Source organism: Candidatus Accumulibacter aalborgensis (genome assembly GCF_900089955.1).
Classification (GTDB): domain Bacteria; phylum Pseudomonadota; class Gammaproteobacteria; order Burkholderiales; family Rhodocyclaceae; genus Accumulibacter; species Accumulibacter aalborgensis.
Genome location: NZ_FLQX01000105.1, coordinates 1 through 57,671, shown reverse-complemented (window position 1 = coordinate 57,671; position 57,671 = coordinate 1). Strand labels below are relative to the sequence as shown.

Sequence of the window (57,671 nt, the reverse complement as noted above, 5' to 3'; positions counted from 1 at the left end):
GGCATGGCCTATGCCATCGTCGCCGGCCTGCCGCCGGTCACCGGGCTGTATGCCAGCATCCTGCCACCGATCGTCTATGCGCTGTTCGGCAGCAGCATGGTTCAGTCGGTGGGGCCGATGGCGATCACCTCGCTGATGACCGGCACGGCGCTGGCAGCGCTGACAGCGCCCGGCTCGGCGCTGAGTGTGGTTCTGGCCGGCCAGATGGCGCTGATCGCCGGCGCGACGCTGTTTCTCAGCGGTGTTTTCCGCCTCGGCTTTCTCGCCGGTTTTCTGAGTCGTCCGGTGATGAGCGGTTTTACTACCGGGGCAGCCCTGGTGATTACCGGCGGGCAGATTGAACCGCTGCTCGGTGGCCCGCTGGTGGCCATCCATCCGCCCAGCGCGATCATCGGCCTGAGTTCGCTGCTCGCCCTGTGGCTGGCAAAACAGTTTCTGGTGCGCGGGCTGAGGGCTCTGGGCTTGTCGGCGAGACTGGCAGACATGCTGACCAAACTCGCGCCGGTGCTGGTGTTGGTCATCGCGACTGCAGTTGCGGCACTGGGATTGGCGCAGGCCAGGGTAAGGGTGGTGGGCGACATCCCGTCAGGCATGCCGACCATGGCCTTGACGCTGTCGGCCGAACACTGGCGGCCTTTGCTGGTGCCCGCCCTGCTGATCGCCTTCATGATCTTTCTGTCCAGTCAGTCAGCGGCGCAATCCCTCGCGCAGAAGCGCGGCGAACGCATCATCAGCAACCGCGAGTTGCTGGGCCTTGGCGCGGCCAATCTGGCGAGCGCGCTATCGGGTGCTTTTCCGGTCACTGGCAGCATCTCGCGGTCGGCGGTGAATTACGCGGCCGGCGCCAATACGCCCGTGGCCGGCGTGATTTCGGCCTGCCTCATCGTGCTTGTCCTGTGGGTGCCGACCACCTGGGTGTCGCTGCTGCCGCTGCCGGCGCTGGCGGCGACCATCATTCTGGCGGTGCTCGGCATGATCGACTTCACGACTCTGCGCGACGCCTGGCGTTATGACCGCAGTGACGCCGGAGCGCTCCTGGCGACCATCGCCGGCGTGTTGCTGCTGGGTGTGGAAGAGGGCGTCGTTCTCGGCGTCGTGCTCTCGCTCGCGACGCTGATCTGGCGCACCAGTCGGCCGCATATCGCCGTCATCGGCAAGATCCCCGGCAGCGAGCATTTCCGCAATGTCGAGCGACATCACGTCGAAACCCTGCCCGAGGTGCTGATGCTGCGCATCGACGCCGACCTGTTTTTCGGCAATGTCGACGCGGTTACCGACCACCTCGAGAACCTGCTCAAGGCGCGCGCGGCCGAGGGTCTGGCCACGCACCATGTGGTGCTGGTCATGTCGGCGGTGAGTCTGATCGACACCACTGGCCTCTACGCCTTGACCGAGATCAACCGTAGTCTCGAAGCACAGCGCGTCAAGCTGCATCTGACCGAGGTCAAGGGGCCGGTGATGGACCGTTTGCAGCGCAGTGAACTGCTCAGTCGGCAACTCAGTGGGCAGGTGTTTCTCAGCACTGCGCAAGCGTTTCGCAGCCTTGGTGAAGGGGCGTCACAGGAAAACTGAAAGGTGCGCCGGACTCAAGGGCAATCGCGCGGCGAGAAGCCCACGTCTCCGGTAAGCACCTTGCGCATGTCGTAGACATGGAATCTCAAGGTGAGGTTTTTCTTCCTTCCGTCCGATCGGCAGTAATCTCCAAGTAGTTGCGATTTCAGATACTTCACGAGCTGCTCCAGGGAAACGCTGTCTTTACCGTGACGCGGCATCGATGCGGTAACGGCCAGATAAGTATCTGCAAAATCTTGCTCGCAGCCTGCCGGACAAAATGAAGTGGCGCCTGTAAGCTCAATGTAGCCGACGGTCATGGGCATTTTGCTTCGGGTTTCAGCCGCCCAGTCATTGAGAAATCGCACGTTAGCAGGCGCGGCCTCTTTTGGCGTGGCACTTGCAGCGCAATCGGCCGGGTAGACCCAGAAATTGCCGATCGAAGCATTGCGCATGTCTTTGACGAATACACCGAGCGTGATGCCTTTCTGCCTCCCCGGAGAGCGGCAATATCCCTCTAGCAAGTCTGGCTTCAGGGATTGCTCCATTTGCCCGATCGTGGCGTTCTCCTTGGTAACACGCGTCGCCTTTACCCCCAGGAGGAGATAGTCAACGTTGTCTGTTTGCTCACAGCCAGCCCGGCACCTCGAAATTGCTTCTGTAAGCTCGAACGCGCCCATCGGAGACGGAATTCTTGTTCTGGTCTCGGCGGCCCAAGCGTTCAAGAACTGCGCATTGGATGCTTGTGCCGAAGCTGGCACGGCCGTGAAACCCATCAAGACGGCAGTGTACAGCCAGACCGAGTGGACGGATAGTCCCGACCGAATTTCTCTCCTTGCCGCTTGCGGATGACCATGAATGCCGGATATCGTTTCGTTCATTTTGGCTGTTTCCTTTTCTCGGTGGGTATCATTTGGGCACTCGAACGGGCCTGCACACGAAGCGTGAACAGAACCCCGCGGGCGATTCTATCCTCATTCAACCAGGCTTTCCCGCTCGTGGCCGCGCTCAAACCGGAGCATGTCTCGCCAGGCGCATTACTTGCATCGCCGCCGTGTCGGAAAATTTTACAGTCGACCACCGGATTGATCAGTATCTAACCGCATTGGATTGATATAAGACCACAAATAATAGTGGCTTAGTTCTTGCTTTGGTGTTGTGACCGAGATCGGATGCAAAAGGCTTACAGGGAGAGCGCCTTTGTTGATCGCCTTTTTTGGAAACCGTAACCCCGTAGACATTTCGGCGCAGTAACGTGTGATCGTTGGTTTGCCCCAAGTGATCGGCAGTTTCCCGATAGCCCGTAGAGTTTGTCAATACCACCAAGCGGAGGGATAGTCATGATGTCATTTGCACCCAAGCACGCCGCGATACCGCGCAGAACCAAGCTCGCTGCCGTCTTCGCCTCGGTGTTGCCGCTTCTGGCTGCAGGCGCGGCCGAGGCATCGGTCACCGTGGCGAACGGTTTCGAAGGCGGGTCGCAGCTCATCAATTGTGCGTTGGGCGAGTGCTTCCGTCCGCCAGACACGATGGGTGCCGTGGGGACCACGCAGTTCCTTGAAACCAGCAACGGCAGCATCCGGATCTACGACAAGAACACCGGAGCGGTGCAATCGAGCGTGAACATGGAGGCCTTCTGGGCGGCTGCCGGACAGCCTGGCGGCGCCGGGGGTGACCAGCGCGTGCTGTTCGACCATTACACCAATCGATGGATCGTTAGTGGCTTCGGACCTACGGGCAACATCGTCAATATCGCGGTGTCCAACAGTGCGGACGCGTTGGGACCGTGGCAGTCCACCCGGATCACGGGTGTGGCCGGCACCACGCTGGACTACCCGACGCTGTCCCTGGATAACAAGGGTGTCTACATCGGCACCAACAACTTTAACTCCAGCGACGTCTTCACCGGCACCAGCGTGTTCGTGATCCCGAAAACCAGTCTGTTCGGCGGCGCACCGAGCTTGACCGACATGACCACCTTCACCACGCCGTTGGCCGGTCCGAACAACGGCGCCGCGATCCAGGCGGCGCTCAACTGGCAGGGCAATCCGACCAATACCACAGCGGTCATGGCCGACAGCAAGATCTCCGACGCACAGGTTTTCTATCGGCTGACCGGCGTGAACGGTCCCGCTGCCACGCAGTCCGCGTCGGCGATTATCACCGGGTCCCAGTACACTTACTACGGCGATGGGGGACGTCAGCCTGACGGCAGCCAGGTGGTCGACCTGTTGAGTCCACGGATCTCAGCCAATGTGGCGCAGCTCAACGGCAAGTTGTACTCGGCGATCACCGTTGAAAATCCGAATGACTTAGGTCATTCGGGCGTTCGCTGGTCGGTGGTCGACGCCCTCACCGGATCGCTGATCAAGCAGGGATTCATCGGTGGCGGCGGGTACGACTACTATGAAGGCTCCATCGCGGTCAACGAATTCGGCGAAGCGGTGATCGGCTACAACCGCTCAGGCTTCCAGACGGACGACACCAACGGCGATGGCTTGGCCGACGGCAACATCAGCTTCCTTGCACGAGCCTTCCTGGTCGACGGCACAGGAGGGCTCGACCAGTACGGTTCCGACATGCTGCTGCGCGTCAGTGGCATCAGCGACTACCACTGCAGCACTCGCGCCAACCCGGCTGCCTGTCAGGAGCGATGGGGCGACTACAGCGCGGTCACGTTCGATCCGACGAATCACCACGATTTCTTTGCGATCGGTGAATATGCGAGTCAGTGGGCGATCGTCCCGAACGTCACGACCACCGAGCGAGCGATCTGGAACACTTACATCGCCAAGATCGCTTTTGCCCAGTCCGCCGCTGTTCCCGAGCCCGTGACGTACCTGCTGGTGCTCCTCGGCCTGGTGCTGGCGACGGTGTCGACGCGGCGCGGCCACCCGACGACGGGTGTTTCGCCATAGGATGTTGGTGACGTCTGCTGCCAACGAGGAAAAAAGAGGGGCGGCGTGAAACTCGCTTTCTGTCTTTCATGTTTCTTGCAGTGAGGACACCTGAGTTCTACTCGTTCATTCGCCATGTGCTGGCGGTAGCGATTATAGGAGGATCGCTGGTCGCAACGAGTAGTGAAGCCGGAGAAGTCGCAGGCCCCATTGTCGGCGCGTGGGGTGGCGATCGCCTAAACCTCATCCTCGGCGTGGAGGGCGGTAAACTCGACTATGACTGCGGCTCGGGTTCGATCAACGAGCCGGTGCGGATTGATTCGCTGGGCCGGTTCACCGTTCGTGGTGCCCACACCCCCCATCATGCCGGACCCGAACTGACCGATTGGGCCGCAACGACGCGTGCTGCCACCTATGATGGTCGCGTGTTTGGGGCCGTACTCGAGCTTCGCGTGCTGATCGACGACGAGGCCATCGTACGTAGCTACCGCCTTGACAAGAACCACAAGGTCAAACTGATCCGATGCCGTTAGCTCCGTGGCGTATAGATCGGGCAATACGGAGCAGCTACTCCCAGCGTCTGACCTGTGGTTACACGATCAGAATTGACCATGTGTGCGCACGATCTAACCTTATTCGTTAGACCATCCCCTTTGCGGTAGATGGCTTGTCACCACCCGCAAGCAAGACGATGTACACGTCGTCCTTCTTGATGTAATAGACGCCGTAGCCTGGTCCGTGATCGATACGCAACTCGGAGACGCCTTCACCGACTCAGCGCCAATTCGATTGCCAGGCAAGCCGTCAGGCAGCTATAATGCGGGGTTTTTCCACCTTGCTCCACCGCTCGCATGACGGGGGGCTTCAACCACAAGGAGTGTACATGCGCCATTATGAAATTGTTCTGATCGTCCATCCGGATCAGAGTGAACAGGTGCCGGCGATGGTCGATCGGTACAAGACGCTGATCGCCACGCGTGCCGGGCAGATTCACCGTCTCGAAGACTGGGGACGCCGCCAGCTCGCCTATCCGATCCAGAAGTTGCACAAGGCCCACTATGTGCTGATGAACATCGAGTGCGATGACGCGACGCTGACCGAGCTCGAGCACGGCTTCAAGTTCAACGACGCCATCCTTCGTCATCTGACGATCAGGACCAAGCGCGCGGTGACGACGCCGTCACCGATGATGAAGGACGAGAAGTCGAAGTCGATGCTCGAAGTCCGTGAGCCGGCGCCGGCCGAAGCTGTCGCTGCGCCAACCGCCTGATTGTCGAGGCTCTGCTGAACCGCGTCGAGCTGGTCGGAACGCTGATCGAGCGCCAGGCGCTACGCTTTACGCCGGCCGGTGTGCCGGTCACCGAGTGTCTGATCGGGCATCAATCAGAACAGGTCGAAGCGGGCAGCCGACGACGTGTCGAGTGTGAAGTCCAGGCGATTGCCCTGGGCGCGCCGGCGCAGTGGCTGCAGGCCGCAAGTCCTGGGGCAGCGCTCCATCTGACGGGCTTTCTCGCCGCTCGGAGCCGGAACAGCAAGCAGCCAAGACTGCATGTAACAACGATCGAATTTGTCGAGGAAAATCAAAATGGCAAGGTTCTTCAAGAAGAAGGATGACAAGAACGTCAAGAAGCGTGGTAGTGGTCTGTTCAAGCGGCGCAAGTTCTGCCGCTTCACTGCCGAGAAGATGGAAGAGATCGACTACAAGGACGTCGATCTGTTCAAGGAATACATCGCCGAGAACGCCAAGATCATGCCGGCTCGCCTGACCGGCACCAAGGCCGGCTACCAGCGCATGCTGTCGGTGGCCATCAAGCGTGCCCGTTTCCTGGCGTTGCTGCCGTATACCGATAATCACCAGTAAGCGAGGACAGGACGATGCAAATTATTCTGATGGAAAAGGTCGGCACCCTCGGCAACCTTGGTGATCTGGTCAACGTCAAGGCGGGCTACGCGCGCAATTTTCTGATTCCGAAGGGCAAAGCCAAGCGTGCGACGCCGGCCGCCCTGAAGGAGTTTGAAGTCAAGCGCGCCGAACTCGAGAGTGCGGCAGCCGCCAAGCTGGCCGCCGCGCAGGCACGTGCCGAAGAGCTGAGCGGTGCGCTCGTCAGGATCGCGCGCAAGGCCGGTGTCGATGGTCGTCTGTTTGGTTCGGTGACCAACTTCGATGTCTCCGATGGTCTGCGCGCGCTCGGTTTCGAGGTCGAAAAGTCGGCCGTGCGCATGCCGATGGGTCCGCTCAAGACGATCGGCGAGACGCAGTTGGAAGTGGCGCTGCATGGCGATGTGCTGGCGACCATCACGGTGGCCGTGGTCGCCGAACAGATGAAGCTGTAGCTTGTTGATCCGGCGCCGTTTTCCGGTGCCAGGTGGAAAGCCTTGCCTGCGGGCAAGGCTTTTTTGCGTCTGGGTACGGGGGGGAGGCAGGGTTGGCTTCGACTCGCTGCCTCACCGGTCCCGTTGCAGTCTCATTTAGCGGGTTCGCCATGACCAAGTCGTTCGATTCATCCCTCTCCGACGGCGGACAACGCTCAAGCAGTCGTGGTGCGCGGCGTGAGCGGGGGCCGCAGGCGGACTCCGTACTGTCCGAGTTGCGCGTGCCGCCGCACTCGCTGGAGGCCGAGCAGTCGGTTCTCGGCGGCTTGTTGCTCGACAACGCCGCTTTCGACAAGATCGCCGATCTGATGAGCGAGGGCGATTTCTATCGTGACGAGCACAAGCGCATCTATCGGCAGATTCGCAAACTCCTCGAACGTGGCAAGCCGGCCGATGCGGTGACCGTCGCCGAGAGTCTCGACCAGGCGGGGGAGGGTAGCGAAACCGGCGGCCTGGCCTATCTCGGCGAATTGGCGGCCAACACGCCATCGGCAGCGAATATCCGGCGTTATGCCGAGATCGTTCGCGAACGGGCGATTCTGCGCCAACTGGTCACCGCCGGCGACGAGATTGCCGGTAGCGCGCTCAACCCGCTCGGGCGCGACCCGAAAACGCTGCTCGATGAAGCAGAGGCGAAGGTCTTTGCAATTGCCGAAGGCGGTTTTCGTCACCAGAGCGGCTTCGTGCACATCAATCCGCTGCTGACGCAGGTGGTCGAGCGTATCCAGGAACTGCACGACCGCGACAATCCATCGGACATCACCGGCGTGCCGACCGGCTATCACGATCTCGACGGCAAGACCTCCGGCCTGCAGGGCGGTGATCTGCTGATCGTTGCCGGGCGCCCGTCGATGGGCAAGACCTCGTTTGCGCTCAACATTGCTGAGCACGTGGCGATCGAGGTTGGCCTGCCGGTGGCCATTTTCTCGATGGAGATGGGGGGTACCCAACTGGCGATGCGGATGCTGTCTTCGGTTGGCCGGCTCGATGCGCATCGCGTGCGCACCGGGCGCCTCAACGACGACGAGTGGTCTCGCCTGTCGTTTGCCCTGGGCAAGATGCACGAAGCGCCGATCTACATCGACGAGACGCCGGCGCTCAACCCGATCGACCTGCGTGCCCGGGCGCGCCGTCTGCACCGCCAGTGTGGTAAGCTCGGGCTGATCGTCATCGACTATCTGCAGTTGATGTCCGCCACCTCGCACGGCGAGAATCGGGCCACTGAAATCTCCGAGATCTCGCGCTCGCTGAAAGGTCTGGCCAAGGAGCTTGGCGTTCCCCTGATGGCGCTCTCGCAGCTCAACCGCTCGCTCGAACAACGGCCAAACAAGCGCCCGGTGATGTCCGACCTGCGCGAATCGGGAGCCATCGAGCAGGATGCCGATATCATCATGTTCATCTATCGCGACGAGGTCTACAACCCGGACACGCCGGACAAGGGCGTCGCCGAGATCATCATCGGCAAGCAGCGTAACGGGCCGATCGGTACCGTGCGACTGACTTTCCTCGGCGAGTACACGCGCTTCGAGAATTTCGCAAGAGCAGGGTAGGGGTGCCGGCAGGGGCGCCGGTAGGGGCGCAGCATGCTGCGCCCCTACGCCAGATTGTTCAGCCGTCGACGCGGCTGGCGGTGACCGTGTAGTTGAAGCGGGTGGTGTCCGTGCTGTCGAAACGAACGCCAGTCGCCTCGGCTTGCGGCAGGATCAGGAAAGGCAGCGTCCGGCCACTCCCACCCTGCAGTTTGACATCCAGCGCGGCGTTGTAGGCGATCCAGTTCATCTCCCAGAAGCCAAACAGCAGCTTCCTGAGAACGACCAGTTTCGCATCGCCACTGGTCAGGCCTTCGTCCTGGATCGATTTGCGCACATCTGCCGGATCGACCGGAATCCAGCCATAGCCCGGCGTATAGAATTCTGCGCGGCAGTGTTGGGCGGCGCGCAGGTTGCCGATCACGCCGAGACCGGTGAATAGACGCGAGCTGTCGACGCGCAGTCCGAAAACCGGACGCGCCGGAATTCCCATCGATCGACACAGCCCGACGAAGAGCAGCGAGATATCGGCGCTTCTGCCGCTCAGTTGGCCACTGTCGAGCATGGCCTCGATGTCGCCTCTGCCGATGCCGCTCGCCGATGGATCAAACATCGTGTTTTCGACCACCCAGTCGTAAATCGCCTTGCCCTGGGCGACCGGGTCCTTGATGCGACCAATCGCCCGCTCGGCAGTCTGGCGAACCAGTCCGTCGTTGGGGACCAGATTGCTTGCCTGCAGGCAGCGGCGAAGCACTTCGCCGCGCTCGGAGACGCTGCCGCGCCGGGTGATGTCGAAATGGCGATCCTGCTTGGCGACCTGGCTGACGAGTTGGAGCTGCGGTGTGCTGACACCCTCCTTCCAGTCGGCGTAGAAGACCTCCATTTCCGCCACCGGGTCGCGATAGATGCCGGCACTGTCGAAATTGCCCTGCCAGTTGTGGCCCAGTGAACGCTGCCAGGGGGTGTCCTTGTACTGCGCCAGCGGTAGCCATACGCGAAGCTTGCCCTTGACATTGTTGAGTGTCAGCGACGACGTCAGGTCATAGGTCCGCCACTGCGGCAGCGGTTCGTCCGGCAGGCTGATCGCGTTGCGCGGTTCGATGGCGGAGGGTGGCGTGGTGGCCACCACCGGGGCCGGTTTTTCGACGACCGGTCGGTAGCCGTGTCGCCCCGCTTTGTGGGCTCCGGCTTTGCCAGCAGCTTTTGCGGCGCCCCTGCCGCCGCTCTTGGCGGCTGGTTTGGCACCGGATTTAGCCACCGGTTTGGCGGTGGCCGGGGTGGCAGCCGTTTTTTTCTTCTGGTCGGCGAGTACCGATGATGGCGTCAGTAGCGAAAGAAGCGCCGAAGCAGCTAGGAAATCACGTCGTTTCAATCGACTCTCCGGTAAGCACAGGATCCTTGTTGCACGGAGCTGGGAGCACGGATCGGTGGCTGTAAAACGATCGGGCCGTGTCACAAGACACGGCCCGACAGCAGAGATTATAGCACTTCGGCGGCGTGGTCCGCGAGGCGGGAGCGCTCGCCACGTTGCAGGGTGATGTGGCCGGAGTGTGGCCAGCCCTTGAAGCGGTCGACGACGTAGGTGAGGCCGGAGCTGCCTTCGGTCAGATAGGGCGTATCGATCTGCGCAATGTTGCCCAGGCAGATCACCTTGGTGCCGGGTCCGGCGCGGGTGATCAGCGTCTTCATCTGCTTGGGTGTCAGGTTCTGTGCTTCGTCGATGATCAGGAACTTGCTGAGGAAAGTACGGCCCCGCATGAAGTTGAGCGACTTGATCCTGATCCGGTTGCGCAGCAGGTCATTGGTGGCCGCACGCCCCCAGTCGCCGGCATCGTCGTCGCTCTTGGTGAGTACCTCGAGGTTGTCCTCGAGGGCGCCCATCCACGGTCCCATCTTTTCTTCTTCAGTCCCCGGCAGAAAGCCAATGTCCTCGCCGACGGGAACGGTGACCCGGGTCATGATGATTTCGCTGTAGCGCCTGGCCTCGAGCACCTGGGTGAGCCCTGCCGCCAGGGTGAGCAGCGTCTTGCCGGTACCGGCCTGGCCGAGCAGGGTGACAAAGTCGATCTCCGGATTCATCAGCAGGTTGAGGGCGAAATTCTGCTCGCGGTTGCGGGCCATGATTCCCCAGACCTTGTTTCTGGGATGCGTGTAGTCGGTCAGCGTCTCGATCTCGGCCGTCGTTCCGGATACCTGACGGACGATGGCATAAAGAGGTCTCTCGCCTTCCTGGAAGAGGAACTGGTTGGCCAGCAATTGCGCGCACAGGGGAGCCTTGATGCGGTACAGCGTGTGACCGTCCTTCTTCCAGGACTCCATCCCCTGACCGTAATCATCCCAGAACTCGGGCGTCAGTTGGCGCATGCCGGTGTACAGCAGGTCGCTGTCTTCGAGCACCTTGTCGTTGAAGTAATCCTGCGCCAGCAGCCCGAGAGTACGGGCTTTGATGCGCATGTTGATGTCCTTGGAAACGAGGATCACCGGACGATCGGGATAGTGGCGCTGGAGGTGGACGACGACCGCCAGAATCTGGTTATCGACCTTGGCTGTCGGCAACCCTGCCGGGAGGTCACTACTGATCGCTTCGGTCTGCAGGAAGAGACGGCCGCTGGCCAGTTTGCGCGAAGGCCCGTAGAGCTTGATGCCCTGATCGATGCCCTCGTCGATGCTGGTGACGATGGCATCGAGCGTGCGCGTCACCTGACGCGCATTGCGGGCGATTTCCGACATGCCCTTTTTGTGGTCGTCGAGTTCTTCGAGGATCATGATCGGCAGGAAGACATCGTGCTCCTCGAAACGGTAGACACTGGTCGGATCGTGCATCAGCACATTGGTGTCAAGAACGAAGAGCTTGGTCGGCTTGGTGCTAGCGTCGCTATCGGCGCTGACTTCGGGTGGATGGGTCATGCGAGCGTTTTCCAGATAAGGTCGGTCAGGGGAGGCGATCAGAGCTGGGCGACGAAATCCAGCACTTCCTGTGCGTGGTCGGCTACCTTCACCCCGCGCCACTCGCGCCGCAACACTCCTTTGCCATCGATGACAAAGGTACTACGCTCGATACCGCGAACCTGTTTGCCGTACATCGACTTCATCTTGATCACCGAGAAGCTGGCACAGAGCGACTCTTCGCTGTCGGCAAGCAGATCGAAGGGCAACTCCTGTTTGACCTTGAAGTTTTCGTGCGATTTGAGGCTGTCACGAGAGACGCCGACGACGATGGCTCCCGCACTGACGAACTGCGGATGCAGATCACGGAACTGCTGCGCCTCGGTGGTGCATCCCGGCGTGCTGTCCTTGGGGTAGAAATAAAGGACGACAGTGCTGCCCTGGCAGGCGGACAGAGTGAAGGTCCGGCCGCCGGTTGCCGGCAGGCTGAAATCGGCTACGGTGTGGTCGATCATGGCTGGCTTTCGGGGATTGGAAAACGGATTGCGGATTGTGGATTGTGGATTGTGGTAAGAAAGGCGATCAGCGGTCAAGCCGCTTGATTTTTCTCAGGCGATCGGTTCCTCTTGCTTTTTTTACAATAGCTGTACGAAAATACAGTATTCACGACGGGAGGCCTCGATCATGGTCAAAGTAACGCTGCGCCAACAGGAAATACTCGACTTCATCCGCAATACGCTGGAACTTCTCGGCGCGCCGCCAACACGGGCCGAAATTGCCAGCGCCTTCGGTTTTGCCTCGCACAATGCCGCCGAGGAGCATCTCAAGGCGCTTGCCAGGAAGGGCGTCATCGTGCTCGAACCGGGATCGGCGCGCGGCATCCGGCTGGTCGAACAACTGGGTCTGCCGCTGATCGGCAGCGTGGCTGCCGGGAGCCCGATCCTGGCGGTGGAAAACGTCCAGCGCCGTTATACACTCGATGTCAGCCTGTTCAAGCCGCGTGCCGATTTTCTGTTGCGCGTGCGTGGCCTGTCGATGATCAACGCCGGCATTCTGGACGGTGACCTGCTCGCCGTGCACCGCAGCAGCGAGGCGCGCAACGGCCAGATTGTCGTCGCCAGGCTCGATGACGAGGTGACGGTCAAGCGTTTCCGTCAGCAAGACGGGGTTATCGAGCTGATCGCCGAAAACCCCGATTTCGCGCCGATCATTGTCGATACGAGCGCGCGGGCACTGGCTATCGAGGGCATCGCTGTCGGGCTGATCCGCGGCGGTGAGGCGATGTGAGCGCGGTTTGATCTTGTCCATGACTTCCTCTCCAGCGCTGGCGCAAATCCTTGAACGTTCCGATGTCTGGCGCGGTGATACGCTCGCCAGAGCGCCCTTACCCGGCGTGCCAACGGGTTTTGCCGAGCTTGACCGTGAGCTGCCGGGTGGCGGCTGGCCACGTGGCGGTCTGACCGAACTTCTGCCGGTGCGTCGCGGTGTCGGTGAACTGAGTTTGCTGCTGCCGGCTCTGGCGCGACTATCGAGTGATGAACTCGCCTGGCTGGTTTGTGTGGCCCCACCGCACCCACTCTATGCGCCGGCGCTGCACGCCTGCGGCGTCGATCTGTCGCGTCTGCTGGTGGCCAGCGCTCCCGGCCGTGATGCCGCCTGGGCCTGTGAACGCTCTCTCGCCGCCGACGGCGTGGGCGCCGTCGTCGCCTGGCTGCCCGAAGCCCAGACAACGTCACTTCGTCGTCTGCAACTCGCCGCCGAGGCCAGTCGTACGCTGCTCTTCGTTTTTCGTCCGGCGGCCTGTGCCAGCCAATCGTCGCCGGCACCCCTGCGCCTGCTGCTCGAAGGGGAGGGCGAGCAATTGGTCATTCATTTGCTCAAGCGCCGCGGCAGCGCGCAAGCCGCACCTCTGTCCATCGCCATTCACCGTCCGTTACGCCTGAATCATGCTCTGGCTCGCCCTGTACCTACCGCGGCTGCCGCTCGAAGCTCTTCCCAGCCGGCCATCGCCTAGCGCCGTTGTCAGCCGTGAACGTGTCGTCGTTGCCGATGATGCAGCGGCATCGGCCGGCGTGATTCCCGGACTGCGGTTGGCCGAGGCATGGGCATTTTTGCCCGCTCTGTCCATTCAGGAGCGCGATGTCGAGCGTGAGCAGGCAGCCCTGACCCGGCTCGCCTGCTGGGCGGGCGGTTTCACTTCCGAGATCTGCGTGCTGCCGCCACAGACACTGCTGCTCGAGGTGGCCGGATCGTTGCGCCTTTTCGGCGGTGCCGCGCCTTTATTCGAGCGCATCGTTGCCGGTTGTGCCGAGCAGGGCTTCGCGCTGCAGCCCTCCCTGGCGCCAACGCCGCTCGCCGCGCAATGGCTCGCGTTGGCCGCCGATGAAGCTCCCTGTCTCGATGCTGACCAACTGCCGCAGCGCCTCGGCCGGCTGCCGCTGGCCGTGCTCGATCTCTCGGCACAGAATCAGGCCCGTCTCGCCAGCTTTGGTGTGCGCTCGCTCGCTGATCTGCTACGCCTGCCGCGCGCCGGTCTGGCGCGTCGACTCGGTGTCGGTCTGGCGGCTGATCTGGCACGCGCGCTTGGCGATTTGCCGGACCCCCGGCCGCGTTTTGTTTTTCCGGAGCGTTTTGTCGAACACCTGGAACTGCCGATGCGCGTCGACAATGCGCTGGCGCTCGGTTTTGCCGGGCGTCGCCTGATCGCCAGCCTGTGTGGCTGGCTTGTTGCCCGTGGGGGTGGCATCAGTGAGTGCGCCTTCGAATTTGCACACCAGCGCGGCGCCGGCCAGCGACCGGCCACCGTTCTGGTCCTCGGTTTTACCGGCGTCACGCGCGATGCCGAACGGATCGTTCGCGTGCTCAGCGAGCGCCTGCAACGAATCGAACTGCCGGCCGCTGTCGAAGGGATCAGCTTGCGAGCCGATGCGCCGGAAGCGCTTCCTGGCCGGTCTGCCAGTCTGTTCGACAAGCGTGGCGAAGGCGCTGGCGGCGATTCAGTGGCGGATCTGGTCGAACGTCTGCAGTCCCGCCTTGGCAATGGCAGCGTGCATGGCCTGTCAGCGGCGGCCGAGCACCGTCCGGAGAATGCCTCGCGGCGAGTCATACCCAGGCTGTCGGCAGAAGAAAAATCGCCGGCCAGGTGGCTCGCCGCCGCCTTGCCGGCCACGGCTCCCGGTCCGCGTCCCTTGTGGCTTCTGGCCAGTCCGCAGGGATTGTGCGAAGTGGGCGGTCGGCCGCAGTGTGGCGGCCCCTTGCGATTGCTGGCCGGCCCCGAGCGCATCGAAAGTGGCTGGTGGGATGAAGCCGAGCCAGCTACGGTCGGTGATATCCGTCGCGACTACTTCGTCGCCATTTCCGTGCGCGCCGAATGGCTATGGATTTTCCGTGGCCAGGAAGGATGGTTTCTGCATGGTGTATTTTGCTGAGCACAACCTGATTTTACTGGAATTATTCGGACCGTCTTTCTATACTGTCTTAGCCTGAAAATTGTGACTGCTCCCCAGGGATCTTTATCATGACTCCCCCTTTTGCCGGCTTATTGCCGGATGCCTTGCTGATCGATCTGCCGGAGATTGATGCTCAGCACGATCAGATCTTTGGGCGTATCGAGGCGCTCAAGGCCGCCTGTTACGGCAGCGGGCCCGCACCCCTAGAAGACTTCCAGGGACTGCTCGATTACCTGCAATTCCATTTCGCTACCGAAGAGCGTATGGCGCGGGAAGCCGGGGTCGACTTCCTTGATCACGACCGAGTCCACCAGGAGAACCTGCAGTCACTGCACAAGGCGTTCGGCGAAGTGCGTGCCGGCGCGCGCGACGTTCATTCCTTTCTGCGCTATGCCGAGTACTGGTTCGAACGCCATATCACCGAGGAAGACAAACCCTTCGCCGACAGCATTCGCGCCTGCCGACTGAAATCTCCCATCAATCCGTCGCCCGCCGCCAGGCGTTGACTCTGACCTGCCATTCTGATTCAGCGCTTGCCGGCCATTCTTTTTTGCGTTCTTCCGAGCATTCTGGCAAGCTGATAACCGGAACAGCATAAGTTGTCATATTTCATCACACCCACCCTCCTTCGGCCGTTTGCAGACGGCCTGATCCCTCATCAAAGAGCTTTTACCGACCATGAACATCACCACCTCAGCCGCCTGGAAGGCCATTGAAGCGCACCGGCAATCGTTCTCGCCTGTGCATCTCAGAGAAATGTTTGCCCGCGATCCAGGACGCGCAACCGCTCTCTCGCTAAGCTTCGACGGCATCCTTTTCGACTTCTCGAAGCAGCGCATCGACTCGACAACGCTTCCTCTGCTGGCAGCGCTGGCCAAGGAGGCGCGACTCGATGAATGGACGAAGCGGATGTTCGACGGTGAGAAGATAAATGCCAGCGAAGACCGATCGGTGCTCCACGTGGCCTTGCGGCGATCACACGGCCCGTTCCCCGGCGCCGATCTGGATGTCATGCCGGAGGTGGTCGCCACACGGCAGCGAATGGCCGCTTTTGCAGACACTCTTCGCGCTGGGCAAGCACTGGGTTTCACCGGCATGCCGATTCGCAATGTCGTCAATATCGGCATTGGTGGCTCTGACCTCGGCCCCAAGATGGTCGGTTACGCTCTGCGCTCGATCTCCCATCCGGCGCTTGGCGTGCATTACGTCTCCAATCTGGATGGCGCGCAACTGGCGCCGCTCCTGCAGACCCTCGATCCACGCACGACGCTGTTTCTTGTCGCCAGCAAGACCTTCACCACGCAGGAGACGATGCTCAATGCGCAGACGGCTCGTGACTGGCTGGTGGCCAACCTGGGCGACGCGGCAGCGGTGGCCAGCCATTTCGCTGCGCTGACGGCCAAGCCGGAGCGTGCATTCGAGTTCGGCATCCGGGAGGACGCTGTATTTCCGCTCTGGGACTGGGTCGGGGGGCGCTTTTCGCTCTGGTCGGCGGTCGGCCTGGCGCTGATGATCGCCATTGGCCCACACGCTTTTGCCGACCTGCTTGCCGGTGCCGAGCGCATGGATGAGCATTTCCGCAGCACGCCTCATGAGCGCAACCTGCCGGTGGTGATGGCCCTGATCGGCATCTGGAACACCAATTTCCTCGGTGCGACGAGCAATGCAGTCCTGCCCTACAACGAGTCGCTGAAATATTTTCCGTCGTTCCTGCAGCAACTCGAGATGGAGAGCAACGGCAAGTCGGTGGGCATCGATGGCCAGCCGCTGGCCTGTGCCTCGAATCCCATCGTCTGGGGCGAACTCGGCAACAATGGCCAGCACGCCTTTTTCCAGCTTCTCCATCAGGGCGGGCGACTCGTGCCCTGTGACTTTATCGCCGCCGTCCGCTCCGACTACCCCTTGCCCGGCCATCAGGAAGCGCTGCTCGCCAACTGTTTTGCGCAAAGTGCGGCACTGGCGTTCGGCAAGACGGGCGAGGAAGCGCGCAGCGAACTCAGTCGGACCAGCATGCCGCTGGCGGCGCTCGAGGAACTCCTGCCGCACAAGGTATTTCCCGGCAACCAGCCGTCGTCGACGCTGCTGCTTTCGCGACTTGATGCGCAGACGATTGGCGCGCTGGTCGCGCTCTATGAACACAAGGTGTTCGTGCAGGGCGTTATCTGGGGGCTCAATTCATTCGACCAGTGGGGCGTCGAGTTGGGCAAGGCGGTGGCCAGCAGCATCCTGCCGGCGATCGCCCAGCCGGCACTGGCAGAGAAGCTCGATGTGTCCACCCAGCAATTGCTGGCTTTCAGTCGCCAGCATCTGGCATGAAGCCACGCAACTCAGGTATCGATCGAGAACGTTCCATTAGTCACGAGGCATAAGATGAGCATGAAGGTGATCAGCGTTCCCAGCACGCCTTACGCAGGGCAGAAGCCGGGGACATCGGGGCTGCGCAAGAAAGTGACGGTATTTCGCCAGGCGCGCTATCTGGAGAATTTCGTCCAGGCCATTTTCGACACGCTGTCCGGCCAGCAGGGACAAACGTTGGTTCTCGGTGGCGATGGCCGCTACTACAACGATGTGGCCATCCAGACCATCCTGCGCATGGCCGCAGCGGCCGGTTTTGGCCGTGTGCTCGTCGGTCGCGACGGCATTCTGTCCACTCCGGCCGCCAGTGCGGTGATCCGCAAATGGCAGGCTTTCGGCGGCATCATCCTGTCGGCCAGCCACAACGAGGGCGGCCCGGCCGGTGATTTCGGCATCAAGTACAACCTCGGCAATGGCGGGCCGGCCAACGAAGCCTTTACCGATGCCGTTTATCGGCGTACACAGGAGATCAGCGCCTATTACACCGTCGACTCGTCGGACATTGACCTCAGCCGAACCGGCGAGGCCAGCATCGGCGAAATGCTTGTCTGCATCATCGATCCGGTGGCTGACCATGCCGAGCTGCTCGAGTCCCTGTTTGATTTTGATCGCATTGCCGGCCTGCTCGCCCGCCCGGACTTCCGCATGCGTTTCGACGCCATGCACGCGGTCACCGGCCCTTACGCGCACGCCATTCTGGAGGGCCGTCTCGGTGCTCCTGCCGGCACGGTGGTCAACGGCACGCCGCTGCCCGACTTTGGCGGTGGCCATCCTGACCCCAACCCGGTCTGGGCGGCCGAACTCGTCAATGCACTCGCCGACAGCCGTTCGGGACTCTCGTTTGGTGCCGCTTCGGATGGCGATGGCGACCGCAACATGATTGTCGGACGTAACTTTGTCGTCAGTCCGAGCGACAGCCTGGCCGTTCTCGCTGCCAATCATGCGCTGATTCCGGCTTACGCCGGTGGCCTGGCAGGTGTTGCACGTTCGATGCCGACGAGTTGCGCGGTGGACCGCGTGGCCAGGGAACTCGGCATTGCCTGCTACGAAACGCCCACTGGCTGGAAGTATTTCGGTTCGCTGCTCGATGCCGGCCTGGCCACCCTGTGCGGCGAGGAGAGCGCCGGCACTGGCTCCAATCACGTGCGCGAGAAGGATGGCCTGTGGGCGGTCCTGTACTGGCTCAACATCCTGGCCGTGCGCGATATGCCGGCCGATGTGATCGTCCGTGAACACTGGCAGCGCTTCGGGCGCAACGTCTACTCCCGGCACGATTACGAGGGTATCGAGACGGCCAAAGCCGATCGCCTGATGGATGAGTTGCGTGCTCGTCTGCCGCAACTGCCGGGATCGCTGAGCAACGGCCTGCCGATCGCCGCCGCCGATGATTTTGCCTATGTCGACCCGGTCGATGGCTCGCGTTCAGAGCGTCAGGGTGTTCGCATCCTGCTCGAAGATGGCTCGCGGGTGGTTTTCCGGTTGTCGGGGACAGGGACTGAAGGGGCCACACTGCGCGTTTACCTCGAACGCTTTGTCGCCGACGCCAGCCAGCATGAAGTGCCGACGCAGGAGGCGCTGGCGCCGCTGGTCGGTCTTGCCGACGCTGTGGCGCAAATTACCGTGATCACCGGGAGAACTTGTCCGGATGTGATCAGTTAGGATCAGTAAGGAATTGGTGACACCGGGTGGCGCCGCCAGATGCGATGAATGAAGCTCAATAGGGGATACGAAAATGGTTGACAGGAAGACATTCCAATTGCCACGCAAGGCGATTGCCCTGGTTCTGGCTGGCGGGCGCGGCAGCCGGTTGCACGAACTCACAGACCGCCGCGCCAAGCCGGCGGTCCATTTTGGCGGCAAATTCCGGATCATCGATTTCGCCTTGTCGAACTGTGTCAATTCGCAGATTCGGCGCATTGGCGTGGTCACTCAGTACAAGTCACACAGCCTCTTGCGCCACTTGCAGCGCGGCTGGAACTTTCTGCATGGTGAGGTCAACGAATTCGTTGACCTGCTGCCGGCGCAGCAGCGGATAGACGAGGAGTCCTGGTATCGGGGCACGGCCGACGCCGTCTACCAGAACATCGACATCCTCGAGACCTATACACCGAGGCCTGAGTTCGTCGTCATTCTCGCTGGCGACCACGTGTACAAGATGAATTACGCGATGATGCTCGTCGACCATGTCGAGAGCGGCGCCGAATGCACGGTAGCCTGCATCGAGGTGCCTCGCCGTGAAGCGAGCGCTTTTGGCATCATGGCTGTCGATGAAAATGGCCTGATCACCGACTTCATCGAAAAACCTGCCGACCCACCGGCGATGCCGGGCAATCCCGACATGTCCATGTGCAGCATGGGGGTCTACGTTTTCAACGCCAAGTACCTGTATGCCGAACTGGCGCGTGACATCGCTGACCCGACTTCGAGTCATGACTTCGGCAAGGACATCCTTCCGCGTGCGGTCGCCAATCGTGTGGCCATCGCGCACCCCTTCTCGCGCAGTTGCATCGTCGCCCCGGACGAGCAGTTCCGGGAGCACTATTGGCGCGACGCCGGGACCATCGATGCCTACTGGGATGCCAACATCGACCTGACGGCGACGGTGCCGGCCCTGAATCTTTACGACCGTAACTGGCCGGTGTGGACCTATCAGCAGCAACTGCCACCCGCCAAGTTCGTGCATAACCATCTCGACCGGCGCGGCAATGCCATCGAGTCAACGGTATCTGGCGGCTGTATCGTATCGGGCGAAGTCAATCGTTCGCTGCTCTTCTCCAATTGCCGCGTCCATTCCTATTCGCGGGTAAATCTCTCGGTCCTGCTTCCCGATACCACGGTCGGCAGCAGGGCCCGCCTGACCCGCTGCGTGGTCGATAGCGACTGCGACATTCCGGCAGGCATGGTCGTCGGCGAAGACCCGGTTGACGACGCACGTCGCTTCCGTCATACCGAGAACGGCGTGACGCTGATCACGCGGAAGATGCTCGACCGGCTCACCTGAACCACCGAAGGAACCCGATCCTTGCGCGTCCTGCATGTTGCCGTCGAAATTTTCCCGCTGGTCAAGACCGGTGGCCTGGCCGATGTCGTCGCCGCACTGCCCGTCGCGCTGGCCGCACGCGGGCTGGACGTACGAGTCCTGTTGCCCGGCCTGCCGGCGGTGCTCAATGGCCTCGCCGACCTCAAACCGGTCATCCGCCTGGGTCCGGCCTTTGGTGCTGCGGTCGTCACGCTGCGCATCGGGCACCTGCCGGACAGCGGCTTGTCGGCCTACGTCATCGATGCCCCTTTCCTTTACCAGCGTGACGGCAATCCCTATCTGGGTCCGGATGGTCGCGACTGGCGCGACAACCACCGTCGCTTCGCTCTTCTGGGCTGGATCGCCGCGCATCTGGCGGCCGGAGAACTGGATCAAGACTGGCAACCAGACGTTGTGCATGCCCATGACTGGCACGCCGGGCTGGTTCCCGCCTATATCGCGCAGAATCCGGCACTGACCACGGCTACGGTATTCACGATTCACAATCTCGCTTTCCGTGGTCTTTTTCCTCTCGATTACCACGGTGACCTCGGCTTGCTGATTTCCGGCCAGGACCGGAGCGCAATCGAGTTTCACGGGCAGTTGTCGTTCATGAAAGCGGCCCTTGTGCATGCCAAGCGCGTCAACACGGTCAGCCCGTCGTATGCCCGGGAAATCTGTACGGCGGAGTTTGGCTGGGGTCTCGATGGCCTGCTCCGCGATCGCGGGCGCGAACTGTCCGGAATTCTCAATGGGGTGGACTATTCGGTATGGGATCCGACGACCGACCGGGCGCTTCCAGAAACCTATACGGCTGCCGACCTGGGCGGCAAGAAGGCTTGCAAACTCAAGCTGCAAACGGAGCTCGGCTTTACGCACCGGGGCAAAGGGCCGCTGTTCGCGGTGGTCGGACGCCTGACTTCGCAAAAGGGTATGGTGCTCGTTCTGAGCGTCTTGCCCGCGCTGCTGGCTGCGGGTGGACAACTGGTCGTCATCGGCAGCGGCGAAGCGGATATAGAAGCCGGTTTCAGGACCGCCGCGGCGGCTCATCCGCACGCCGTGTTCGCCCATCTGGCCTACGACGACGCGCTGGCGCACCGGATCATCGCCGCTGCCGACGTACTGCTCGTTCCCTCGCATTTCGAGCCCTGTGGTCTGACCCAGCTCTATGCTTTGCGTTATGGCACTTTGCCACTCGTGCGGCGGGTGGGCGGTCTGGCCGATACGGTGATCGATGCAACGCCGGAGAACCTGAGGGCCGGCACTGCGAATGGCTTCGTTTTCGGCGATGCCGGCAGTCATGCACTGACCGCCTGCATCGCCGAGGCCTGTGCGCTCTTCCGTGACGCCCCGGCGTGGCTAGAGGTCCAGAAGCGCGGCATGGCGCAGGATTTTTCCTGGGGCGATTCAGCGGCGCGCTATGAGGCCCTGTATCGAAGCATCTGAGATGCAGGCCCGTGTCACCTGCTCCGTGACGCTCAGCAGCCGCTGCGCTCACTTGCCGAAACCCGCTCCAAGAGGAGAATTCCTTGTCCTTCGATCCTAGCCTGATTCGGCCATTTGCCGGCCTTCGCCCGCGCAGCGCAGATGCCGCAGCGGTGGCGGCGCCGCCCTACGATGTACTCTCCAGCGACGAAGCACGGCAGGTGGTGATCGACAAACCGCTGTCCTTCCTGCATGTCTCCAAGGCCGAGATCGACTTGCCGCCGGAGGTCGATCACTACGCGCCCGAGGTGTATGCCCGGTCGGCCGAGAATTTTGGTCGTCTGATCGCGGCCGGAGTTCTGTGCCGCGATCCGCTTGCCTGCTACTACACCTATCGGCTGACGATGGGCGAGCACGTGCAGACCGGGTTGGTGGCGGTCGCTTCGGTCGCCGCCTACGACAGCAACCGCATCCGCAAGCACGAATATACCCGGCCTGACAAGGAGGACGACCGCGTGCGCCAGATCGAGGCGCTGAATGCGCAGACCGGGCCGGTGTTGCTCGCCCATCCGGACAGCGCCGAGGCCGAACGGCTGGTCGGGCAGGGTACCGACCGCCTGCCGGTCGCCGACGTGACCGCAGCCGATGGCATCAGACATACGCTGTGGACCATCGACGATGCCGAGACCATCACGCGCATCGGCGCCGTTTTTGCCGCCATGCCGACTCTCTACATTGCCGATGGCCATCATCGGTCGGCGGCCGCTGCGCGCGTCGCAGCCGCTCGGCGTGTTCGGAGCGGTTCATCGCTCAGCGCCGAGTTCTTCCTGGCAGTCATCTTCCCGGCAGCGCAGATGCGGATCATGGACTACAACCGGGTCGTTCGCGACCTCAACGGCCTGTCCGAGGAGTCCTTTCTTGCGGCTGTCGGCGAGCGCTACACCATCAGCCCGTCGCCGTTCCCGGTGAAGCCCGAGCGCACCGGGGTTTGCGGAATGTATCTGGGCGGCCGCTGGTATCGGCTCGCGCTTCTGCCCGGACGGGTGCCCTTGTCGGACCCGGTGCGCCGCCTCGACGTGTCGCTGCTTGCCGAGCAGATTCTCGGCCCGCTTCTCGGCATAACCGATCTGCGCCGGGATACACGGATAGATTTCGTCGGCGGAATGCGCGGCGCGGCGGAACTCGAAAGGCGCGTGAACAGTGGCGAAATGGCCGTCGCCTTCGCCATGCATCCGACGCCGATGGCCGAACTGATGGCGGTGGCCGACGCGGGCCTGGTGATGCCGCCGAAGTCGACCTGGTTCGAACCGAAGCTGGCCGACGGGCTGGTGTCGCACGTTCTCGATTGAACCCAAACAGTGAGCCAGGGAAGTTCAGTGGCTCCTGACGACGGCCACGTGCGGCTTTCCTTCGGTAATCTCACCGATGACCGTGGCGTGATCGAACCCCTCCTGCAGAAAGATGGCCAGCACTTCGGTGACCACTTCCGGCGCACAGGCGACCAATAGTCCACCGCTGGTTTGCGGATCGGTGAGCAGCGCGCGGTCGAGGTCAGCGAAGTCCTTCTTCGGCAGCGTCACCTGCTCGCCATAACTCGCCCAGTTGCGCTCTGAAGCGCCGGTGACGCAGCCTTTGGCTCCGTAAGCGAGCGCGTTCGGCAGGACCGGAAGCGCTGCGTAGTCAATGACCGCCAACACGCTGGAAGCCTTGCAGATTTCAACCAGATGACCGAGCAGGCCAAAGCCGGTGACGTCGGTCATCGCATGCACACCGGCAAGGCAGCCGAGCGCCCGTCCAGGCGTGTTGAGCTGCGTCGTCGAGGCGATCATCGCCGCGTAGCAGGCAGGTGCCAACAGGCCTTTCTTCAGCGCTGCGCTGTAGAAGCCAACGCCCAGCCCCTTGCCGAGAATCAGCTTGTCTCCAGGTCGCGCGCCGGAGTTGCGCTTGAGGTTGTCTGGATGCACCAGGCCGATGGCGACCAGACCGTAGATCGGCTCGACCGAGTCGATCGTGTGGCCGCCGGCAATTGGAATGCCCGCCCTTGCGCAAACCGACTCACCGCCTTCCAGGATGCATTTGATCGTTGCCAGTGGCAGCTTGCTGACCGGCATGCCGACCACCGCCAGCGCCAGCAGTGGTACGCCACCCATCGCATAGACGTCGGAAAGGGCATTGGTCGCTGCAATGGCGCCGAAGTCGAAGGGATCATCGACGATCGGCATGAAGAAATCGGTCGTCGCCACCACCGCCTGATCGGCGTTGAGTTGATACACCGCAGCGTCATCGCTGGTCTCGGTGCCCACCAACAATTGCCTGGGTATCAGTCCGGGCGAGGTTTTGGCAAGCATCTCCTCGAGCACCTTGGGAGCGATCTTGCATCCGCAACCGCCGCCGTGCGAGAAGTGGGTCAGCTTGATCGGCTCGGTCGATGCGACCTCGGGAGATGCCAGATCGGCAGTCTTGGGCTTCTTTTTGGACATTATTTTTCTTTGTCAGCATTTCGGCTTGGTCCGCACAGCGCCGATAGGGCGAATCGCTTTCAGCGGGCGTCAAAGCCCGCCGCTTCGATGGCTTCCTTGAACTGGGTGACGTTCGCCAGCTCAGGGTCGTAAGAGATGCTGGCCTGCCCGGCCGCCAGGGCAACCTCGACCTGCTCGACTCCCGGCAGCGCCGTGAGCACCGCGTTGACCGTCTTCACGCAAGCCTGGCAACTCATCCCGGCAATTTCGATCACGACTTTTTCCATCGGAATTTCATCCCTCCTTTTTGGCGTTGTCGGCAGTCAACACCGGTTTCCGTCAAGACTGGCCGGGCGGGGCTAGCCGCGGCCTCCCGCACGCCAGCGCTTGAGGAGCAGCGAATTGGAGACCACCGACACCGAACTCATCGCCATCGCGGCACCGGCAATCACCGGATTCAGCAGGCCCAGCGCCGCCAAGGGGATGCCGAGAAAATTGTAAATGAAAGCAAAGAACAGATTCTGCCTGATTTTTTGCAGCGTCGCACGGGAAAGCAGGATGGCATCGGCGATACCGTTCAGGTCACTGCGGACCAGCGTCACGTCGGCCGCCTCGATAGCGGCATCCGAGCCGGCGCCGATGGCGAAGCTCACGTCCGCCGCAGCCAGCGCCGGTGCATCGTTGATGCCATCGCCGACCATCGCCACCACCGCCTGGCCGCCCTTGAGGGCATTGATCGCTGCGGCCTTGTCGCCGGGGAGTATGCCGGCACGGAAGTCATCGATGCCGGCCTCACCGGCAATGGCGGCAGCGGTTGCGGCCTGGTCGCCAGTGAGCATGACGACGCGGATACCCATGGCCTTGAGCCTGGCCACGGCAGCGCGCGAAGTTTCGCGCAGCGGATCGGCGATTGCCAGCAGAGCCAGGGCAATGTCATTAGTGTCTTCGGAATCGCCGCTCGTCTCTGTTTGGCTGGATTCAGCGAGCACCATCACCGTCTTGCCGGCGCGCTGCCGCGTATCGATCCACTCTGCCGGCAGCGCCGCGCCGGCAAAGCTCGCCGCTGCGTACAGGCGCAGCCGGCGTCCGCCGACTCGACCTTCGACGCCGCGACCGGGAAGCGCTCGAAACTCATCGAGCACCGGTAGCGCCAGTCCGCTGGCCTGCGCCTGCTGCAGAATGGCGCGCGCCAGCGGGTGTTCCGATCCCTGCTCGAGGCCGGCGGCCAGCGCCAGCGCTTCTTCGCGCGAGCCAACCAGGGGCAAGAGATCGGTGAGCAGCGGTTCGCCACGCGTCAGCGTGCCGGTCTTGTCGACCGCCAGGACGCTGACTTTCTCGGCGCGTTCGAGCGCCTCGGCGTTCTTGACCAGGATGCCGGCGCTCGCACCCTGTCCGCTGGCGACCATGATCGCCGTTGGCGTGGCCAGCCCGAGAGCACAGGGGCAGGCGATGACCAGCACGGCGACCGCGTTGACCAGCGCCGTGCTGAAGACGCCACCCCAGGCCCACCAGGCGATGAAGGTGAACAGGGCGATGGCGCAGACGACCGGAACGAAGACCGCCGAGATGCGGTCGGCGAGTCGTTGCACGGGCGCTTTCGATCCCTGCGCCTCGGCGACCATGCGGATGATGCCGGCGAGCAGCGTGTGTTCGCCGACACCGGTGGCTCGACAGCGCAGCGTCCCCTCGCCATTGGCTGTGGCCGCAAAGACGCGGTCGCCGCCGCGCTTGGCCAGTGGCATGCTCTCGCCGGTGAGCATCGCTTCATTGATGTTCGACGATCCGTCGAGCACCTCGCCGTCGACCGGAACGCTTTCGCCGGGGCGGACAATGAAGATATCGCCAGGGATCAACAGGGCGACGTCAAGCTCGATCAACTGGCCGTCGCGCTCGACGCGTGCCGTTTTCGGCTGCAGCCGAACCAGTGCCTCGATCGCCTCGGTGGTTTTCGCCTTGGCCCGCGCCTCGAGCAACTTGCCAAGCAAAACGAGCGTGATGACGGCCGCCGAGGCCTCGAAATAGACATGCAGGTGGGCAGCAGCGGACAGCGTCACGACCAGGCTGAAGAGATAGGCCATCGTCGTGCCGAGCGCCACCAGAACGTCCATGTTGGCGCCACCACCGCGCAGGGCTTTCCAGGCGCCGTCGTAAAAGCGCCAGCCGATCCAGAATTGCACCGGCGTGGCGAGAATGAGTTGTAGCCAGCGCGGCAGCAGGTCATGGTGCGCGCCGGAGCCAAACATGGTCAGCATCTGTGCCGACAGCGGCAGCGTCAGCACGGCGGCGATCCAGAAGTGGCGCAACTCGGTCTGCCGGGTGGCGAGTTTGCGTGCTTTCTCCTGCGCGCGCGACTGATCATTGGCCAGCCGCCCGACGAAACCGGCCCGGTTGATGGTACTGATCAGCAGCGCCGGATCGACGACGCCGGGGAGGTAACGGACCGTCGCCCGCTCGGCCGCCAAGTTGACCACGGCTTCGACCGCCGGCAGACGGTTGAGCAGCTTTTCGATCCGTGCCGAGCACGCGGCGCAGCTCATTCCTTCGATGGCCAGTTCAACGGTGCGCGGCGTCTCGGGCATCGCGCTAGGTCGGCAAGAGCGGGTGAGATAACTGGATTGAGGCATCGAGGGAGGCGGGAGCGCCGGGCAGAAGGTGTGGTCATTCTACTTCATGGGATTCATTAGCCCATATACTCTCGATGGTGCCGCTGGATTTCCTATTCTTCAGCATTTTCCCCGGGAGGATTGCATGCGTTTCGAACGGCAGATCAGGCAACGCGGGGTGGCGCCGATGGTCGCCATCATCGGTGCAGTGGTGCTGGCGATCGCCGGCTTTCTGGCCATCGCGCATTTCCCGCAAAAAGGGCAGGATGAGCCGGCGACCGAAGGCATCCGCTTCGAGCTGATCGATGGCGCGCATCGCGATCTCGACGGATCTCCGGCTCTGGCACTGTCGTTCAGCCTGCCGCTCGACGCCAGGGGTGATTACGACAAGAGCGTCCAGGTGCTGGAAATGCCGGCCGCGCCGCAGCTTGCAACGCCACACGCCCGCGACGCGGAGGAGGGCGATGAACAGGACTCCGGCGCCGCGGCGAACATGGCGAGCAGTACCAGCCGCGCTGCTGCTGATACCGCGCTCGAAGGTGGCCAGCCGGTTGCCGGCGCCTGGGTGGTCGGCGAGAACCCACGCCTGCTGTTCTTTCCGCACATCAAGCCGCAGACGCGCTACGTGGTACGCGTTCAGGCCGGGCTGACGGCAAGGAACGGCAGCAAGCTCGAGGAAGAAGCCCGCTTCTCGATCCGCACGGCAGCGGTCGCCCCGGCTTTCTACTTTGCCAGCCGCGGCATGGTTCTGCCGGCGGCACAGAACGGCGGCCTGCCGGTGACCACGGTCAACGTGCCGGAGGTGGACATCCAGTTCCTGAAGGTCAAGCCGGATCAACTGGCGAAGTTCCTCGAAAAGGTCGTCGCCGGACCGGTTCGCGCTACTCCCGCGGCAGGCGAGGCGAACGCCGACGGCGAGGAAGGCGATGATTACGCGTCAGGTACCCACCTTAAAGGCGCCGTCGGCAGTTGGGAGCTCGATCAACTGCATAAACTGACGACCAGCGCTTTCGTTGGCCGCTTCCTCACCGAACAGAAAGCGAATCGCCGCAGCGTCACTTTCATCCCGGTCGAAACCCTCCCGGCGCTGCGCGAGCCCGGTGTCTACGTGGCGGTGATGTCGCAACCCAACCGTTTCCGCGACGATTACCAGACGACTTACTTCTACGTCAGCGACCTCGGCCTGCATCTGCGCCAGTATGCCAACCGCGGCGCCGATGCCTACGTCAGTTCACTGACCGATGGCAAAGCGCAATCCGGCGTCGAAGTCAGTTGGATCGATGGCCAGGGCAAGACGCTGGCCCGTGGCGAGAGCGACCATGATGGTCGCGTGACCTTCGCCGAGAAGCCGAACGGCGCGCGCGTCGTGATGGCCAGGAAGGGCGAACAGATGTCGCTGATCGCGCTCAAGGAACCGGCGCTCGATCTGGCCGAGTTCGACATCACTGGCATGCCCTACGTACCGGTCCGCCTCTTTGCCTACAGTGGCCGCAACCTCTACCGGCCAGGCGAGCGCTTCGAGGTCTCGGTGATGGCCCGTGACGCCGATGGCCGGCCGGTGCCGCCGCAACCGGTTCAGGCCATCCTTCGTCGCCCCGACGGCAAGGCGCAGTGGACCGCGACCTGGCAGCCGGACGAAGGCTTCGCCGGCTATTACCGGCGCGCGGTCGAATTGCCGAGCGATGCGGCGACCGGCTCGTGGAGTCTCGAACTGCGCGCCGACCCGGCGGCCAAGCTTGCCGGCACCAGCATGCCGTTCGCCGTCGAAGAGTTTCTGCCGGAACGGATGAAGCTCGATCTGGCCACCGCCAGCGAGCGCCTGGCTGGCGACTCCGGATGGCAAATCGACGTCAGCGGAGCCTACCTCTACGGCGCGCCGGCCGCCGGCAACCGCCTGCTCGGCGTGCTGACCAGCGAGCGCAGCCGCAATCCGCTCGCCCAGAAGCTGCCGGGGTTCATCTTCGGCGATGCGGACGAAGAGACGGTCAAATCGCGCAGCGAACTGCCGGAGATTCAACTCGACGAGCAGGGCAAGGCGAAGATCGCCGTCAGCGTCGAATCAGTGGCCAAGCGCCGCTCACCGTTTACTGTCCGAGCGACGCTGAGCCTGCTCGAAAGCGGCGGCCGGCCAGTGGTGCGCAACATCGAGCGAGTCTGGTGGCCGGCGCCTGTGCTGGTCGGCTTGCGGCCCTTGTTCGTCGGCGCCTACGCTCGCGAAGGGGCGCCGGCCGATTTCGAGGTCGTTCGCGCCGATGTGGGCGGGGCACTGAAAGCCGGGACGGCGCTGCCGGTACGCCTCTTTCGCGAAAACCGCAGCTACTACTGGCGCTTCGATGATCAGCGCGGCTGGAACTCGGGTTTCACCGAGACCGACGAACTGGTGAGCACGACGCAGGTGTCGGTGCCCGCCGGCGGGCGCGGCAAGTTGAGTTTGCCGGTCAAGTACGGGCGCTATCGCGTCGAAATCCTCGACCCCGAAAGCCGGCAAACGATGCGCTTCCGCTTCTACGCCGGCTGGTCGGCAAAGGACGATGAAACGCAGGGCGTACGCCCTGACCGCGTGGCGCTCAAGTTCGACAAGCCGGCCTATGCCGATGGCGACACCGTGCGCCTGACGATCAGTCCGCCCCATGCCGGCGAGGCGCTGGTGACCGTCGAAGGCGATCGCGCGCTATGGGTGCGCCGCCTGGCGATCGGTGCCGACGGAACGACGATCGACATTCCGCTCGACAAGGAATGGCAGCGCCACGATCTCTACGTCTCGGTGATGGTCCTGCGCCCCGGTAACCGCGGCGAGAAAGTGACGCCGGCACGCGCGCTGGGTTTGCTGCACGTGCCGCTCGATCGTGCCAAACGCAAACTCGACGTGGCCCTTGAAGCGCCGCAGAAGATGGAGCCCGAGCAGCCGCTGAAGGTGAGGATCAGGGTCCCCGAGGCCAGAGGGCAGAAAGCGATGGTGACGCTGTCGGCGGTCGATGTCGGGATCCTCAACGTGACGCGCTTTGCCAGTCCCGATCCCTTCGCTTTCTTCTTTGCCAAGCTGCGTTACGGCGCTGACGCCTACGACATCTACGGCCGGCTGATCGAGAAGATGGACGGCCAGAAAGGCAAACTCAAGTTCGGTGGCGACGCCGCGCCGAAACCGACGCGCAGCGTCCCGAAAAAGGTTCGCCTGGTCGATCTGTTCAGCGGCCCGGTGGCTCTCGATGACCAGGGTGAGGCCGAAATCTCGCTGCCGGTGCCCGATTTCAACGGCAGCCTGCGCCTGATGGCGGTGGTCGCCAGCAGCGATCGCTTCGGCATGCAGGAGGCCGAAGTCACCGTCGCGGCGCCGCTGGTCGTTGAACTGGCGACGCCACGTTTCCTCTCGGTCGGCGACAGCGCCGTGCTCGCCCTCGACGTCCATAACCTCTCCGCCAAGGAGCAGGAGATCAAAGTGGCGATCAGCAACGGCGACGGCCTGCGCATCAAGCGAGTCGAGCAGCCGTTTTCGCTCAAGGCGCAGCAGAAACGCATCCTGCGCATTCCGATCGAGGCTGGCACGGCGATCGGCCTGAGCGAAGTGCAGGTGCGCGTCGACAGCCCGCTGATCAAGATCAAGCGCAGCTTCGCGCTGCAGGTGCAGGCGCCGACGCCACGGCAATCGGTCGTCAAGCGCCTGGTCGTCGCCCCCGGAGAAACGGTCGAAGTGCGCGATGCGGAACTCGCTGGCTTCCTGCGCGAAACCGTCGCCGCGACGCTGGTCGTCTCGGACAAGGCGCCGATCGACGTGCGTAGCGCCGTACAGGGGCTGCTCGCTTATCCCTATGGCTGTGCCGAGCAGACCATCAGCAGCGCCTATCCCCAGCTCTTCATCGACGAAGCGGCGGCCAGGCAGTTCGGGCTCAAGCCGTTCACCAAAGCACAGCGCGCCGAGCTGGTCGACAAGGCGATCGCGCGAGTTGCCGGCATGCAGGCGGCCAACGGCGGCTTCAGCCTGTGGGGCAATCTCTCCGAGTACCAGTACTGGCTATCGGCCTACGTCGCCAACTTCCTGCTTGATGCCCGCGAACAGGGTTTCAACGTGCCGCCGGAGGTCGACAAACGCGCGCTCGACTTCCTGCTCAAGGGTCTGCAGGAAGGCGTCGCCGGCCTGCCGACAGGACCCGTCGCCTACAACCAGAATGCGGTCTGGAACGACAACCGCTATGCCGGATCAGGCCGCTTCGCCGTGCTCGCCTACGGCGCCTACGTGCTCGCTCGCCAGGGCAAGGCGCCGCTGGCGACGCTGCGCCAGTTGCACGAGTCACAGGCCGCCGCACACTCGGGGCTGGCGCTGGTGCAGCTCGGTCTGGCGCTCAAGCTGATGGGCGACGAGGCGCGTGCAGAGAGCGCCATCGCCGCCGGCATGGTCAAGCCGCGCGGCGGTCCCGGCCAGGCCTGGTGGGGCGACTACGGCAGCAATCTGCGCGACTGGGCGATGATCTACGTCCTGCTCGACAAGTACCAGCTCAAGCCGCCAGGGCGCGAGAACCTGGTCAGCCAGGTCGCGGGTGAAATGGAAAACAGGCGCTACTACAGCACGCAGGAGAAGCTCGCGCTGTTCCTGCTCGGGCGCAGTTTTGTCACCGACGCGGGCGGAGAATGGGCGGCCGAGATCGTTTCGGCCGACAAGCCGCAGCCGATCGGCGGCCGGGGAGCGCAGTTCCGACCCCTGTCGGCCAGCGAAGTCGCGGCCGGTATCAAGATTCGCAACACGTACAAGGATCGGCTGTTCGTCGAACTCAGCTTTACCGGCAACCCGGTCAGGATGCCCGCGGCGCGACGCGATGTTTTCGATCTGAAGCGCGACTGGTTCACCGCCGATGGCCAGCCGCTCGGCAATCGCGCGCTGCGCGTCGGCGAAACGGCGATTGTCCGCCTGCAGGTGAAGACCGCCGGCCGGTACGCCAACGGATTGATCGTCGACTACATCCCGGCCGGTCTCGAGATCGAGAACGTCAACATCGTCCAGGGCGAGCAGTCAGTGATCACCGTCGGCGGTGTCGATCCACGGCAGGTCATGCAGAACAGCGACATCCGGCACGTCGAGTTCCGCGACGACCGCTTCGTCGTCGCCGCCAGGCTCGCCCGGCAGATGCAGTTCTTCTACCGCGTCCGTGTCGTCACGCCGGGTCGCTTCGTCGTCCCGCCGACCTACGCCGAAGACATGTATCAGCCGCAGATCTACGGTCTCGCCGGTGGCGACGAGATGCTGCTGATCAGCGACGGCAGCAAGGACGAAGACGCCGGCGCGAAGAAATGAAGCAGGCGCTGCGGCTGACGCTGGCCGCAGCACTCGCCCTGCTGCTGCTCGCTGACCAGATCTTTCCGCCGCCCCTGCCGGGGCGGTCGGCGCCACGCGCGCAACTGGTCGTCGCGCGCGATGGCACGCCGCTGCGCGCCTTCCCCGATCGGGCGCACATCTGGCGCCACCCGGTGCGCATCGAGGAAGTCTCGCCGCGCTATATCGAAGCGCTGATCGCCTACGAGGACCGCGCTTTCTGGTGGCACCCCGGCGTCAATCCCTGGGCCCTGCTGCGCGCCGCCGGGCAATGGGCGAGGCATGGGCGAGTGGTCTCCGGCGGATCGACCTTGACCATGCAGGTCGCCCGCCTGCTCGAACCGACGCCACACACACTTGCCGGCAAGCTGCGCCAGATGGCCCGCGCCGTACAGCTCGAACTGCGCTGTTCGAAGCGCGAAATCATCGAGATCTACCTGACCTTTGCGCCGATGGGGGGCGTCCTCGAGGGCGTCGAGGCGGCCAGCCGCGCCTACCTCGGCAAACCCGCGCAACGGCTGAGCGACTCGGAAGCGGCGCTGCTCACCGTTCTGCCGCAGGCGCCGTCACTGCTGAGGCCCGACCGCTACCCGGAGCGAGCGCGCATGGCGCGTGACAAGGTACTCGCCCGCATGCAATCGCGCTGGGGGGCAGCGAGAATTGCCGATGCACGCCAGGAACCGGTGATTGCGCAGACCGTACGCGAGCCGCTGCTCGCACCTTTGTTCGCCGAACGTCTGCGGCGGCTGCAGCCACGAGCGGCGCGCATCGAGAGCACCCTCGACGCGAGCGTTCAGCAAAGCGTCGAGCAACTGCTCTCGGCACGACTGACCGTCCTGCCGGCACGCGTCTCGATGGCCGCGCTGGTGGTCGACAACGCCACCCTCGAAGTCCGTGCCTACGCCGGTTCGGCAGACTTCGCCGATGAGGCGCGCTTCGCGCACGTGGACATGGTGCAGGCTGCGCGCTCGCCGGGGTCGGCACTGAAGCCCTTTCTCTACGGGCTGGCGCTCGACGAAGGCCTGATTCACTCCGAATCGCTGCTCGCCGACGTGCCACAATCGTTCTCGGGTTACCAGCCCGGCAACTTTCAGGCCAATTTCAGCGGCCCGGTCGGGGCCAGCGAAGCGCTGCAACGATCGCTCAATGTGCCGGCGGTCGAAGTCCTCGAACAGCTCGGGCCGCAGCGCTTCGTCTCGGCGCTGCGCCGCGGCGGACTGAAGCTCGAGTTGCCGCGCGGTGCCACGCCCAACCTCAGCGTCATCCTCGGCGGCGCGGCGGTCACCCTCGAAGGCCTGGTCGGCGCGTACACGGCGCTGGCGCGCGGCGGCGTCAGCGGCCGGCCGCGGTATCGTTCCGACGCGCCGCTCGAAGAAGCACGCATGCTCAGCGAAGGCGCTGCTTTCATCATTCGCGATGTACTCGAGTCGGGCGGACCGGTCGCTCGCCAGGTCGACGGCGGCGTCGGAACGCGTCGTGGCATCGCCTGGAAAACGGGAACCAGCTTTGGCTTTCGTGATGCCTGGGCGGTCGGTGTCAGCGACCACTTCGCCGTCGGCGTGTGGGTTGGACGCCCGGATGGAACGCCGAACCCCGGCTTTTTCGGCGCCAACATCGCCGCGCCCTTGCTGGTCGATATCTTTTCGGTCGTAGACGATTCGCCACCGCAGCCCCGCACACCGCCGGCCAGCGTATCGACGACGAAGATCTGCTGGCCACTAGGCACGCGCCGCGAAGCGACGCCGCCCGAACTGTGCCATCAGGAAAGAACCGCCTGGATGGTCAACGGCACGGCGCCGCCGACTTTCCCCGACCGCCTGCGCGGCGGCGCTGCGCGCTATACCGACCAGCGCGATGCGGCCAGCGGCCTGCGCGTGCGTGCCGCTTGCGCCAGCGGTGAAGTACATTCCGTCGCCATGGCCCGCTGGCCGGCGGCGCTCGAACCGTGGCTCGACGGCGCGCTTCGCGAGCGCGCACTGCCGCCCGCGTGGGCACCCGCCTGCGCCGGCGCACACGCTCCCGAAGCCGGCCTGAAGATCGTCGGCGTCAGCGACGGCGAAACGATACGCCGCGCCGGCAACGGCCTGCCGCCGGAACTGCGCCTCGAAGCGCGCGGCGGGCAGGAGGAACTCATCTGGTTGCTCGATGGCCGCCAGATCGGCCGCGTGCCGGCCGGTCGCGCGCTGGCGCACAAGTTCCGCGACGCCGGACGCTACCAGATCACGGTCATGGACGACGCTGGACGCTACGACCGCGTCGAGATCAGCGTGCGCTGATTTCGAAAGCCACGATTCGGCCCAAGGTGGAGCGTCCCTGCCACCTTCGTGAAGAAGCTGTTCCACTTCACGAAGGTTCGCTAGAATGGGCTTGCCAAGGACAGCACGCAAATGCATACGCTTTTCTGGCTGGCGAATCGGGTGATCGCCAAGCGGCGCATTCCAGCGCTTCACCGCCAAGGTGTGTCCTGGCGAATAAAGAGAGTGCTGCAATAGGCAGAAAAGTGTCGAAATGGGAGTCTCAGGGTGTGGGCAATAGACTGTTCCCCGTTCGCTCTTTGCGCATCCTATCGTGCGGCTTGTACCTGGATGCATCTCATGACCAATGCCGTTGTAATCGCCGTTGCCGGGTCGGATAGAAAAGTGTGGCGACCTGCTCTCAAGGCATTGCTTGATCGATCGCTGCCGGTGGTCGCCTTGCTTTGCTTGGCCATTTTCAGCACATCAGTTAGTGCTGACGCGACAAGCCCGCAAAAGGTCCTGGTCCTTCACTCCTACCATCAGGGCTACCTCTGGACCGACATGATTCAGGACGGGTTCTCCCGTACCCTGTTGGAACAGCTCCCGGGAACGGAAGTGTATGTCGAGTATATGAATACCAAACGACAAGCTGCCGAGGTCATGTTCCCGCACTTGGTGAAGATCTACCGGCAGCTCTATGAAAACGTCAAACTCGACGCCATCGTCGCTTCAGACAACAATGCCCTCGATTTCTTGCTCCAGTATCGAGATACTCTTTTTCCCGGCGTGCCGGTAGTGTTCTGCGGCATAAATAACTTTCTCAGCTACCAATTCTATCCCGGCAGCAACTACACCGGCGTCCGGGAAGATCTTGATATCGTTTCGACCATCAACATTGCTCTCAGGCTGCATCCGGGAACGAGCAAGATTGCTCTGATTACCGATTCGACGGAGACGGGTCAGATAAATCTGGGTCTGGCGCGGGATGTTGCCCACAATTTCCCGGCTATTGCCTTTATTGAATTGAATGATCTGACAGCGCTCCAGTTGAGCGACAGCCTGAAACAGTTGAGTGACGACACGGTCGTTCTTGCACTCGCTTTTTTTCGCGATTCGGCGGGTCGGAATTTTTCAGCACGGGAGAGCATGGATTTCATCGTCAGCGCCTCACCTCGGCCGGTTTATACCGTTTGGGATTTTTATATGGCGCCCGGAGCGATCGGCGGAAAGCTCTTGAGCGGACGTTTGCAGGGGGAAAGCGCGGCCGTCCTCACCGGCAGGATTCTGCGCGGTGAAAAGGCAGACTCGCTACCTGTCGTCGAAAGTCCGACAGGCTATATATTTGACTATGCGGGGCTCGATAGATTCGGGATCAGCGAATCGCTGCTGCCTGTCGGATCAATCGTGACGGGCCGGCCGGATACCTTCTACTCGCGCTATAAATACTACCTGTGGTTCGGTGCGGCGCTCTTCACGGCGCAACTGATCTTGATCATCTCGTTGTTTTGGAACATTGCCCGCAGGCGACGGGGCGAAGCTGCCAGGCAATGTGCAGTTAATGCACTGTCTGAGACCAACCGGATGTTCTCCCAGTTCCTGCTTCACTCTCCGGTCCATGTCTTTATAAACGAAATCAAGCCTGCCGGAAGCCATGTGCTGATGGTCAGCGACAACTTCAGGGATATGGTTGGAATTGCCGACTCCGAAATAATCGGCAAGACCATGAGAGAACTATTTCCGGCTGAATTCGCCGACAAAATGGATGCAGCCGACTTGAGCGTGGTTTCAACTGGCAAGCCGTTGGGAGCCGAAGAGCATTTCAATGGACGCAGTTTTACATCCATCCGGTTCCCGCTGATCCAGGGCGACAGGAAACTTGTGGCGGGTTACTACATCGACATCACCGAGCGCAAGGAACAGGAGGAGAAGAACCGCCGGATTATGGCAGAAAACGAAACGATTCTGAATAACGTGCTGGTCGGAATTGTCTATCTCAAACAACGGCGTATCGTTTCCTGCAATCGCCGCTTTGAGGAAATTTTTCAATATCTGCCGGGCGAACTGTTGGGCGAATCCTCCTTGCGCCTCTACGATTCCCGCGAGACCTTCGAACAGGTCGGGGTGGAGGCCTATGCAACAGTGGCAGAAAGAAAGAACTTCACTGCAGAAACGAGACTGCGACACAAGGATGGCAGTCTCTTCTGGGGCGCCCTGAGCGGTCGGGCAATCGATCCCTCTCGACCACAGGAGGGCAGCATATGGATTTTTAGTGACGTTTCCGAGCGCAAGCGGGCCGAGATGGCGCTTTACGAACGCGAACGCTATCAGCGCGCGCTGTTCGACAATTTTCCGTTCCTTGTCTGGCTCAAGGATAGAGACAGCCGGTTCCTCGCCGTCAACCAGGCGTTTGCTGAAGCGTGCGGCCAGGCGTCGGCCAACCTTCTGGTTGGCAAGACCGATCTTGATGTCTGGCCGCAGGAGTTGGCGGAAGCTTATCGAGCGGATGATCGAATGGTCCTTGAAAGCGGCCGGGCAAGAAGTGTTGAGGAACATATCGAAGTCGATGGCCAATGGGTGTGGTTCGAAACCTATAAGTCACCGATTACTGTCGATGGACGGGTTACCGGCACCGTCGGATTTTCAAGGGACATCACCGAGCGCAAGCGGGCCCAGGAAAAACTCCAGCTTGCCGCCAGCGTCTTTACCCATGCTCGCGAAGGCATCATGATTACCGCCACCGACGGCACGATCATCGACGTCAACGACACATTTTCCGCTATCACCGGTTTCAGCCGTGAGGAAGTCCTGGGTCAGAACACGCGCATCCTGAGCTCCGGCCGTCAGGAAAAAGCTTTCTACGCATTGCTGTGGCGCGATCTGACCGAGACAGGCCACTGGAACGGTGAAATCTGGAACCGGCGCAAGAATGGCGAAGTGTATGCCGAGATGCTCACCATTAGTGCCGTGCGCGATAGCCGGGGCAAGACCCAGCAATACGTGGCCTTGTTCTCCGATATCACCGCGCTGAAAGAGCACGCACTGCAGCTCGAACATCTGGTCCATTACGACGGGCTGACCACGCTACCCAACCGTACGCTGCTCGCCGACCGCTTGCAACAGGCCATGGCCCAGGCGCAGCGGCGCCGACAACCCCTGGCGGTAGCCTATATTGACCTGGACGGTTTCAAGGCGATCAACGACCGCCACGGGCATGATGCCGGCGACCAGTTGCTGATCACTCTGGCCAGCCGCATGAAGCAATCGCTGCGCGAAGGCGACACGCTGGCCCGCCTGGGCGGCGACGAGTTCGTGGCTGTGCTGCTCGACCTGGCCGTTGTCGAGACCAGTACGCGGCTGCTGGCCCGCCTGCTTCAGGCCGCCGCCGAGCCGGTGCTGGTCGACGACCACGTGCTCCAGGTTTCGGCCAGTCTCGGAATCACGTTCTACCCGCAGATGGGAGAAGTGGATGCGGATCTATTGCTGCGCCAGGCCGACTTTGCCATGTATCAGGCCAAGCTGGCCGGGAAGAACTGTTACCACGTCTTTGACGCCGAGCAGGACCATAGCGTCCGTGGTCGACACGAAAGCCTTGACCACATTCGCCGCGCTCTGAGCGAGCGCGAATTCGTGCTCTATTACCAACCCAAGGTGAACATGCGTACGGGTAGGGTGATTGGCGTCGAGGCGCTGATCCGCTGGCAACACCCGGAAAAAGGTCTGCTGCTGCCGGCGGTTTTCCTGCCGGTGATCGAGGATCATGCACTGGCAGTCGACGTTGGCGAGTGGGTGATCGATACCGCTCTGACCCAGATCGAACGCTGGCGCGAGGCTGGGCTGGATATTCCGGTCAGCGTCAATGTGGGCGCCCGCCAGTTGCAGCAGCCGAACTTCGTCAAACGCCTGCGTGCGATTCTGGCGGCACACCCGGATGTCAGTCCGGGCGACCTCGAACTGGAGGTGCTGGAAACGAGTGCGCTGGTCGACCTGGCCCGCGTATCCGGGATCATCGAGGCTTGTCGGGAAATCGGCGTGATGTTTGCCCTGGATGATTTCGGCACCGGTTATTCCTCGCTGACTTACCTGAAACACCTGCCGGTGAAACTGCTCAAAATTGACCAGAGCTTCGTGCGCGACATGCTCGACAACCCCGATGACCTGGCCATTCTCGCCGGCGTGCTGGGCCTGGCCGTAGCGTTTCGCCGCCAGGTCATCGCCGAAGGGGTGGAGACCGTGGAGCACGGCAAAATGCTGCTGCAGCTTGGTTGCGAACTGGCTCAAGGCTACGGCATTGCCCGACCCATGCCGGCACTCGATATCCAGGGTTGGGCTAGCGCCTGGCGTCCTGATTGTGCCTGGAGCAACCGGTCTGCCATCAACCGCGACGATTTGCCCTTGCTCTTTGCCGGCGCCGAGCACCGAGCCTGGATCGTCAGCATTGCCCGCTACCTCAAGGGCAAGCGTGTAAACCCCATGCCTCTGGATCATTATCTTTGTCGCTTCGGCGCCTGGCTGGATGCCGAGGGTCAGACGCGCTATGGTCAGCATTGCGCCTTCCAGGGCATGCTATCCCTGCACCGGCAGGTGCATGCGCTGGCCGGCGATTTGTGTGAACTCAGGAGCATGGGCCGCAACCTGGAGGCCCTGGCGAGGCTGTGTGAACTCGATTCCTTGCGGGACGCCTTGATTGAACAGTTGCAGGCGCTGCTGGAAAGCCGGCAGTAGGAAGGGGCTGGCCAACTTTGAGGTGGACGGCGATGATGAGATCTCGTATTCCTTGAAAGGTGCCGTCGGATTCCCTATCCTTTGCTAGGTCCGAAGAACCAGGCGAATGAGCCCGATCAATCCCCAGACGCCAAAACCGAGAACGAGCAGTCCCGACGCGATGCGCACCGCCGGCAGGCGGGCATAGGTCTGCAGGCGGGCGGCGAGCAGACCGGCAAGGAGCAGATTGGGCAAGGTGCCGGCGCCGAAGGCGAGCATCAGTCCGGCGCCGTTCAAGGCCGAGCCGCTGGTCAGAGCGGTCGCCAGCGCACTGTAGACCAGGCCGCAGGGCAACCAGCCCCAGAGCAGACCGAGAGGGAAAGCCTGCGCGACGCGCCGTGCGGGCAGGTAAGGCCGGCTCAGCGGTTGTAGATGGCGCCACAGTTTCTGGCCGAAACGCTCGCTGAACGCCAGCGCCCGGGTGACGCCCATCAGATAGAGGCCCAGCGCGATGAGCATCAGGTTGGCGAGCAGATAAAGAAAGGCGCGCAGCGGTAACTGCCCGGAAAGGGCGACGCTTGCCTCGCCGACAGCGCCGGCGATTGCGCCAGCCGTGGCATAGCTGACCATCCGCCCCAGGTTGTAGGCCAGATGAAGCGTGAAGGACGCTGGCGTGCCCATCGACAAGGCGCCGACGATCCCGCCGCACATGACGACGCAGTGCGTGCCGCCGAGCAGGCCGATCAGCAAGAGGGCGAGATAACTGGATTGAGGCATCGAGGCAGGCGCGCGCGCCGAGCAGGAAGTGCGGCGATTCTACTCCTTCCCGCTGGCCGATCGCCTGCTGGTCGCGATCAGCTCACCTTTGCTCCATGGGGACAGGAACTACAGCCAGGCCGCGTCGCGATCTGGCGACCCGACCACGTTCAAATCACCGGTGCGCGCCCAGTCAAGGAAGGGTCGGCGCGACCAGGCGAGCAAGGCCTCGGCTGATTCGCTGTTCGCGCTGAGCGCTCCCAGCCAGCCATTGCGGCCGGCGTTCTTGACCGCGTAAAGTGCGCCATCGGCAATATTGACCACGGCATCCCAGCGCAGAGCGCCCGCATGCCGGGTTGACAGCGGGAAACAGCAAAAACCGATCGAGCAGGTCCTGGACAACAAACTGCCATCGTCAAGCGCGAAGGGCTGATCCGCCACAGCGGCCCGCGCCCGCTCGGCTAGTTCGGCGGCATGAGTGCGCGCTGTCCCGCGCGCCACGACGAGGAATTCTTCACCACCCCAGCGAACCAGGTAATCGCTGTCGCGAAACACCTCGACCAGTCGAGCGCACATCTCCCTGATCACCGCGTCACCGGCAGCATGCCCATGGCCATCGTTCACCTGCTTGAAATGATCGATGTCAAAGAGGAAGAATATCAAATCGGCATCGTCGCGCAAACTTGCCCCGTACTGCAGGTGACTCTCGTACGCGCGCACCGCCAGAGCCACATCGGCGTCGATGTGTTGCGCCACGAAGCGGCGGTTGCGCAAGCCGGTCAACGCGTCGGTCAGGCTGGCCTCCGCCAGTGCGGCCGACTCTTGCTGTAGCGCCAGGGTGAGCTTTTCCAGATCGGCCGTGCGCTCGTGCACCGTACGTTCGAGTGCTATCTGGCGCAAACGCAGATGGCGGGTGCGCCAGCACACCACTGCGTACACCATCGCCGCCAGCAGTGAGAGCACTGCCAGGCGGAACCACCAGGTCTCCCACCAGGCGGGCAGTATGCGTACCTTGACCGCCAGTTCGTGCGGGCTCCAGAGACCGCTGCGGTTGGTTGCACGCGCGCGCAGGACATAGTCGTCGGGGCCCAGATTGCTGTAGCTGGCGGTGCGAGAGTCGGCCGTCGTGTTGATCCAGTCGGGGTCAAAACCTTGCAAGTGGTAGGCATAGTGCACGCGGGCGGGGTCACTGTAGTCGAAGGCGGTCAAGGCCAGGCTGAAGCTGCGCTGCTCGGGCAGCATCTCCAGTCCGTCAGCGATCTGTCCGGCCGATTGGCGCTGGCCGTTGATCTGCAATTCCGAGATCACCACTGGCGGCTGGTAGGCCGAGGCGTCGAACTGTTCCGGCCTGACCACCAGAATGCCATTGCTGCCACCGAACAGGAGCCGGCCATCCGCTGTCTTGGCGCGCGATAGAAACCAGCCGATGCCGAGATCCGCACCATCGGCTGCCGTCAGCTCGTCCAGGCGGTCGGTCGCCGGGTCGTAGACGTACATCTGCGTCCAGATTCGGCCGCGCCGGTCCTCCAGCAAATTGCCACCGAATGGCCGCCTGACGATGCCGTGGCGTTCGCTGACCCGGTCGAAGGTCGCCTGCTGGCCATCCCAGCCGATCATGCGATGCAGGCCGGTCACTGCGATGTCCACCCACAGGGTCTGTCGGTGGTCGAAGAGAAGTCCGATGATACTGGGGCTACCGAGCCCGGCGCCTGCCTGCGTGGTCACCGCTTGCAGTTGGCTGTCACCGGCAGCGACGCGAAAGAGCCCCTTGCCGCTGCCCACCCAGACGCTACCGTCTGGCGCCTCGGCGAGGGCGTTGATATCAGCGCGCAGTGGCTGCCCACCCCGTTGACCGAGGCGAACGACTTCGCCTGTGCCGGGCCGCAAGCGAAAGACTCCATCCTGGGTGGCCACCCACAACGAGCCATCGCTGCTGGCCAGCAAACGTCGCGTCAGGCCGCCGCCATGCGGCAGGATTCGGAGTTGCCGGTGGCTTCGGGTGAACTGATAGATCTGGGCATCGGCGCCCAGCCAGACGGTACCATCGCTGGCCTGCGCCATCGCCTCAATGCGCGCCGGCGGCTGGGCTTGCCCAGGTGTCCGAGCAGCCGACTGGGCTTGCACCGGCGGCCGGGGCCGCACAGCGCCGGTGACGCGCAACTGTCGGTCCATCACCGCCACGCCACCGTTTTCGGTAGCGGCCCAGATTTCGCCATTGTCGAGTTGCAGCAGGCTGCGCACGTCGGCTTCGGCGAAGGGGCTATCCGGCTGCGGGTCGGCGCCGCGCAGCCAGATGCTGCGATTGCTCGGATCGTGGCGCTGCAGACCGACGCCAAAGCCACCCACCCAGATGAGGCCGGCGTGATCGCGGATCAGCGCGGTCACCTCATTGCCCGCCAGACCGGCACGCTTGCGCAGATCGTGTGTCAGTCGCCGCACCAGGTGGCCGCTGCGTACGTCATACAGATCGATTCCCGAGGCTCGGCCGACCCAGATCTGTCCGGCTGGCGACTCGACCAGACTGGACACCGCGAGCTGGCTGACCACGCCTGAGACCGGATCGAGCAGCAGACCCTTGGTCGTCGTCGGGTCGATGATCGCCAGGTCGCCTTGCTGCGTGCCCACCCAGATGCGCCCATCCGACGCCTCGAACAGAGCTTGTACGATGTGACCGGCCAGTCCGGCGCCCCTTCCGGCGCCTTGGTGCGCGAAGATCGGTTCGAAGTGCTTGCTGCCCAGGCGGCGACGGCTCAAGCCCGCCCAGGTGCCGACCCACAGTGCGCCCTGGCGGTCGACCAGCAGCGCTTGCACCCGATCGTCGGGCAGGCTGCCGAGCTGGCTCGAATGCCGGTGGTGGGAAAAGCTGCCGCTCTTGGGGTCGAAGAGATCCAGCCCGCCGCCCTCACTGCCGACCCATATTTCGCCGCCGCTATCCTCGGCCAGTGCGCGAATCGTTGGCAGCGCGCCGCTGGTGGCCGATTTTTCGCCGCCGGTCTGGTCGCTGTCGCTGCGGTAGAAAACGACCCGTTCGCTCGCCGGGTCGTAGACCGCCAGGCCATCCCATTCGGTGCCTATCCACAGGCGGCCATCGCGCCCCGCCAGCAAAGATCGGATCCAGCCCAGGTTGCGCGCCGCAGGGTCCGGACTTTCTCTTTCCTGCGGGCGGAAGCGGTAGCCGTCGAAGCGCACCAGGCCGTCGCCGGTGGCTATCAACGCAGCAAGCCACTGCGGTCAATCCAGCGTCTTGCGGAAGGTCTTGAGGCCGATGGCGAGGACCACGGCGATGAAGGCGAGGATTGGCCAGACCTGTTGCCAAAGCATGTCGATGCCGTTGCCCTTGAGCAGGATTCCCCGCACGAGGAGCAGGAAATGGGTGAGCGGTAGAATGTTACCGACTACCTGCGCCCATTCGGGCATGCCGCGGAACGGGAACATGAAACCGGAGAGCAACATCGACGGCAGGAAGAAGAAGAAGGTCATCTGCATCGCCTGCAACTGGTTCTGGGCGATCGAGCTGAAAGTGATGCCGAGCGTCAGGTTGGCACAAATGAACAACAGCACGACGGTGTACAACAGGAGCAGGCTGCCGTGCATCGGCACGTCGAACAGCCAGCGGGCAGCCAGCAGGATCAGGGTTACCTGGACCAGACCGATCAGGATATAAGGAACGATCTTGCCGGTCATCACCTCGAGCGGCGTCGCGGGTGTCGCCAGGAGGTTCTCGAAGGTGCCGCGCTCGCGCTCGCGGGTCATCGCCAGGCCGGTCATCAGGACCATGGTCATGGTCAGAATGACGCCGAGCAGACCGGGGACGACATTGTAGGCAGTGATGCCTTCGGGGTTGTAGCGGCGATGGATACGCAGTTCCATGGGCGGCGTCGGAGGGCGCTGCAGGCCGGGCAAATCAGGCGCGAAGACCTCCAGTCCGAGGTGATTGAGCACCGAGATGGCGCCGCCGGTGGCCATCGGGTCGGTGGCATCGGCTTCGACCACCAGCGTCGGGCTCCTGCCGCGCAGCAGATCGCGGTGAAAACCCGGCGGGAAGGTGACCACGAACTGGACTTCGCCACGGTCGAGGAGTTTGCTCGCCTGCTGCTCGTCGACCTGGCCGGCGATCTGAAAATAGTCGCTGTTCGCCATCGCGGCGACGTAGGCGCGCGCGAACGGTCCGGGGTCGGCCATGACGACCGCGGTGGGCAGGTGTTTCGGGTCGGAGTTGATGGCGAAACCGAAGAGCAGCAACTGCATGATTGGAATGCCGACGATCATGCCGAAGGTCAGCCGGTCGCGCCTCAACTGGATGAACTCCTTGAGCAGGATGCCGAACCAGCGGGAGAACGAGAAGCCGCGCATGATTTTAGCCGAACGGGTCCGGGCTGTGCTGCATGAGATGGATGAAGGCGTCTTCCAGCGACGGCGCCACTGCGCTGATGGTCAGTCCGGCTTCGTCGCGCAGGGTTTCCAGGCTGGCCTGCAGCCGTGGGCCGTCGGGGCCGCTGACGTGCAGCGTAGCGCCGAAGCTGGCCACCTGCTCGGCGCCTGGCAGGCGGCGCAGACGTTCGGCGAGGCGGTGGATGCCGTCGCCGCTGATTTCCCAGGTATTGAGCTGGCAGCCGGCGACCACTTCGCTGGCGGTACCCGCGGCGAGCAGGCTGCCGTAGGCAATGTAGGCCAGGCGGTGGCAGCGTTCGGCCTCGTCCATATAGTGCGTGGAGACCAGGACGGTGATCCCGGCCGCCGAAAGACGGTGGATTTCCTCCCAGAAATCACGGCGCGCCTTGGGGTCGACGCCGGCGGTCGGTTCGTCGAGGAGCAACAGGCGGGGCTGATGAAGCAGGCACGAGGCGAGTGCGAGACGCTGCTTCCAGCCGCCGGAAAGTGTGCCGGCCAACTGCCGGCTGCGGCCACCGAGGCCGAGCTCTTCGAGGGTCTGGTGCACGGCCTGTTGGCGATTGCTCATGCCGAACATGCGCGCCACGAAATCAAGATTCTCACCAATCGTCAGGTCGTCCCACAAGGAGAATTTCTGGGTCATGTAGCCGACCTGACGCTTGATCGCCGCGCTTTCCTTCAGTACGTCGAGCCCGAGGCAGGTGCCGCGACCGCTGTCCGGCGTCAACAAGCCGCAGAGCATGCGGATCGACGTCGTCTTGCCGCTGCCGTTCGGCCCGAGGAAGCCGTAGATCTCACCCTGGCGGACCTGCAGGCTCAGATCCTTGACCACGTGCTTGTCGCCAAAGTGCTTGTTGATGCCGGCGACGTCGATCGCCAGCGCGTCATCGTCCATGTCAGTTCGCAGCCAGGCGCACGTCGACCGGCAGTCCTGGACGCAGGGTGGCGGCCTGCGCCGGCGCCGGCGACGCTTCGACGCGGAAGACGAGCTTCTCGCGGCTGCCGCGGCTGTAGATCACCGGCGGCGTGTATTCGACCTGCGGCGCGATGAAGTCGATCGTCGCCTTGATCGGTTCGCCACAGCCATCGCAGCGCGCTTCGACGCTCTGGCCTGGCTGAACCGTGGCGATCAGCGCTGCAGGTACGTAGAAACGCAGGCGGCGGCGAGCGTCGGGTAGCAAACTGGCGACCGGTGCACCTGCCGGCACCCATTCTCCCGGTTGGTAGTAGGTGTCGGCGATCTCGCCTGCAACGGGAGCGCTGACCGCCTTGCGCTCCACCAGCCAGCGCTTCTGTGCCGCCACGGCCGCCGCCGCCTCGAGGTCGGCCTCGGCGCCGGAAACTTCGGCCTGGCGGCCAAGGGAAATCCGGAAGCTGGCCAACTGTTGTCTGGCGGCGTCCAGTTCGGCTGCACTGCGGTCACGGGCAGCCGTGGCTTCGTCTAGCCTGGCCTGCGAGACGAAACGTTGCCGAGCCAGCGTTTCCTGCTGGCGGAGCTGGCTTTGTGCCAGTTGCAGGGAGGCGTCGGCGGCGCGAACCTGGGCCTCGAGGGCAGCGATCTCGGGCAGTCGGCGCGGCTCGCTGAGGTTCTTCAACTTCTGGCGGGCCGACCCCGCGCGAGCTTCGGCTTCGGCCAGGGTTTGCGAATCGGGGTCTCTGGAAATGGCGAAAACCGCTTGACCTTCGGTGACGCGACTGCCACGAGGGCTGTCGAGCGACTTGAGGTAACCTGCTTGCGGTGCAGCCAGGTAGAGGTACTCGCCCTCGACGTAGCCCTGGAAAAACGCGGGCTGATCGTGACCACAGGCGGCGAGCAGCGCGGCAAGGGCTGCCGCCAGTAGCCAGTAAGGGATTGGGCAGTGAATCATGTGGCGCTCCTCGGACGGTGGCCGGATCTCCCCGGTAGGTACTCCCTGCAGAAGAAGGGAACCCCGGCCCCCGCCCGCATTGGACGGATGGTCTACTTTCGTGTTTCGACCATCACCAGCGGTTCGTCGGCGACGACCACCGCGGCGCGTCTGCGTCGTGGCTGCGGTGCCGCGACCGCTTCCGGCTGCCACCCACTGGCCTCGTCGCTGCTCGTTTCGACCATGACCAGACCACTTCCCTCGATAGCCTGCTCGATGGTCAGCGCGGGTGCCGATGACGCAGCGGGTGCGATCGGTGCGATCGGTGCGCTTGGCGCCGAGTCTGGCGCCGGCAGATCGACGACCGCCTCGGGCGCGATGGCGACCGGATTTGTGACCGGATCTTCGACCGTGGCTGGCGTCTGGACGACCGCTGCCGCTTCGTCCTCGGCCCGGTCCGTTGCCGATGCGCTGATGGCTGCCGCTGCGGCGACGGCCTCCGGCACCTTGGGTGGCGTGTCGTCGGCTGTACGCTGATCGACAGTCGTTGCGGGAACTGCCGCGACAGTGGCTACCTGGACCTCAACGGGATCCGCCGGCGCCTCGGTCGCGCCGGCATTGGCCGGCGGAGTCTCGGCGATGGCTGTGTCTGGCTGCTCCGCGCTTGGCGCAGCGACAGCGGTCACGGCGGCAGCCTGGCCGGTCGTTGCCGCGGGCGGCGTGGTGGCGAGGCCGTCTGCTTCAGGGGCGGCGGTCGCTACGAGTCCATCGTTCTGAACCTCGGCGGGGTTCTCGGTTCGCTCGCCGCGCTCGCGGCGGCCACCGCGTCGCCCACGACGACGTGAGCCGCTGCCTGCTGCCTCCTCGGTGGTCGGCGTCTGCGTGGGGAGGACGAGGGCGTCAAGCGGAGGGGCGATAGCCGCAGGGGCGATGGCTGGCTGAACGTCGGTTCGACTGGCTGTTGCCGCTACCGTGGTCTGCTCTTTGCGCTCCGGACGCGGCTCGGCCCGCTGGCGACGTGGCTCGCGTACCTCGTTCGGGTCGCGAGGTTCACGCGGCTCGCGCGGGGGGCGCGGTTCACGAACTCTCTGAGCTTCGTTGCGGGTCTGCGCCGCAGCCGGTTGCGCTGTCGTCTCCCTCGGCTCTCGAGAAACGCGGGCCTCGGGAGCTTCGCGGGTCTCGTCGCGGCGAGTGGGGCGACCGGCGCCCCGGCGAGTATCGCGTGCTGCCTCGCGCGGCGGGTTGCTGGCCGGTTTCGGCGGCGAGGGTTCAGCGACCGGTGCGGGTTCCGGCTTGTGGCGGAACCAGGACAGGATCCTGGCCAGGAAGTGGCTAGGGGCAATGGTCGGCTGTGCAGCCGTCGCCGCTTGCCTTTCGGCGACCAGCGGCGCCGGTTGCGACGAGGTGACGCCTTTGATCGCCGCTTCCGGGCGAGGAACTCTGGCTTCTGCTGTGGGCGATGCCTCGGCGTTCTCTTCGCTCGTCGGCATGTCGACCATGCGGTACGACGGTTGTTGCAACTCGTCCTGGAGCAGGTCGTCGTGGCGAACGCGGACCATCGTGTGCTGTGGCGTTTCGAGGTGGATGTTGGGAATCAGAAGGATGGTCACCTTGTGCCGCAGTTCGACCGCCTGGACGTCGGTGCGCTTTTCGTTGAGCAGGAAAGTCGCGACATCGACCGGCACCTGGGCATGGACGGTAGCCGTGTTGTCCTTCATGGCCTCTTCTTCGAGGATGCGCAGGATGTGCAGGGCGGCCGATTCGGTGCTGCGGATGTGACCCGTCCCGGAACAGCGAGGGCAGGGGATGTAGCTGGTTTCAGCGAGCGCCGGACGCAGGCGCTGGCGTGACAACTCGAGCAGGCCGAAGCGGCTGATCTTGCCGGTCTGCACGCGCGCGCGGTCGAAGCGCAGTGCGTCGCGGACACGGTTTTCGACTTCGCGCTGATTGCGCAGGTTTTCCATGTCGATGAAGTCGATGATGATCAGGCCGCCAAGATCGCGCAGGCGCAGTTGGCGAGCCACCTCTTCAGCGGCTTCGAGGTTGGTTTTCAGGGCTGTTTCTTCGATGTCTGCGCCACGCGTCGCCCGACCCGAGTTCACATCGACCGATACCAGCGCTTCGGTATGGTCAATGACGATCGCGCCACCCGACGGCAGGCTGACCTGGCGCGAGTAGGCGGACTCGATCTGATGCTCGATCTGGAAACGCGAAAACAAGGGCACATCGTCGCGATAGCGTTTGATGCGATTGACCGTCCCCGGCATCACATGCGCCATGAATTGCTGCGCCTGGTCGAAGACTTCATCGGTGTCGATCAGGATTTCACCGATATCGGGTTGAAAGTAGTCGCGGATCGCACGGATGACCAGGCTGCCCTCCTGGTAGATCAGGAAGGCGCCTTTCTGTTCGTGTGCGGCGCCCTCGATGGCCTTCCACAACTGCAACAGGTAGTTGAGGTCCCATTGCAGTTCTTCGCCGTTGCGCCCGATCGCCGCGGTGCGCGCGATCAGGCTCATTCCCGACGGCACCGGCAAGGCATCCATGACTTCGCGTAGTTCAGTGCGTTCGCTGCCCTCGACACGCCGCGAGACGCCGCCGCCGCGCGGGTTGTTGGGCATCAGGACCAGGTAGCGCCCGGCGAGGCTGACGAAGGTCGTCAGCGCGGCACCCTTGTTGCCCCGCTCGTCCTTGTCGACCTGAACGATCAGTTCCTGTCCTTCGCGCAGCGCTTCCTTGATCGTCGCGCGATTCGCTTCGACGCCAGGCTGGAAGAAGGCGCGGGAGACTTCCTTGAAGGGCAGAAAACCGTGTCGTTCTGACCCGTAATCGATAAAAGCGGCTTCCAGGCTAGGCTCGATGCGGGTAATGACTGCCTTGTAAATGTTGCTCTTTTTCTGTTCCTTGGCGGCCGACTCAATGTCCAGGTCAATCAGCTTCTGACCGTCGACAATGGCAACACGGAGTTCCTCGGCCTGTGTTGCGTTAAACAGCATGCGTTTCATAGATAGGCTCCCGCGCGCCATCACGAGGGACATGCCTGATGCAGGCAACAGCGGATCAGTTGTCGGTGGGATGCCTGGAGGGGCTTGTCCGGTAGTGCAACCAATAGGGGTATCTCGCCGACTCGGTAAGCTGTCGGGCCTTGAACGTCAAGGACTCGGGAATCTGCCTGGGCCGCTCCGCAGGTGCTAGGCGCGCGCAGTTCAAGTAGTATCGCTACTTCGTGGTGAGCGTACTTAACCAGGTGATCTGCGTTGAGTGATCTTGCACAGATTGGTGCAAGCGAGGCGGCTGAGGCCTGCCGGAAAGTGCGTCGCATGTCATAAAAAAATCGGCGTCGCTCGACGGTCTAACGGGTCAGCGCCTCTTTCAACTCAAGACGCAAATCAAGTCAAGTATATTCAAAATGGACGAAGTTAGCAAAAGCTCTGTCACCGAGACGCTGATCACTGAAAATGAGCAGGGACAGCGGCTCGACAACCTGCTGCTGAAGAAATGCAAGGGGGTGCCCAAGAGCCACGTCTACAGCATCGTCCGTAGCGGCCAAGTGCGCGTGAATGGCAGGCGCGCAGACGTTTCCTATCGCCTGCAGACCGGCGATGTGCTGCGCCTGCCGCCGCTACGCATTGCCCGGATCGAGCAGGAAATTGTCGCCGGCGCCGAACTGAAGGTGACGCTGCCGGTTCTCTATGAAGATGATGGCCTGTTGATCATCAACAAGCCGGCCGGCATCGCCGTGCATGGCGGCAGTGGGGTCAGTTTCGGGGTCATCGAAGCGCTGCGTCGGCAGCGGCCGCAGGCGCGCTTTCTCGAACTGGCGCACCGGCTTGACCGCGAAACCTCCGGCATTCTGTTGCTTGGCAAGAAGCGCTCAGTACTGCTCGCCCTGCACGAGATGTTCCGCGATGGCGGCCTGAGCAGCAGTGGGCGGGGAGCGGACAAGCGTTATCAGGTGCTGGTCGCCGGGCGCTGGATGGACCCGGTGCGCAATGTCAGATTGCCCTTGCTCAAGTATCTGCAGGCGTCGGGCGAGCGGCGGGTTTGCGTTTCGGAGGAAGGCAAGGCAGCGCATACGGTTTTCCGGCTACTGGCGCGCTGGGAGCGCTTCAGCCTGCTCGAAGCGCAGCTCAAGACCGGACGAACGCACCAGATCCGCGTTCATCTCGCACACCTGGGCTACCCGATCGTCGGCGACGAAAAATATGGCGACTTCGCACTCAACAAGGAGCTCCCCAGGGAGGGGCTGAAACGGATGTTTCTGCACGCCTGGCAGATGCGTTTGCCGCATCCGCTCGACGGCCGGGGGTTGGTCGTGGAAGCGCCGCTTCCAGCGGCCTTGAGTCGGTTCCTGCAAGCTGTCGCGACGAAGGAGAAACAGGACTATGGCGACAAGATTTGAGGTGGCCGCATGGCTGCTGACCAACGCCTGATCTGCCTGGCGGCGGCGCTGACCGACGGCGGGCCGGGCGTGCGCTTCACGGTGTGTACGAACGGCGTCGACGAGCCGGCGTTTGCCGTGCGTTTTCAGGGCCGTGTGGCGGCTTATTTCAATCGCTGCGCGCATGTTCCGATCGAACTCGACTGGCAGCCCAACGAATTTTTCGATGATTCCGGGCTATACTTGATTTGCGCGACACATGGCGCGCTGTACTCGCCGCAAGACGGTCGCTGCCTGGGTGGCCGTTGCAATGGCAGAGGACTGACGCCGCTACCCGTCGAAGAACGTGATGGCGCGATCTATTTCACCCCAAACGAGCAGATACCTTGAATACTCCCGAAAACGAACCACCATGGGAACGGCAGTTGCTGGAAAAGGTTGCCTTCGCGACGCTCCACGAGCAGCGGGCGAAGCGTCGCTGGGGAATCTTCTTCAAGCTCGCCGGCTTGTCGTATCTGGTTGCCGTATTGGTGATGGTCGTTGATTGGGGCGGCTCCGACCAGCGTGCCGACGGCAGACACACGGCAGTCATTCATCTGCATGGGACGATCGAGGCCAACGGCGAAGCGAGCGCCCAGAATATCAGCGACGCACTGCAATCGGCGTTCAGTGACAAGGGAACTGCCGGCGTCATCCTGCGGGTCAACAGTCCGGGCGGCAGTCCGGTGCAGGCAGGGATTGTCCACGACGAGATTCGTCGCTTGCGCACCACGCACCCGCAGATTCCACTCTATGTCGTCGTCGAGGATCTGTGTGCCTCCGGTGGCTATTACGTCGCCGTCGCGGCCGACAAAATATTCGTCGACAAGGCGAGCATCATCGGCTCGATCGGCGTCTTGATGGACGGTTTCGGCTTCACCGGGACGATGGACAAGCTCGGCATCGAGCGACGCTTGCTGACTGCCGGCGAGAACAAGGGCTTTCTCGATCCCTTCTCGCCGCAGGACGCGAAGCAGAAGGAGCACGCCCAGGTGCTGCTGCGCGAAATCCACAAACAGTTCATCGAGGTCGTCCGGCGCGGGCGCGGCGAGCGACTCAAGGAAACGCCGGACATCTTCAGCGGCCTGATGTGGACCGGGAGTCAGAGCGTCAAGCTGGGGCTGGCCGACGGCTTTGGTACCGTGGGCTCGGTGGCGCGTGACGTGATCAAGGCCGAAAGGATCGTCGAGTTCACGATCAAGGAGAACATCGCCGAACGTTTTGCCAAGCGTCTGCGTGCCGATGCCACGCAGGGCGTCGATTCTCTGCTGAGGAGCGGTCGGCCGGTTTTTCGTTGAATCTCACTCTGGCCAAAGTCGGTCGCCCATGGGCTTTCGATGCGCCCGGTGCTGACTTCAAGCTGGCGGCGGAAGCCTGGCGGATCAATCTGGCCCATCTGTTCGATCCGATGATGGCGGTGCATACGTCCAACGTCGAGCCGTTGCCGCACCAGATCACCGCGGTCTATCAGTCCATGCTGCCGCGCCAGCCCCTGCGCTATGTGCTGGCCGACGATCCCGGTGCGGGCAAGACGATCATGGCGGGCCTGTTCATCCGCGAACTGCTGATGCGTGCGGACGCCAAGCGCGTGTTGATCGTCTGCCCCGGCAGCTTGGTTGAGCAGTGGCAGGATGAACTTTTCGAGAAATTCGGCTTGTCGTTCGCCATCTTCTCGCGCGACCTGCAGCAACAAACCCGTAGTGGCAACCCCTTTGACGACCGCGAGTTGCTGATCGCGCGCCTCGACCAGTTGGCGCGCAACGACGATCTACAGGAAAAGCTGGGCTTCACCGGCTGGGATCTGATCGTCGTCGATGAGGCTCACAAGCTGTCGGCGAGCTGGTACGGCAACGAGGTCAAAGAGACCAAACGCTTCAAGCTGGGCAAACTGCTGGGCAGTGTCTGTCGCCACTTTTTATTGATCACGGCGACGCCGCACAACGGCAAGGAGGCCGATTTCCAACTCTTCATGTCGTTGCTCGATTCCGACCGCTTCTACGGCAAGTTCCGTAATGGCGCCCATAAAGTCGATACCATTGACATGATGCGGCGCATGGTCAAGGAAGAACTCCTGAAATTCGACGGTACGCCCCTGTTTCCGGAACGTCGCGCCTATACCGCCAATTACAAACTGTCCGATGCCGAAGCCGCCCTCTATCATGCGATCACGACCTATGTGAAAGAGGAGATGAACCGCGCCGATGCGCTCGAAGACGGGAAGCGCAAAGGCACGGTGGGCTTTGCGCTGACTTCACTGCAACGGCGACTGGCGTCCAGCCCGGAAGCCATCTACCAGTCACTCAAACGACGTGCCAACAAGCTCAAACGCCGGGTCGAGGATGAAAAACTGCGCCAACGGGGCGAACGTCTGCAAGCCAACTGGCCGGAAACGGTGGCGGCACCTGACGACCCCGATGACTTGACCGGCGAAGAAGCCGAGAACCTCGAAGAGGAAATCATCGATCAGGCCACCGCCGCCCAGACCATCCAGGAACTCGAAGCGGAAATCTTTACCCTCGAACACCTCGAAGAGAAGGCCCGGCAACTGGTGCATTCAGGCCAGGACCGCAAATGGGAAGAGCTTTCCCGCCTGCTGCAGAACACGCCAGAAATGCGCGGTCCCGATGGCCGGCAACGCAAACTGATTCTGTTCACCGAGCACCGCGACACGCTCAACTATCTGGCCATCAAGATTCGCGGTTTGCTGGGCAATGCGCAGTTGGAAAATTCGGCGGTGGTGATCATCCACGGTGGCGTGCTGCGCGAAGACCGTCGCAAGGTGCAGGAACTGTTTCGCAACGACCCCGATACCCGCATCCTGCTGGCCACCGATGCTGCCGGCGAAGGTGTGAACTTGCAATCTGCCAACCTGATGGTCAATTACGATCTGCCGTGGAATCCCAATCGCCTCGAACAGCGATTCGGGCGTATCCACCGCATTGGCCAGACCGAAGTCTGCCATCTGTGGAACATGGTGGCTGCCGAAACACGCGAGGGCGATGTTTTCCAGCGTCTCCTGGAGAAGATCGAAGTCGAACGTCTGGCGCTGGGCGGCCGAGTCTTCGACATTCTGGGCGAGGTCTTCGAGGAAAAGAGTCTGCGCGACCTGCTGATCGAAGCCATTCGCTACGGCGATGACCCGCTGGTGCGCGCCAAGCTGATGACCAGGATCGAAGGTGCGCTCGCCAACGACCACATCAAAGGCATCCTCAGCCGCAATGCGCTGGCCGAAGAGGTCATGGACGAAAGTCGTCTATTCGCCGTCAAGGAAGAAATGGAGAAGGCCGAGGCGCGCAAGTTGCAGCCTTACTTCATTCGTTCCTGCTTCAAACAGGCATTCGAGGATCTCGGCGGTGAGTTGAAGGCGCGCGAGTCCGGTCGCTACGAAATCACCTTCGTTCCGGGCATCATCCGCGAGCGCGACCGGCAGATCAGCGGACGCGATGCCCGCAATACCGACCCCGTGCTGCGCAAGTACGAGCGGGTGTGTTTCGAGAAACAGTATGTGCGCCTCACTGACCGTGTGGGCGCGGCGATGGCGAGCCTGATCCATCCCGCCCATCCGCTGATGCACGCCATAGTCGATTTGATGCTGGAGCAGCATCGCAACAAACTCAAACAGGGGGCCGTGTTGGTCGATCCCAACGACAGCGGCCTGGTTCCCCGACTGCTGTTCATGATCGACCATTCGCTGAAGGAAGCAGGCGAAGCCGGACAGGTCATCTCCCGACGTTTGCAGTTCGTCGCCATCGACCGTAACGGCCACACCATGAACGCCGGCTGGGCGCCGCACCTTGACCTGCAGGCCATCGACACGGCTGACCAAAAGCTGATCGAAGACGTATTGTCGGACGCGTGGATCACTCGCGATCTGGAAGCGGTTGCGCTTGCCCACGCTTCAGCGTATCTCGTTCCCGAGCACTTCGAGGAAGTGAAAGGGCGACGCGAGCGACAGTTCGACAAGAACCTCCACGCGATCCACGAGCGGCTGATCAAGGAAATCAACTACTGGTCCGACCGCCACGAAAAACTGAAGGCAGACATCGCCGCCGGCACGAACGTGCGTCTGACGCTGGAAAATGTTCGCCGCATGATCGACGATCTGACCGCGCGGCTCGAATCGCGCAGCAAGGAACTGCGCGCCATGCGGCAAGTCGTTTCCGCCACACCCGTGGTGCTGGGTGGCGCACTGGTCATTCCTGCCGGCCTGTTGGCGCAGCGCAAGGGCGATCAGGAGGGCGAAAGCTGGACTGCCGATGCCGATGCACGCGCCAGAGTCGAACGTATTGCCATGGAAGCGGTGACGATGGCCGAGCATCGGCTGGGCCATGCGACCTTCGACGTTTCTGCCGAAAAGTGCGGCTGGGACATCACCTCTGTTCCGCCGGCAATGGATGGCCGGCTTTCGCCCGTACGGCATATCGAGGTCAAGGGCCGCGCCAAAGGGCAATCGACGATCACCATCACCCGCAATGAAATTCTCTACGGGCTGAACCAGGCTGACAAGTTCATTCTGGCCATCGTCTTGGTCGATGGCGATCAGCATGAAGGACCGTTCTATGTTCGGCGACCATTCAATCAGGAGCCGGATTGGGCGGTTGCGAGTATTAACGCAAGTCTGAATGAACTACTGAAAAGATCGGAGCAGCCATGCTGACTGAAGAGCGCCTATCGGAACTGGTTTCCGATCTGGAAGCCGATTGCATCGAGCGAACGGAATCCATTTCCAATACAGACAAGTTCGGCCAGGCGATCTGCGCGTTTGCCAATGACTTTCCAAATCACCGTCAACCCGGCTATTTGCTGATCGGCGTAAAGGATAATGGGCAGTTGTCGGGCCTGAAAGTGACGGACGATCTGTTGAAAAATCTTGGCGGTATTCGGTCTGATGGCAATGTGCTGCCACAGCCGGTCATCAATGTTGTCAAGTACTGTCTCGATAGTGGCGAGGTCGCCGTTGTCGAGGTTTTTCCCTCTGATCTCCCGCCAGTAAGATATAAAGGCCGCATCCATATTCGAGTGGGTCCGCGTAAAGCCATTGCCAACGAACAGGAGGAACGCGTTCTATCGGAAAGGCGGCTCGCGTTGGCTCGATCATTTGACGCACGTCCTTGTTCCGAGGCCGGTATCGATGAATTGGCGTTTGGCCAATTCGATGCCTATCGCCGAGAGGCCGTCGACCCCGAGACCATCGCTGAAAACCGTCGGCCTGTCGAGCTTCAGCTTGCCTCTCTGCGGCTATACGATCCCGTGCGTGCGTGCCTGACACACGCAGGTATTTTGTTGTTTGGCAAGAATCCACGCTTCTTTCTTCCGGGTGCTTATGTTCAGTTCCTGCGCCTGCCCGCTGAAGACCTGACTGATGTCCCGTTCGATCAGGCCGAGATTTCTGGCGATCTGACCAGTGTGTTGCGGGAGATGGAAGGGCGGCTACGACTGTTGATTCAGACCACAATGCGACAGATCAACATGCTGGAAGAGAAGCTGCTGCCCGATTATCCCGAGTGGGCGATACGCGAATTGTTGATGAATGCGGTCATGCATCGCAATTACGACAGCAATTCGCCGATTCGCTTCTACGCCTTCAGCGACCATATCGAGATTCAAAGCCCGGGTGGTTTATTTGGTGAAGCGACGCCTGAAAACTTTCCTTCGCGCAACAGCTACCGGAACCCCGTGATTGCCGAGGCGATGAAATCACTCGGGTTTGTGAATCGCTTTGGCTATGGTGTTCAACGAGCGCAATCGCTACTTGCCCAAAACGGGAACCCACCTGCTGAATTCGAGTTTGATCCGCATAGTGTATTGGTCAAGATTTATCGGAGGGCCGCATGAAATCCATTGCCTTCTTCAACAACAAGGGCGGAGTTGGCAAGACTTCTCTGGTCTATCACTTGGCGTGGATGTTCTCTGACCATGGGATCAAGGTACTAGCCGTCGATCTCGACCCACAGGCAAATCTGACGGCGATGTTTCTTGACGAGGATCGGCTGGAGACCTTGTGGCCGGACGGCGAACATCCGGACACGGTCCTGGGCAGCATTCGTCCCATCCTGCGCGGGATCGGTGACATCGCCCGCCCGCATGTCGAGAAAATCACTGAGCACCTTGGTCTCGTTGCGGGTGACCTGGGCCTGTCGCGGTTTGAAGACAAGTTATCAGATGCATGGCCGAGGTGCCAGTTAAGCGACGAATCCGCTTTCCGGACGATGACCGCTTTCCATCGGCTGATTCAACGCGGAGCCGAGTGGGGAATCAAATGGGAAACCGAAGCGGGCGCCGACCTGGTGCTTGTCGATGTCGGCCCGAACCTCGGTGCGATAAATCGCTCGGCACTGATAGCCTCAGACCAGGTCTGCTTGCCTCTCGCGCCGGACTTGTTTTCTTTGCAAGGCTTGAAGAACCTGGGGCCGACTCTGTCCGATTGGCGAGCGGTCTGGACGGACCTTCTGAAGAAGGCGCCTCCCGATTTGCCCATGCCGAAGGGCATGATGCAACCCATGGGTTATATCGTCATGCAGCATGGCATCCTCGATAGTCGTCCAGTCAAAGCATACAAGCGCTGGATGGATCGCATCCCCAATGTCTATCGAGAAGTCGTGCTCAATGAAAAAATCCAGACCAGCGTAACCGTAGGCGGTGATCCGTATTGCCTCTCCTTGCTCAAGCACTACCGAAGCTTGATGCCGATGGCGATGGAGGCCAGGAAACCTATTTTCTTCCTGAAATCGGCCGATGGCGCGATCGGGGCGCACATTGAGGCCGTAAGAAGTTGCTATCGAGACTTTGAAAAACTTGCGGCAAGAATAGCCGCCAATGCTGGTTTGGCGTTCGACTGATTGCAAAATGCCCATGCTCTACAAGACTCCCAAGAAACTCATTGAAGTCGCGCTACCGCTCGACGACATCAACATCGCCTGCGCTCGCGAGAAGTCCATTCGTCACGGGCACCCTTCGACATTGCACCTGTGGTGGGCACGCCGCCCACTGGCCGCGGCACGGGCGGTGATTTTTGCCCAGATGGTCAATGACCCCTGCTATGAACGCAGCCTTGGGCGGGGAGTGAACAAGGAAAAAGCGAGGATCGAGCGAGAGCGCTTGTTCGGCATCATCCGCAAGCTGGTGCTGTGGGAGAACACCAACGATGAGGCGGTGCTGTCAGAGGCGAGGGAGGAAATCCGGAAAAGCTGGCGCGAGACCTGCGAACTGAACCGCAACCATCCGCAGGCAGCCGAACTATTCGACCCGGAAAAGCTGCCCGCTTTCCATGATCCATTTGCTGGGGGAGGCTCGCTGCCACTGGAAGCTCAGCGGCTGGGGCTGGAAAGCCATGCGTCCGACTTGAACCCTGTGGCGGTGCTCATCAACAAGGCGATGATCGAAATTCCGCCGCGCTTTGCTGGGCGTGCGGCCTTGATCATCATTCCGGCCACCCCCGCTACGCCGCCATCGGCATCAGATAGGGCTGCT

General features: G+C 62.5%; 40 protein-coding genes and 1 pseudogene (1 of these 41 running past the window's edge). 27 read left to right on the top strand and 14 right to left on the bottom strand.

Annotated elements, in window-relative coordinates; genetic code table 11:
* A protein-coding gene (locus tag ACCAA_RS09255; protein WP_186406956.1) for a SulP family inorganic anion transporter crosses the window boundary here: on the top strand, positions 1-1,572 show its 3' portion. Its footprint begins 90 nt before the window's first position; only the last 1,572 of its 1,662 coding nucleotides appear in the window; the start codon falls outside the window, past its left edge; the stop codon is at positions 1,570-1,572.
* Between the two features lie 14 nt (positions 1,573-1,586).
* Here ACCAA_RS09255 and ACCAA_RS09250 read toward each other — a convergent pair whose 3' ends face one another.
* Positions 1,587-2,432: a hypothetical protein gene (locus tag ACCAA_RS09250; RefSeq protein WP_186406955.1), complete on the bottom strand. Its 846-nt coding sequence runs from the start codon at positions 2,430-2,432 to the stop codon at positions 1,587-1,589.
* 528 nt (positions 2,433-2,960) lie between these two features.
* Between ACCAA_RS09250 and ACCAA_RS09245 the strand changes: the two genes are divergently transcribed.
* Together ACCAA_RS09245 and ACCAA_RS09240 are read left to right on the top strand one after the other, a co-directional pair.
* On the top strand, positions 2,961-4,469 hold the full coding sequence (locus tag ACCAA_RS09245; protein WP_186406954.1) for a hypothetical protein: 1,509 nt from the start codon (positions 2,961-2,963) through the stop codon (positions 4,467-4,469).
* Positions 4,470-4,537: 68 nt separating this feature from the next.
* Positions 4,538-4,981 (top strand): hypothetical protein, encoded by a 444-nt coding sequence (locus ACCAA_RS09240; protein WP_186406953.1) that lies wholly within the window; start codon positions 4,538-4,540, stop codon positions 4,979-4,981.
* Positions 4,982-5,087: 106 nt separating this feature from the next.
* Here the strand turns inward: ACCAA_RS09240 and ACCAA_RS22605 are convergent.
* Positions 5,088-5,222, bottom strand: a pseudogene (locus ACCAA_RS22605) (type II toxin-antitoxin system RelE/ParE family toxin); the annotation flags it as partial.
* A gap of 109 nt (positions 5,223-5,331) precedes the next feature.
* Between ACCAA_RS22605 and rpsF the strand changes: the two are divergent.
* From rpsF to dnaB, 5 genes are all read left to right on the top strand, one after another.
* Entirely contained in the window at positions 5,332-5,718 is a 387-nt protein-coding gene (rpsF, locus tag ACCAA_RS09235) for a 30S ribosomal protein S6 (protein ID WP_186406952.1), read from the top strand.
* Positions 5,715-6,062 (top strand): primosomal replication protein N, encoded by a 348-nt coding sequence (priB, locus tag ACCAA_RS09230; protein ID WP_342674045.1) that lies wholly within the window; start codon positions 5,715-5,717, stop codon positions 6,060-6,062. The genes rpsF and priB overlap by 4 nt, the downstream gene beginning before the upstream one ends.
* Positions 6,034-6,309 carry a 30S ribosomal protein S18 gene (gene rpsR / locus ACCAA_RS09225; protein ID WP_034923543.1) on the top strand — a complete coding sequence of 92 codons (276 nt, stop codon included), beginning with the start codon at positions 6,034-6,036 and terminating at the stop codon, positions 6,307-6,309. The genes priB and rpsR overlap by 29 nt, the downstream gene beginning before the upstream one ends.
* A 14-nt stretch (positions 6,310-6,323) precedes the next feature.
* Positions 6,324-6,782 (top strand): 50S ribosomal protein L9, encoded by a 459-nt coding sequence (gene rplI / locus ACCAA_RS09220; protein ID WP_186406951.1) that lies wholly within the window; start codon positions 6,324-6,326, stop codon positions 6,780-6,782.
* 149 nt (positions 6,783-6,931) lie between these two features.
* Positions 6,932-8,371, top strand: coding sequence for a replicative DNA helicase (gene dnaB, locus ACCAA_RS09215; RefSeq protein ID WP_245754518.1), 1,440 nt, complete (start codon positions 6,932-6,934; stop codon positions 8,369-8,371).
* Between the two features lie 58 nt (positions 8,372-8,429).
* Here the strand turns inward: dnaB and ACCAA_RS09210 are convergent, their stop codons facing one another.
* The 3 genes from ACCAA_RS09210 to ACCAA_RS09200 all read right to left on the bottom strand — a co-directional run bounded on the left by ACCAA_RS09210 (position 8,430) and on the right by ACCAA_RS09200 (position 11,751).
* Positions 8,430-9,722, bottom strand: coding sequence for a transglutaminase-like domain-containing protein (locus ACCAA_RS09210; RefSeq protein ID WP_186406950.1), 1,293 nt, complete (start codon positions 9,720-9,722; stop codon positions 8,430-8,432).
* Positions 9,723-9,829: 107 nt separating this feature from the next.
* The gene (locus tag ACCAA_RS09205; RefSeq protein WP_186406949.1) at positions 9,830-11,257 is read right to left on the bottom strand and encodes a PhoH family protein; all 1,428 of its coding nucleotides are present in this window, start codon (positions 11,255-11,257) and stop codon (positions 9,830-9,832) included.
* A 38-nt stretch (positions 11,258-11,295) separates the two neighbouring features.
* Positions 11,296-11,751 carry a peroxiredoxin gene (locus ACCAA_RS09200; RefSeq protein WP_186406948.1) on the bottom strand — a complete coding sequence of 152 codons (456 nt, stop codon included), beginning with the start codon at positions 11,749-11,751 and terminating at the stop codon, positions 11,296-11,298.
* 169 nt (positions 11,752-11,920) lie between these two features.
* Here ACCAA_RS09200 and lexA point away from each other — a divergent pair, with 169 nt between their 5' ends.
* The 9 genes from lexA to ACCAA_RS09155 all read left to right on the top strand — a co-directional run bounded on the left by lexA (position 11,921) and on the right by ACCAA_RS09155 (position 22,833).
* On the top strand, positions 11,921-12,523 hold the full coding sequence (lexA, locus tag ACCAA_RS09195; RefSeq protein WP_186406947.1) for a transcriptional repressor LexA: 603 nt from the start codon (positions 11,921-11,923) through the stop codon (positions 12,521-12,523).
* 19 nt (positions 12,524-12,542) lie between these two features.
* Positions 12,543-13,250: a translesion DNA synthesis-associated protein ImuA gene (gene imuA, locus ACCAA_RS09190; protein ID WP_186406946.1), complete on the top strand. Its 708-nt coding sequence runs from the start codon at positions 12,543-12,545 to the stop codon at positions 13,248-13,250.
* Positions 13,183-14,664, top strand: a complete 1,482-nt coding sequence (locus ACCAA_RS09185) for a Y-family DNA polymerase (protein WP_186406945.1) — start codon at positions 13,183-13,185, stop codon at positions 14,662-14,664. Before imuA ends, ACCAA_RS09185 begins: the two co-directional genes overlap by 68 nt.
* Positions 14,665-14,753: 89 nt before the next feature.
* Positions 14,754-15,191 (top strand): bacteriohemerythrin, encoded by a 438-nt coding sequence (locus ACCAA_RS09180; protein ID WP_186406944.1) that lies wholly within the window; start codon positions 14,754-14,756, stop codon positions 15,189-15,191.
* A 172-nt stretch (positions 15,192-15,363) separates the two neighbouring features.
* Positions 15,364-17,001 carry a glucose-6-phosphate isomerase gene (pgi, locus tag ACCAA_RS09175; RefSeq protein ID WP_186406943.1) on the top strand — a complete coding sequence of 546 codons (1,638 nt, stop codon included), beginning with the start codon at positions 15,364-15,366 and terminating at the stop codon, positions 16,999-17,001.
* Positions 17,002-17,061: 60 nt separating this feature from the next.
* On the top strand, positions 17,062-18,699 hold the full coding sequence (locus tag ACCAA_RS09170; RefSeq protein WP_186406969.1) for an alpha-D-glucose phosphate-specific phosphoglucomutase: 1,638 nt from the start codon (positions 17,062-17,064) through the stop codon (positions 18,697-18,699).
* A 73-nt stretch (positions 18,700-18,772) separates the two neighbouring features.
* Positions 18,773-20,041 (top strand): glucose-1-phosphate adenylyltransferase, encoded by a 1,269-nt coding sequence (glgC, locus tag ACCAA_RS09165; RefSeq protein WP_186406942.1) that lies wholly within the window; start codon positions 18,773-18,775, stop codon positions 20,039-20,041.
* Between the two features lie 21 nt (positions 20,042-20,062).
* On the top strand, positions 20,063-21,505 hold the full coding sequence (gene glgA, locus ACCAA_RS09160) for a glycogen synthase GlgA (protein ID WP_186406941.1): 1,443 nt from the start codon (positions 20,063-20,065) through the stop codon (positions 21,503-21,505).
* A gap of 83 nt (positions 21,506-21,588) precedes the next feature.
* Complete coding sequence (locus ACCAA_RS09155) at positions 21,589-22,833, top strand: DUF1015 domain-containing protein (RefSeq protein ID WP_186406940.1); 1,245 nt, start codon at positions 21,589-21,591, stop codon at positions 22,831-22,833.
* 24 nt (positions 22,834-22,857) lie between these two features.
* Here the strand turns inward: ACCAA_RS09155 and selD are convergent, their stop codons facing one another.
* From selD to ACCAA_RS09140, 3 genes are all read right to left on the bottom strand, one after another.
* Positions 22,858-23,964 (bottom strand): selenide, water dikinase SelD, encoded by a 1,107-nt coding sequence (selD, locus tag ACCAA_RS09150; RefSeq protein WP_186406939.1) that lies wholly within the window; start codon positions 23,962-23,964, stop codon positions 22,858-22,860.
* 59 nt (positions 23,965-24,023) lie between these two features.
* A complete protein-coding gene (locus ACCAA_RS09145; protein WP_186406938.1) occupies positions 24,024-24,230 on the bottom strand; it encodes a heavy-metal-associated domain-containing protein in 207 nt (68 codons plus the stop codon).
* 72 nt (positions 24,231-24,302) lie between these two features.
* The gene (locus ACCAA_RS09140) at positions 24,303-26,522 is read right to left on the bottom strand and encodes a heavy metal translocating P-type ATPase (RefSeq protein WP_186406937.1); all 2,220 of its coding nucleotides are present in this window, start codon (positions 26,520-26,522) and stop codon (positions 24,303-24,305) included.
* Positions 26,523-26,691: 169 nt separating this feature from the next.
* Here ACCAA_RS09140 and ACCAA_RS09135 point away from each other — a divergent pair, with 169 nt between their 5' ends.
* The 3 genes from ACCAA_RS09135 (at position 26,692) to ACCAA_RS09125 (ending at position 38,807) form a co-directional block, all read left to right on the top strand.
* Positions 26,692-31,830 (top strand): alpha-2-macroglobulin family protein, encoded by a 5,139-nt coding sequence (locus ACCAA_RS09135; RefSeq protein ID WP_186406936.1) that lies wholly within the window; start codon positions 26,692-26,694, stop codon positions 31,828-31,830.
* Positions 31,827-34,124 (top strand): penicillin-binding protein 1C, encoded by a 2,298-nt coding sequence (pbpC, locus tag ACCAA_RS09130; protein WP_186406935.1) that lies wholly within the window; start codon positions 31,827-31,829, stop codon positions 34,122-34,124. Before ACCAA_RS09135 ends, pbpC begins: the two co-directional genes overlap by 4 nt.
* Positions 34,125-34,442: 318 nt before the next feature.
* Entirely contained in the window at positions 34,443-38,807 is a 4,365-nt protein-coding gene (locus tag ACCAA_RS09125; RefSeq protein WP_186406934.1) for an EAL domain-containing protein, read from the top strand.
* Between the two features lie 84 nt (positions 38,808-38,891).
* Here ACCAA_RS09125 and ACCAA_RS09120 read toward each other — a convergent pair whose 3' ends face one another.
* The 6 genes from ACCAA_RS09120 to ACCAA_RS09095 form a co-directional block, all read right to left on the bottom strand.
* Positions 38,892-39,563, bottom strand: a complete 672-nt coding sequence (locus tag ACCAA_RS09120; protein WP_186406933.1) for a sulfite exporter TauE/SafE family protein — start codon at positions 39,561-39,563, stop codon at positions 38,892-38,894.
* Positions 39,564-39,671: 108 nt separating this feature from the next.
* On the bottom strand, positions 39,672-42,755 hold the full coding sequence (locus ACCAA_RS09115) for a ligand-binding sensor domain-containing diguanylate cyclase (RefSeq protein WP_186406932.1): 3,084 nt from the start codon (positions 42,753-42,755) through the stop codon (positions 39,672-39,674).
* Positions 42,756-42,773: 18 nt separating this feature from the next.
* Positions 42,774-43,895: an ABC transporter permease gene (locus tag ACCAA_RS09110; protein ID WP_186406931.1), complete on the bottom strand. Its 1,122-nt coding sequence runs from the start codon at positions 43,893-43,895 to the stop codon at positions 42,774-42,776.
* A 4-nt stretch (positions 43,896-43,899) separates the two neighbouring features.
* Complete coding sequence (locus tag ACCAA_RS09105) at positions 43,900-44,829, bottom strand: ABC transporter ATP-binding protein (RefSeq protein WP_186406930.1); 930 nt, start codon at positions 44,827-44,829, stop codon at positions 43,900-43,902.
* Between the two features lies 1 nt (position 44,830).
* A complete protein-coding gene (locus ACCAA_RS09100) occupies positions 44,831-45,802 on the bottom strand; it encodes an HlyD family secretion protein (protein WP_186406929.1) in 972 nt (323 codons plus the stop codon).
* 92 nt (positions 45,803-45,894) lie between these two features.
* Complete coding sequence (locus tag ACCAA_RS09095) at positions 45,895-48,786, bottom strand: Rne/Rng family ribonuclease (RefSeq protein WP_186406928.1); 2,892 nt, start codon at positions 48,784-48,786, stop codon at positions 45,895-45,897.
* Between the two features lie 404 nt (positions 48,787-49,190).
* On the opposite strand from ACCAA_RS09095, the gene ACCAA_RS09090 reads away from it, so the two are divergent.
* From ACCAA_RS09090 to ACCAA_RS09060, 7 genes are all read left to right on the top strand, one after another.
* Positions 49,191-50,183, top strand: coding sequence for an RluA family pseudouridine synthase (locus tag ACCAA_RS09090; RefSeq protein ID WP_186406927.1), 993 nt, complete (start codon positions 49,191-49,193; stop codon positions 50,181-50,183).
* A gap of 9 nt (positions 50,184-50,192) precedes the next feature.
* The gene (locus tag ACCAA_RS09085; RefSeq protein WP_186406926.1) at positions 50,193-50,552 is read left to right on the top strand and encodes a Rieske (2Fe-2S) protein; all 360 of its coding nucleotides are present in this window, start codon (positions 50,193-50,195) and stop codon (positions 50,550-50,552) included.
* Positions 50,549-51,499, top strand: coding sequence for a S49 family peptidase (locus tag ACCAA_RS09080; RefSeq protein ID WP_186406925.1), 951 nt, complete (start codon positions 50,549-50,551; stop codon positions 51,497-51,499). Before ACCAA_RS09085 ends, ACCAA_RS09080 begins: the two co-directional genes overlap by 4 nt.
* Complete coding sequence (locus ACCAA_RS09075; RefSeq protein WP_186406924.1) at positions 51,496-54,858, top strand: helicase-related protein; 3,363 nt, start codon at positions 51,496-51,498, stop codon at positions 54,856-54,858. The genes ACCAA_RS09080 and ACCAA_RS09075 overlap by 4 nt, the downstream gene beginning before the upstream one ends.
* Positions 54,852-56,036 (top strand): RNA-binding domain-containing protein, encoded by a 1,185-nt coding sequence (locus tag ACCAA_RS09070; RefSeq protein ID WP_186406923.1) that lies wholly within the window; start codon positions 54,852-54,854, stop codon positions 56,034-56,036. The genes ACCAA_RS09075 and ACCAA_RS09070 overlap by 7 nt, the downstream gene beginning before the upstream one ends.
* Positions 56,033-57,040, top strand: a complete 1,008-nt coding sequence (locus ACCAA_RS09065) for a ParA family protein (RefSeq protein WP_186406922.1) — start codon at positions 56,033-56,035, stop codon at positions 57,038-57,040. The genes ACCAA_RS09070 and ACCAA_RS09065 overlap by 4 nt, the downstream gene beginning before the upstream one ends.
* 7 nt (positions 57,041-57,047) lie before the next feature.
* On the top strand, positions 57,048-57,671 hold a 624-nt coding region (locus ACCAA_RS09060; RefSeq protein ID WP_186406921.1), incomplete at its 3' end, for a DUF1156 domain-containing protein.

Excerpts from the sequence above, each read along its gene's own strand:
- ACCAA_RS09085 (WP_186406926.1), top strand. The coding sequence starts at position 50,193 with ATGGCTGCTGACCAACGCCTGATCTGCCTGGCGGCGGCGCTGACCGAC.
- ACCAA_RS09110 (WP_186406931.1), bottom strand. The coding sequence starts at position 43,895 with ATGCGCGGCTTCTCGTTCTCCCGCTGGTTCGGCATCCTGCTCAAGGAG.
- ACCAA_RS09145 (WP_186406938.1), bottom strand. The coding sequence starts at position 24,230 with ATGGAAAAAGTCGTGATCGAAATTGCCGGGATGAGTTGCCAGGCTTGC.
- ACCAA_RS09100 (WP_186406929.1), bottom strand. The coding sequence starts at position 45,802 with ATGATTCACTGCCCAATCCCTTACTGGCTACTGGCGGCAGCCCTTGCC.
- dnaB (WP_245754518.1), top strand. The coding sequence starts at position 6,932 with ATGACCAAGTCGTTCGATTCATCCCTCTCCGACGGCGGACAACGCTCA.
- lexA (WP_186406947.1), top strand. The coding sequence starts at position 11,921 with ATGGTCAAAGTAACGCTGCGCCAACAGGAAATACTCGACTTCATCCGC.
- ACCAA_RS09250 (WP_186406955.1), bottom strand. The coding sequence starts at position 2,432 with ATGAACGAAACGATATCCGGCATTCATGGTCATCCGCAAGCGGCAAGG.
- ACCAA_RS09200 (WP_186406948.1), bottom strand. The coding sequence starts at position 11,751 with ATGATCGACCACACCGTAGCCGATTTCAGCCTGCCGGCAACCGGCGGC.
- ACCAA_RS09090 (WP_186406927.1), top strand. The coding sequence starts at position 49,191 with ATGGACGAAGTTAGCAAAAGCTCTGTCACCGAGACGCTGATCACTGAA.
- rpsF (WP_186406952.1), top strand. The coding sequence starts at position 5,332 with ATGCGCCATTATGAAATTGTTCTGATCGTCCATCCGGATCAGAGTGAA.
- ACCAA_RS09140 (WP_186406937.1), bottom strand. The coding sequence starts at position 26,522 with ATGCCCGAGACGCCGCGCACCGTTGAACTGGCCATCGAAGGAATGAGC.
- selD (WP_186406939.1), bottom strand. The coding sequence starts at position 23,964 with ATGTCCAAAAAGAAGCCCAAGACTGCCGATCTGGCATCTCCCGAGGTC.
- ACCAA_RS09120 (WP_186406933.1), bottom strand. The coding sequence starts at position 39,563 with ATGCCTCAATCCAGTTATCTCGCCCTCTTGCTGATCGGCCTGCTCGGC.
- ACCAA_RS09095 (WP_186406928.1), bottom strand. The coding sequence starts at position 48,786 with ATGAAACGCATGCTGTTTAACGCAACACAGGCCGAGGAACTCCGTGTT.
- ACCAA_RS09205 (WP_186406949.1), bottom strand. The coding sequence starts at position 11,257 with ATGACCCATCCACCCGAAGTCAGCGCCGATAGCGACGCTAGCACCAAG.
- pbpC (WP_186406935.1), top strand. The coding sequence starts at position 31,827 with ATGAAGCAGGCGCTGCGGCTGACGCTGGCCGCAGCACTCGCCCTGCTG.
- rpsR (WP_034923543.1), top strand. The coding sequence starts at position 6,034 with ATGGCAAGGTTCTTCAAGAAGAAGGATGACAAGAACGTCAAGAAGCGT.
- glgC (WP_186406942.1), top strand. The coding sequence starts at position 18,773 with ATGGTTGACAGGAAGACATTCCAATTGCCACGCAAGGCGATTGCCCTG.
- ACCAA_RS09135 (WP_186406936.1), top strand. The coding sequence starts at position 26,692 with ATGCGTTTCGAACGGCAGATCAGGCAACGCGGGGTGGCGCCGATGGTC.
- pgi (WP_186406943.1), top strand. The coding sequence starts at position 15,364 with ATGAACATCACCACCTCAGCCGCCTGGAAGGCCATTGAAGCGCACCGG.
- ACCAA_RS09070 (WP_186406923.1), top strand. The coding sequence starts at position 54,852 with ATGCTGACTGAAGAGCGCCTATCGGAACTGGTTTCCGATCTGGAAGCC.
- ACCAA_RS09125 (WP_186406934.1), top strand. The coding sequence starts at position 34,443 with ATGACCAATGCCGTTGTAATCGCCGTTGCCGGGTCGGATAGAAAAGTG.
- imuA (WP_186406946.1), top strand. The coding sequence starts at position 12,543 with ATGACTTCCTCTCCAGCGCTGGCGCAAATCCTTGAACGTTCCGATGTC.
- ACCAA_RS09105 (WP_186406930.1), bottom strand. The coding sequence starts at position 44,829 with ATGGACGATGACGCGCTGGCGATCGACGTCGCCGGCATCAACAAGCAC.
- ACCAA_RS09185 (WP_186406945.1), top strand. The coding sequence starts at position 13,183 with ATGCTCTGGCTCGCCCTGTACCTACCGCGGCTGCCGCTCGAAGCTCTT.
- ACCAA_RS09065 (WP_186406922.1), top strand. The coding sequence starts at position 56,033 with ATGAAATCCATTGCCTTCTTCAACAACAAGGGCGGAGTTGGCAAGACT.
- ACCAA_RS09170 (WP_186406969.1), top strand. The coding sequence starts at position 17,062 with ATGAAGGTGATCAGCGTTCCCAGCACGCCTTACGCAGGGCAGAAGCCG.
- ACCAA_RS09240 (WP_186406953.1), top strand. The coding sequence starts at position 4,538 with ATGTTTCTTGCAGTGAGGACACCTGAGTTCTACTCGTTCATTCGCCAT.
- ACCAA_RS09180 (WP_186406944.1), top strand. The coding sequence starts at position 14,754 with ATGACTCCCCCTTTTGCCGGCTTATTGCCGGATGCCTTGCTGATCGAT.
- rplI (WP_186406951.1), top strand. The coding sequence starts at position 6,324 with ATGCAAATTATTCTGATGGAAAAGGTCGGCACCCTCGGCAACCTTGGT.